Raw genomic sequence first — 57,671 nt, forward strand, 5'->3', positions numbered from 1 at the left:
TTCAAAAGACAGCCCCATGCGCTGGGCGGCTCCCGGCGCCAGGTTCTGAACCAGAACATCAGCCGTGGCCAGCAGCTTGTCGAGCACCTCTCCCGCGTCCGGCTGTTTAACGTTCAGGGTCAGGCTTTCCTTGGAGCGGTTGGTCCACACGAAGTGCGAGGCCAGGCCATTGACCCGCTCGTCATAGTCACGGGCAAAATCACCGGAGCCCGGGCGTTCGATCTTGATCACCCGCGCCCCCAGATCGGCCAATTGACGGGTGCAAAATGGCGCCGCGATGGCGTGCTCAAGACTGACGACGGTAATGCCGTCCAGTGGGCGGGGCTTGGATGCGCTGTCGTTCATGATGCAGCCTCCGTAGAAGTTACGGCGCCAGTCAGCACGCCCATATCGTCCAAATGCCGCAAGTGCCAGACCCGCTCGACAAGCCCAGTCGCCTGTTCGTCGTTGCACGCGCCCGAGAAGGCCAGCAGGCGGCGAAACTTGTCTTCAAGCTCGCTGCGGCTCAGGGTGTTGCCCGGATCGCCCTTGGGCTCATCGATGCTGCCGTACAGCGTCCGCCCTTGAACCGTGGTCACTTCGACACGGCCCAGCCAGCGCTGCGGATAGGCCGCGTCAACGTGCTCGTCGAGCACCATGTGTACCTTGCTGCGAAAGTCACCAATGCGTGAATCGGTCAGCGCATGCTGATGGAACTCGGTCAATCCGGCCTTGCCGTAAACGGCGATCAGGCCCAGCACGGTACCCATGGAAAACTTGGCCTGATGGACGGTCTGTGGCTCCCGCACACGGCCCAACACGTCGATGGCTCCCTGATGGACCCGCGTGATTACGCGGGCAATGTCTTCGGCCCTCAGGTTCTCGCGCTGCATCACCTCCAGCAGGGCATCCGCCGCCGGGTGCGTGTGGCGGCACGAGGCGTGAAACTTGAACGATGTTTCAATCAGTGCCCAGCGGCTGCCCAGACTGTCGCAAAGACAAGCTGGATTGGCATCGCTGGACATTCCGGCCGCCATGCCCTGTTCACCTTCAAGAATGTTTTTCGCGCCGCTCAGTCCTTCTGCGGTCAGGTAGGCGGCCAACAGACCATCTGCTGCCGCCTTGGCGGTGTGCAGCTGCTTGGAGTCTGCTGCATCGCGCAAAAACTCCCACAGCCCCGCCGCCTGTGTGCCCGCGGTGCCGAGCAGATGGGTGAACTGCTCCTGATTGAAATCCATCAACTTGCCCACGCCCACGGCTGCCGCCAGGGTGCCGACCGTGCCCGTGGTGTGAAAAATGCGGTAATGCGAACGACCGAGGAACTCGCCTATACGAATACCAGCTTCGTAACCGGCGACTGCCGCAACGATCAGTTCGCGGCCGGACTTGCCAAGGTCCTGGGCAGCGGCCAGAACCGCCGGGAACACCACAGTCGCCGGATGCAGCACGGAACTGTTGTGCAGGTCATCTTGCTCCACCAGATGCGAGCTGGCACCGTTGACCAGCGCAGCGAAATACGCGGAGCTGGTCTTGCCGCTGACCAGAAGTGTGGCCGGTCCACTGGCCGGGCCCATCAGTGCCGCATAACGCTCAAACAACGGGATCGGATGTAAACCCTGACTGGCCAAGGCAGAGCCCAACCAGTCAAGAAACAGCTCTTCGGTACGGCAGATAACAGCTTCGGGCAACTGCTCATAGTGCAGGCTGGCCAAAAACTCAGTGAGCGCTTGAGTGTGCTGACTCATGAAGCGGTCTCCATGGGATTCGAAAGTTCGATCAAATTGAGGTCCGGATCGAGCAGGTAGATCGAGCGGATCGGCCCCTGGGCTCCCGTACGCATGACTGGCCCTTCCAAAATGTTCACGCCGTGGCCGTGCAAGTGCTCGATAACGCTGTCCAGTCGGTCGTTGACGATGAAACACAGATCGGCCGACCCCGGCAGTGGATGCGTTGCCTTGGGTTCGAACTCGGCACCTGCTTGATGCAAGTTGATTTTCTGCTGGCCGAACGACAGGGCATGGCGCCCCTGACCAAACACCACCGGCTGCATGCCCAGCACACGGCTGTAAAAGTCCAGACTCCTGGGAATATCACGCACCGTCAGTACCAGATGGTCGAGATGGCTGATCTGCATGTTCAATCTCCGTTGAGGCTTGGGACGTGAATCCGGATCAATACTTAAAATGAACGCGGCAGTTCGAGCAGGTGCTCGGCGACGTACGACAGGATCAGATTCGTGGAAATAGGCGCCACCTGGTACAGACGGGTCTCGCGGAACTTGCGCTCCACGTCGTACTCATTGGCAAAACCGAAACCGCCGTGGGTCTGCAGGCACGCATTAGCCGCTTCCCAGCTGGCTTTAGCCGCCAGGTACTTGGCCATGTTGGCCGCCGCGCCAGCGCTGCGCCCGCTGTCGTACTCTTCACAGGCCCGCCAGCGCATCAGGTCGGCGGCTTCAAGCTCGATGTGGGCTTGGGCAATCGGAAACTGCACACCCTGGTTCTGCCCGATCGGGCGGCCGAACACCACCCGCTCACGGGCGTACTGTGCGGACTTCTCATTGAACCAGCGGCCGTCACCAATGCACTCGGCGGCGATCAGCGTACGTTCGGCGTTGAGCCCGTCGAGTATGTAGCGAAAGCCCTTGCCTTCTTGACCGATCAAGCTGCTGGCGGGAATTATCAGGTTGTCGAAAAACAGCTCGTTGGTTTCGTGATTGACCATGTTGGCAATCGGCTGCACGGTCAGACCGTTACCGATGGCTTCGCGCAAGTCGACCAGAAAGATCGACATGCCATCGACTTTTTTCTCCACCTGCGCCAACGGTGTGGTGCGCGCCAGCAGGATCATCAGGTCCGAGTGCTGCACCCGAGAGATCCAGACCTTCTGCCCGTTGATGACGTACTCATCGCCCTGACGCACCGCCGTGGTCTTGATTTTAGTGGTGTCGGTGCCGGTGGACGGCTCCGTCACGCCCATGGACTGCAGGCGCAATTCGCCGCTGGCGAGTTTGGGCAGGTAATAATTTTTCTGTTCTTCACTGCCGTGGCGCAGCAAGGTAAACATGTTGTACATCTGGCCATGCACGGTGCCGGAGTTACCACCGCAGTGGTTGACCTCTTCCAGGATCACCGACGCCTCTGCCAGCCCCAGGCCAGAGCCACCGTACTGTTCAGGAATCATCGCCGACAGCCAGCCAGCCGTTGTCATGGCGCTAACAAACGCTTCGGGAAAACCCTTTTCTTCATCAATCCTGCGCCAGTACTCCGCCGGGAACTCGGCACACAGGGCGCGCACACCCTCGCGAATAGCGTTGTAGTCTTCGTTCAGATACGGATTCATTGCAGATCCTTATTGTCATTGTTCAGTCGAAGGTCACTTCGCCCTTTTGGGCCACACCCTCGGCATTACCCACCCACAATTCGGCCTTGCCCGCAGCGACAACCCGGCCGCCCAGCGCAAAAGGATGGGGCGCAATCAACGGGCGAACGCCGCGATAGGCGAAACGCCGCAGGCGGGCAGCCGGATTGGCTCGGCAGAAAGCCCGCAGACTGAGCGTGGCCATGAGCGGGCCGTGAACCACCAACCCCGGATAGCCTTCGGTGTCGGTGGCGTAGGGCCAGTCGTAATGGATGCGGTGACCGTTGAAGGTCACTGCCGAGTAACGGAACAACAAGGTGGGGGTGGGAGTGACAGATTCCTGCCAGGCGCCCTCGGGCAATGGATCACCGCTCGCGAGCTTGGGAGGGGTGGGCTCGCGGTAAACGATGTCCTGCTCTTCGCGCATCGCCAATTGCCCGTCCTGAAGATAGTCATGCTGGACAGTGACAAACAACAGAGCGCCAGTCTTGCCGTGCTTTTGCTGGACATCGGTGATGGTGGAAACCCGCGTAGCTTGAGCGCCGACCTTGAGCGGCGTGTGAAACTCGATGCGGCCGCCGGCCCACATGCGGTTGCAGTTATCGGCGGGTGGCAGAAAACCTCCCCGGGCCGGATGACCATCGTCGCCCAGACCGCTGCCCTCCACCGCTGGTTGGAAGAAACACCACTGCCACAGCGCTGGCAAGGGTTCGCCAGCCTGAGGCGCCTGCTCACCCAGGGTGGCCGCGATGCGGTTGACCAGGTTCAGGCTCAGCTGATCATGGATTTGTTCAGTGCGCCCGATCCAGGCGGACAGTGCGTTATCGCTCATCGGTGATTACCCCGTGGCTTGTTATTTTGGACATGATTGCCAAATACGCAGCGATCTGTGAATCTGCGTTTGCGTTAGGGGGCGTTCGGTTTTGGTTAACACTGGAGTCCTGCAACCAGATTCATGTCCAGGAAAATCAACCATGCACTTTGATCTCGTCGACCTGCGTCTGTTTATCCATATTGCCGAATCCCCCAGCCTGACTCAGGGGGCGCGCAAGGCATTCATTTCCCCGGCCGCGGCCAGTGCCCGGATCAAGAACCTGGAAGACAACCTCGCCAGCCGCCTGCTCTACCGTGACAGCCGGGGCGTTGAACTTACACCCGCGGGCGAACTGTTCTTGCACCATGCGCGCGTGATCATGCGCCAGGTGGACTACATGAAAAGCGAGTTCACCGAGTACGGCACTGAGTCCTCAGGGCATATCAGAATCTTTGCCAATACCACCGCAGCCACTGAGTTTCTCCCCGAAATCCTCGCCGGTTTTCTCGCCGAACGTCCAGGTGTGACCGTTGATCTGCAGGAGCGATTGAGTCGCGACATAGTGCGTGGCGTGATGGATGGTTCTTCAGACATGGGCATCATTGCCGGCCCGGTAGAGGCCGACAGCTTGCAGGTCATACACTTCAGTACCGACCAGTTGGTACTGGTGACGTCCCTCGATCATCCTCTGGCCCGGCGCAAATCCATCAAGTTGGCAGAAACCCTGGCCTATCCGCACATTGGGTTGCACGAAGGCACCACCCTGTTGCGTTTTTTGAGTGAGCAGGTCGCCCTGCACGGCAATACGCTGAACATGCGTATCAAGGTCTATAGCTTCGAAGCGATGTGCCGGATGGTCGAAGCAGGTGTCGGCCTGGCCATTCTTCCTGAGTCATCGGCACGCCGACATCAACAGACCATGGGCCTTTCAGTCATCGAGCTCGACGAGGCCTGGCGCGTGCGCGAGCGAAGTGTGCTGGTGCGTGATTTACAAGCACTGCCGAAGGTGATCCGCTCCTTGATCGACATCTTATTGGCACAACACAAAGGAACGACTCAAGAAAAAAATGATCCTTCGCAGACACTGCCGGCCTCCCTTGCTCCACGGGTTTAGGACTGACGAGTCGTCGTGCGTCGTCACGATCCCCTTCATCGGCCGTTAATTGCCTACAGTCTAAGGGTTCGCCCTCTCAAAAATCGCTCGTACACTTCAGGAATCGACTATGAAACGCTCTCTGTGGTTTGGCTTGATCGGCACCCTCGTAGTGGGTACGTCCCACGCGGCATCCCAGGATGTACCCATAAATCTGGTGAGCGCTGACGGTGCGCCACAAGCCATCGGTGTGATAACGATCAGTGAGACGCCCTATGGCCTACTGTTCACGCCGAATCTGAAATCGCTGCCGGTGGGTGTGCATGGTTTCCATGTGCACGAAAACGGCAGTTGCGAAGCCGGCGAGAAAGACGGGGTCAAAGGTGCTGCGCTGGCGGCCGGTGGGCATTTCGATCCGCAGAAAACCGGCAAGCATCTTGGGCCGTATGCTGACGGGCATCTGGGGGATTTGCCGGCGGTGTACGTGACCGCCGACGGTATGGCCACCTACCCGGTGCTGGCTCCGCGGCTCAAGAGCCTCTCAGAGATCAAAGGCCACGCGCTGATGATCCATGCCGGTGGTGACAACCATTCGGATATGCCCAAGCCGCTGGGTGGTGGTGGCGACCGAGTGGCGTGCGGCGTGATCTGATTGTCACACGGTCAAGGTAGGCGTTTTGCAATTAGCGCCTACCGCTAGACCATCACTTTTTTTATGCTTTTAAGCCCTTCGCTATCAATTGCCCGTCTGATGCCTGCCTACTGAGCAGACTATTTAAGCCTGCCAGGCCAAAATGTTTGGAATAAACCCGGGATTATCTTTTATTCGAACCTGTTTACAGTTAGCCAAGGGGTTGTCGGCTTCCCTGCCAACCATTAATCACCTACAGAGGTTATTTACCTTGGACATCAATCTCAAAGGGCTGCTCGATCGCGAAGAAATCCGCAACCTCAGAACGCTCTATGCGCACCATCTCGACGGCAACAACATTGCTGCACTCGATCAGGTCTTCTCTGCGGATGCGGTCGTTGAGGTCACCGTCGGCAAGATGGAAGGCATCGAGGCTATACGGGTCGGGTTGACTGAGGCGTTCAAACTGTACGATCGGGATCATCGAAACCATTATCCCTTTATGCATGCGATCACCAACCACTGGGTCAAGCTGACCGGGCCAGATACTGCACAAGGCCGCTGCTACTTGATTGATTTTGAAACGGCGTCAAAGCCTGACCCGAATCCTTTGCTACTGCTTGGCCTCTATACAGATGAGTACAAACGTATTGACGGCGAATGGCGCATCACGCACACCCGCCTGGAAGTTGTCTGGCCAGCAGGCAACACCCGCGAAGAGCAGGCACCTGAACAGACTGAAGGAGCGTAAACCGTGATGAAATCCATGAAGCTGAGCATTCTGGACTATTCACCCGTCGATGAAGGTCTTCTCCCAGTCGATGCGCTGGCGTCCAGTGTGCGACTGGCACAGCGTGTGGAAGACAAAGGATTCAACCGGTTTTGGGTGTCCGAGCATCATGGAGCCCCCGCCACCGCAAGCAACTCACCGGAAATACTGATGTCGCGCATCGCTTCTGCGACGACAGCCATCCGCGTAGGTTCCGGGGGCGTTCTGCTGCCCAACTACAGCAGCCTGAAAATAGCCTAGAACTATCAACTGCTTGAGGCGCTTTTCCCGAACAGGATCGATCTCGGATTTGGCCGGGCACCCGGCGCCGATCGTCGTACGAGTCAGGCGCTCAACGATGAGAAAAGTGAATCGATCCCCTATTCGCGAAAAGTTTCCGACCTGCTTGGTTTTGTGACCGGACGACACCCGTCAGGTTCGCCCTATGCCGGAATGCGTGCCCACCCACAGACACGTGGCAAGCCTCAACCGTTTGTTCTGGGCGCATCCGGGGCGACGGCAGAGATCGCTGCGCAGGCAGGCTTGGGTTTCACCTTCGCCCACTTCATCAACCCGAGTGGCGATGGCCCGCTAGCGGCCAAGGCCTATCGCGTTGCGTTCAAGCGCAATGACTTTGCCACCGAGCCCACGGTGATCGTCGCGGTATTCGTGGCGGTCGGTGACACCGAGGCGCAGGCCCGCGAGTTCGCTGACGCCTTCCACCTCTGGCTCACTTATGCAGAAAGCGCGAGCCCGTTCGAGCGAGTGCCTTCGCTTGCCACAACCCGTGACCATAACTGGTCGCCCGATGAGCTGGCTGTTCGTAAACGCAACAAAGGCAGGCTGATATCCGGAACGGCCACTCAGGTCGTTACCCAACTTCGTGAGCTGGGCAACGCCTATGGCACCGATGAAGTCATGATTAATTTGATGATGCCAGGTGAGTCGGCGCGGCTCTGCGCCATTGACGCCATCAGCCAGGCAATGGTGTTGTGACTCTGAATGACGTTTAGCAAGACGCCTCCACTCCCCCACTCCTGCTAGCGGGAATAATGCCATTCCATTCCTGTATGATCTGGCGATTAAGCCGAGCAAATCCCATACATTGTAGAACTGGATTCCATAATGACTGACACCACCTTTGACGGTATTCGGGAATTCGTCGCCGCCGCACAATCGCTCAGTTTTACAGCCGCCGGGCTTGAGCTCGGGGTGACCAGCTCCGCCGTAGGTAAAAGTGTGAGCCGTCTGGAAGCAAGATTAGGCGTCAAGCTTCTGCATCGTACAACTCGCCGTTTGATCCTCACTCAAGAAGGGGAAACTTATCTGGCGAGTTGCTTGCGGGTGCTGGACGAACTGGCTGAAACCCAGGGGCTTCTTACCACCGGTCAACAAGAGCCTATCGGTCGTTTGCGTGTAGATCTGCCCGCGACCTTTGGCCGACGTCACATCTTGCCGACCCTCATCGAAATGGCTGTTCGATACCAAAAGCTCGACCTTTCGGTCAGCTTCAGCGAGCGTCTGGTTGATATCGTCAACGATGGAATCGATCTGGTCGTCAGAATCGGAACCTTGAAAGATGATGCGGAGATAGTGGCTCGAAAACTGGGCAGTCAATGCTTGTTGATCTGTGCCACCCCGGACTACCTGGCGCGGCACCCTGCCCCTCAAAATCGAAATGACCTGCTGCAACATGACTGCATCGTAGGCTGGCGCCATGGCACCCGTAAAACCTGGATGTTGATTGATGAAAACGGCCAGACAGTTGAGCAAGAGGTACGCGTCAAACATGAGATGGGTGATGGTGAAATGCTGCTCAACATGACACTCGCGGGCGCAGGACTCGCACAACTGCCCACTTGGCTGGTTCAGGACTATATCGAACGGGGTGACTTGGTAGCGGTTCTTGAACGCTACGCTGGCGCCGAGATGCCCATCCACGTCATCTGGCCTCGGACCCGCTACATCCAGCCAAAGATCAGAATGATCGTTGATGAACTCTTGGCACTGGCCCAGCGGGACTCAATCATTTTCAGGCCCGAGTAAATAGCGCATGCCCGGAACAAGAAAAAGCGTCTCAGATCAAATCCGAGACGCTTTTTTCGTTGAGCAGATCGTACCTATTCGGCAGGTTTATAGGTTGGATAGTCTACGTAGCCCTTCTCGCCGCTGTTCCCGTAGAACGTTGCTCGATCAGGGGTTGCAAGAGGCCAGCCGTTTTTCATGCGTTCCACCAAGTCTGGGTTCGCAATGAATGGTCGACCGAAAGCGATTAAATCCAGTTCCCCGGATTCCAGGGCACGTTCTGCAGACTCTCGATCAAAACCACCGGCGGCGATCAACGTGCCTCGGTATGTGTCACGGAAACTCGTCGCAAAGCCTTCAGGCATGCCCTCGGCGCCTATGGTCAACTGATCACTCAAATGGACGTAGGCAATATCCCGCGTTTGAAGCTCGCCCGCGACGGCAACCCACGTCTCAGCCTCATCGTCGAATGGGGCCATGTCGAAGAGACGGCCAAATGGAGATAGTCGCACACCTACCTTGGCGCGGCCTACCTCTTGGGCAACGGCATCGATGGTTTCCAGCAGCAAACGAATTCTGTTCTCGATCGAACCGCCGTAACGGTCTGTGCGATCGTTCACCGTTGGATTGATGAACTGTTCGAACAAGTAGCCATTTGCGCCATGAATTTCGACGCCATCAAAACCGGCTTCCATCGCTCTGCGAGCAGCGAGGACAAAGTCATTCTTGACGCCCGCAATTTCCTCAATGGAAAGCGCTCGCGGAGGACTGGCCTGGATCGGACATGGCTCATGCTGCTCGTTGTAGGCATAGGCCATGGAGTTAGCCGCGAGTTTATGACTCGATGAAACAGGCGCCCCGCCGTCTGGCTGCAAGGTTGTATGCGACACCCGGCCTACGTGCCAGAGTTGCGCAAAAATGCGGCCACCTTCTTCGTGGACGGCCTGTGATACGTGCTTCCATCCTTCGACCTGTTCCTGGTTGTAAAGACCTGGATTGAAGAGATAACCACGGCCCTGAATAGATACCGGAACACCTTCACTGATGATGAGCCCAGCGCTGGCCCGCTGGCGGTAATAGAGCACTGTCAAATCGTCGGGGATGTCATTCAACGCCCGCGCGCGCGTCATCGGCGCCATAACGACACGGTTTCTTAACGTAAGACCGGAAAGTGTATAAGGCGAAAAAAGAATACTCATAAAGAAGGCCTCTGAAGTGGAGCGCTTCGAAGCGCCGTAAGAGCCAATATACCCAGTCTCTCCCGGAGGATAATCCCCCTTGAATTCCAATCATTTTGGAATATGGATCCACAATAAAGGTAGAGATCCGGCATGCGCCTCACACAGAGGCGCAAAGCACGGATTGCCTGATCCATTCAGGTTTTTGTTTCGGTCCAACCGCCACCCAGAGCTTTGTACAGCTGTATTTGAGTACTGAGGCTGGAAAGATGACCGTTGAGTAATTGCTGGCGGGCCGAGAGCAACTGACGCTGCGCATCCAGCAACGTCATATAGCTATCGACCCCCTCTTCGTAGCGTTGCAACGCCATCTGTGTGTATTCATCAGTAGCACGCACGAGGTCTTGTTGGCTTTTCAGCTGTTCGCTCCAGGTTCCCATTGCTGCAAGGGCATCGGACACTTCACGGAACGAGACCTGAATGGTCTGTTCGTAGTTGGCCACACCCATGTCCTTCTGGATTTTGGCGTAGTCCAAACTGGCTTTGAGCCTGCCGCCGGTGAAGATCGGCAAGTGAATCTGAGGCATGAAGCTCCAGGCTTCCGACCCTCCATTAAATAACCCACTGAGTTGACTGCTGGCCGTTCCAGCGCCAGCCGTCAGCGTAATACTGGGGAAAAAAGCGGCCCGAGCAGCACCGATATTGGCGTTGGCCGCGAGCAACTGGTGTTCCGCAGCTCGAATGTCGGGACGTTGCTGTAACAGGTTTGCCGGAAGCCCGGCTGGAATGTCGGCCATCAACTGAGCGTTCAGGTTTGACTCGGGCAAGCCGTTTGGAATAGATGCTCCCAAAAGTATCCGCAAGGCATTAGCGCCCAGAGCCACCTGCCGGGTGTAGGCCTGGACTTGTCCACGCGCACTATCGACCAATGTCCGGGCTTGGCGAACATCCAGATCGGATGCAGTACCGGCCTCACTGCTGGCCTGGATCAGCTCAAGGTTGTGCCGGTAGTTTTCCAGTGTGGAGCGGGTTACCGCCTGCAGTTGCTTATCGGTTTCCCAACTGAGGTAAGCCATGGCGACTTCAGCGACCAAGCCGATCTGCACGCTGCGTCGGGTTTCCTCGCTGGCCAGGTAAGTCTCCAGAGCGTTACGATCCAGGCTGCGAATGCGCCCCCATACGTCCAGCTCGTAACGGGTCAGGCCAACCTGCAAGCTGTTGTCGCCATCGGTGCCTTGTTGGCCCGTCGAAGACAGGTCGGCCGGTGTGCGTGAACGCCCCCCACTGCCCTCAATGTCTACCTGCGGTAACAAAGCTGAACCTTGAATACCGTATTGAGCGCGGTAGGCCGCGACATTCAATGCGACTTTGCGCAGGTCGCGATTGTTCTCAAGAGCCAGATCAACCAAGCGATGCAGTGCTGGATCTTTGAAAAATGATCGCCAGCCAATTTGCGCGGTGTGTGTGCCCTGCGGCTGCGCATAAGCAGCACCTTGAGGAAATGCCTGCGGGATAGGAGCTTCGGGGCGCTGATAGTCCGGGATCATGCTGCAACCGGCCAACGTCATGGCCATGACTAACAGCAAAGGTTTAAACGTCATGGGAAACTCCTTCACGCGTGGCTTGAAGTTTGACTGCGGGTTGTTTGGGTTTGAACAGCTTCATGACAGCCACGTAGAACAGCGGCACAAAGAAGATCGCCAGGAACGTCGCAGCCAAGGTGCCGCCCACCACGGCGGTGCCTATGGAGTGCTGACTGCCGCTGCCCGGGCCGTAAGCACGAGCCAATGGCAGAGTGCCCATGACAAATGCGATAGAGGTCATGATGATCGGGCGCAGACGCAGACGCGCTGCCTCAGTGGTCGCCTCAACCAGGCTGCGGCCATGGTTCTCATACAGATCCTTGGCAAACTCCACGATCAGAATGGCATTCTTCGCCGCCAGCCCCATGGTGGTCAGCATGCCGACCTGGAAGAACACATCATTGGACAAGCCTCGGCCAAGCGTTGCGGCTACAGCCCCGAGCACACCCAATGGCACAACCAGCATGACCGCCACAGGGACTGACCAACTCTCATACATGGCTGCCAGGCAAAGGAACACGATGATCAGCGACATGACATACAACAAAGTTGCCTGTGAACCCGCGGCCCGTTCCTCATAGGACAAACCTGTCCAGGACACACCAAAACCATTCGGCAACTGCGTAGCAATACGCTCAATTGCTGCCATTGCATCCCCGGTGCTATAACCCTCGGCAGGCTGGCCCAAGAGTTCAACGGACGAAATACCACTGTAACGTTCCAGTTTCGGAGATCCGTAAACCCACGTACCGGTGGCGAATGAAGAGAATGGCACCATCTGCCCGGCATCATTGCGCACGTACCACTTGTCAAAGTCTTCCGGCGAAATACGGGCATCCATCTCCCCTTGTACGTAGACCTTTTTCACACGCCCCTTGTCGATGAAGTCATTGACATACGTCGACCCCCAGGCCACCGACATGGTGTTGTCGATAGACTCGATGGAGACTTGCAGAGCGCGTGCTTTTTCGTCGTCGATCGTGACTTGGTACTGCGCCTCATCATCCAGACCGTTGGCCCGGGTAATGGCCAACGCAGGTTCTTTGGCCGCAAGGCTCATCAACTGATCCCGTGCTTGCAGCAGTGCAGTGTGTCCACGACCACCGTTGTCCTGAAGAAACAGATCAAAGCCGGTGGCGTTGCCCATCTCCATAATGGCGGGGGGAACGATGGAAACGACGTTGGCATCCTTGATCGTGGCGGCAAACGCGGTGATGCGTTTAGAGATGGAAAAGGCATTGTTTTCGCTGGATTTACGCGCTTCGAAGGGTTTGAGCCGCACCCAGATCACAGCCGAATTCTGCCCACGCCCCGCAAAGTTGTAACCGCTGATCGAGAACGCTGAAACAACCCCCTCTTTTTCATCCTCGCGCAGGTAGTCGCGGACTTCATTAAGCACTGCCTCGGTGCGCTCGGCGCTGCTGTTGGGCGGCGTCTGGATTTGAACAATCAGCAGTCCCTGATCTTCATCGGGCAGAAACGCGGTCGGCAAATCACGGAACATCAGTACAACACCGGCCAGCAGCAAAAAGTACACGACAAAGGTTCGTTTTGGGTTGCGCAGAATCCGTGAAACAACGCCTTCGTAGCGAACGGTACTGCTGTCAAAGACCCTGTTAAACCAGGCAAAGAAGCCCTTCTGCTTTTTCTGACCATGCTCCGCGTGCGCTTTGAGTAAGGTCGCGCAAAGTGCCGGGGTGAAGATCAGCGCTACGAGTACTGACAGCCCCATCGCGGTAATGATCGTGACCGAGAATTGGCGGTAGATAATCCCGGCCGAACCGCCGAAAAAGGCCATGGGCATAAACACAGCGCTGATCACCAGACCAATCCCCACCAGGGCGCCCGAGATCTGACTCATAGATTTGTAAGTGGCTTCGCGCGGTGACAGGTTCTCCTGCTCCATCAACCGTTCAACGTTTTCGACCACCACGATGGCATCGTCAACCAGCAGTCCAATCGCCAGCACCATCGCGAACATGGTCATGACGTTAATTGTGAAACCAAAGGCGTATAGCACTCCGAAGGTGCCCAACAGAACGACAGGCACTGCCAAAGTTGGAATCAAGGTGGCGCGAAAGTTCTGCAAAAACAGAAACATCACCAGGAACACCAATACGATGGCTTCGAACAGGGTATGGACAACAGAGTCAATAGACGCTTTTACCGACGGGCTCGTATCGTACGGGTACACAACCTCGACGCCGGGCGGCAAGTAAAGTTTGAGACTGTCTACGGTTTTTTTAACATGATCGACAGCCTCAAGCATGTTGGCGCCTGTCGCTAATCGCAAAGCAATACCGGCGGCAGGTTGACCGTTGTAGTTCACATCGTAGGAATAGGTTTCATTGCCCAATACCACGTCACCTAGATCTTTCAAGCGTATTTGCGAGCCATCCGGCTGCACCTTGACCAGAATCTCCTTAAACTCATCAGCCGAGTTGAAACGTGTTTTACCGATAACGGTGGCACTGAGCTGTACACCTTTGCGTGTCGGCAACCCACCTACCGAACCGGAAGACACCTGAACGTTCTGTGCAGAGATGGCATCGACCACATCCTTGGGCATCAACTGATAGCTATGTAGCTTGGCCGGATCAAGCCAAATGCGCATGGCATTCTGAAAGCCAAAGACAAAGAAATCCCCAACACCCTGAGTACGGGACAGCGGATCCTGAAAGTTGGAAACAACCAGGTTACCCAAGTCGCCGTAATTCAACTTTCCATCTGTCGAGACCAGCCCCACCAAGAGCATGAAGTTGGCCTGGTACTTAACCACTCGAATACCCTGACGCTGGACTTCTTGTGGAAGGTTCGGTGTAGCCAGTTGCAGTTTGTTCTGCACCTGAACCTGGGCAATATCAGGGTTTATTCCTTGGTCAAAGGTGACGATGATCTCGACACTGCCATCACTGTTGGCCGCTGAACTGATGTAACGCAAACCATCCAACCCATTAAGCTGCTGCTCAATGACTTGCAGAACAGTGTCTTGAACCGTCTGGGCAGAGGCGCCGGGGTACGTCACTGTAATCATGACTGCCGGGGCGGCGATATTCGGATACTGGTTGACCGGCAAACTACGTATGGCCAACGCTCCGGCGAGCATGATTGCCAGCGCAATCACCCAAGCGAAGATCGGTCTATCAATAAAAAAGCGTGACATAACCAACCTCTCAATTTGCTGTGAAAGCCGCTTTCAGTTCAACATTTGTTGCGGGTTGAGCGTCCACCAGGGAACTGGCCTGCACATGCTGCAAACCTTCAGTGATCACCCGCTCGCCTGACGTGACCCCGCTCTCTACCAACCAGGCGTTACCCACAGTGCGCACTGTTTTCAGATCGCGGTGCTCAACATGGTTGTCCTCAGTCACTACCCATGCCGTGGCCACACCTCGACTGTCACGGACGATGGCCTGCTGGGGAACCAAAAGCGCTTTTTCCCTGACGCCTTCTTTGACTTGTGCGTGGACAAACATGCCCGGCAGCAGCGCGCGGTCTGGATTAGGGAATACCGCTCGCAAGGTCACGGAGCCAGTGCCTTGGTCGACGCTGACCTCAGAGAATTTCACGATGCCGGTGAGTGGATAGGCACTGCCGTCATCGAGCGTCAGACTGACCTCTGCCTGATCGGAGCCTGTATTTTTCAGGACGCCTGTCTTCAAGGCACGCTTCAACTCCAAAATACGAGTGATGGGTTGAGTGACATCGACATAGATCGGATCAAGCTGATTAACGGTTGCCATGGGTGCATTCTGGCCTTCGGTTACCAGCGCGCCTTCGGTCATCGCCGATCGGCCTATGCGACCTGAAATAGGCGACAACACCTGGGTGTACTGCACATTGATGGCTGCCACTTGCTGGTCGGCGGCGGCTTGCTTCCAAGCAGCAACGGCCTCGTCGTATTGCTGCTGGCTGACTGCTCGCGCCTTGAGAAGACGCTCATAGCGCTCTGCCAAATTGCGCGCACTGCGAAGGTTGGCATCGGCGCGCGATTGCTGGGCAACGTAGGTACGTGAGTCAATCTGGTACAACGGTTGCCCCTGTTTGACTTCACTGCCTTCGGTGAACAAGCGACGCTGCAAGATACCCGCGACTTGCGGGCGCACCTCGGCAGCACGGTACGCAGAAGTACGTCCGGGCAAGTCAGTAGTAAGCGTGAGAGGTGCTTCATTGAGGGTGTAATAACCAACTTTTACCGCTGCGACGTGCTCTGCCACTGGCTCCGTTGGTTTGCACGCAGTTAGAAAAAGTGCTGACAGTGGCAATAATCCAGCCATGACAAGTGAGGGTTTAAACATACAAACTCCAAAAACGCCGGTATTTATTGCAACAACACCGGGTGTGAATATCGGGGCGAGACTAAGGCTTACGTCTTTCAAAAGTGAGTACGCAGGCGCATGACTCCAGAAGATAAGATCCCTGGTCTAAAGGTTAAGTGGGTTGGTTTTGTTTAGAGGGTGCAAATAATTCAGTGATCCACCAGAAGGCGGGCCGAATCAAAACAAACAATAAGACTGGCCATATTGATTTGGCCTACTTCAATATCCCCGCAATCACTAATCTCATCTTTCGTTCAACGTCAGACGCTTTAATTTGCACCTCTAATGTCAATCAAGCCCATCGAATTTGCCGCCTGCCCCATTCATGACGCTGGCGCAGTGCGCAAAGTCAGAAAGGGATCAAGCTCGCTGGCGCACAGTATATTAGGTGTGCTTTAGATGATTAAGTCGGGACAATTCCAATCATTGCATCCCTCAACGCCATAATTGAGCGGTCGTAATCCCCATTCATGCTCCTGAATTGGGTCTTACGAGCGATGAGCGTGTTGTTTCAGGCAGGTTTGGCAGAACAGCCAGAGCTCTACAATTTACAGAACAGGTGAAGCTGGACTCGTTGCGAGGATGGAGGCAGAGCGAGTCCTGAAATGTAGTCGCTGGGCTACCCGAATACCGCAGTGATAGCCACAGCTGCAAACCCAGTGTCGAAACGCTACTTTTTGGGGGGCAACGCAAACGCCACTAGATAGTCGCCTCGTTCAGATGAGCTTCGCGTTCCCCCGGCACTGGCTCGATCTTCCTCGGTCATTCTGACCTGTCTTTCCTGCGACTCTCCAGAAACACAACTCCTCTTGTTGAGTCACAGGAACTTATCTGGCATCCCGAGCCGGCTCGCCTTGCGCAGCGCCAAACGGAACCCCACCCTTACGCCATCATGCTGTTCGTGTACCTATAGCGCTTGCGAGCTGGACATGCACTGCTGATGCTTCATGGGCTATTTCCCAGGCATCCCTTGGTTCGTCCAGGTCACGATTGAGGGTTTCCGGGGTTTTGAATGTGGCGTACAGGGTGATCAGTGTGAGCAGGGTCAGGTAACAGGCAATGGGCAGCCACGCGCCGATACCTGCGCTGGCATCACCGTCATGGCTCGCCACCACCAAGGCGATGATGCCTGCCCCGATCATCGGCGCAATGCCACCGGCAATCACTGCCGACGCTTCCCGTGCAATCGACACGCCCATGTAGCGGTGACGCGAGCCAAACAATTCTGGCAACAACGCGGCCTGCGTACCGAACATGCCCCAAGTGCCGATGCCTAAAGCAATGGAGATTGCAATGATGCTTGCAGCGACATTGCCCAGGCTGAGTACCCACCACACCGGGAATGCTAATGCCAATTGCACCAGAGCAAAGGCCCGGTAAACCACAACTCGACCGAAATGATCACTGAGTTTGCCCGCAATGGGTACGGTGATCGCGCCCAGGCTGGCTGCGCAGATAAGGGTCAGGACACCCACCGGCCCTTGCAGTCCCACCACGCCAACGATGTAGCTCACCGCCAACGCCTGGTATATCGATGAACCACCGTTTTCTCCCAGACGCAGCCCAATGCCTATCAGCAACGTGGGTTTGGAATGCTCCATCGCACTTTTCAGTGGATTGACGCAGACACGCTTGAGCGCCTTAAGGCGGATGAACGTCGGAGACTCCTTGAGTGACATGCGCATGTACAGGCCCAACGCAACGATCACCACGCTGCTGAAGAACGGCCATCGCCACAGGCCACTTTCGATCACGTTGTCATTGCCGCTGACCACCAGGAAATACACCACTGCTGCGAGGATGGTGCCCAATTGAATGCCAAGGAACGGCAGCGAAGCGTAGAAGCCGCGTCGGCCTTCGGGGGCGTATTCGGTCATCATTACCGCCGCTCCGGCCTGTTCGGCACCCGCGCCCAGTCCTTGCAGAAGACGCAGGATCACCAACAGTACAGGTGCCCAATAGCCAACTTGATGAAAGCTGGGCAGTGCACCGATGAGCGTGCTGGAAATACCCATCAGCAGCACCGTCGATGCCAACACGAACTTGCGCCCGACGCGATCACCGATCATACCGAACAGCACCCCGCCCAGCGGCCGTATTGCAAAACCGAGGAAATAGGTACCGAAACTGGCGATCAGGCTCATGGCACGGGTCTGCTCAGGAAAGAACAGGGGCCCGAAAATCAGTGCCGAAGCCAGGGTGTAAAGCGCAAAGTCGTAGTACTCAAGCGCACTTCCCAGGGAACAAGCCCAGGCCGCGCGGTGCAAGTCTTTCTTGTGCGCTTGCGCCTCGGGGAGTGTGGCAGTGTCGGATGCTGGATGATCGTCAGTCATGGGGTATCTCCAGGTGCCTTTACGGCATCTTGTTATTGACAGGTCAGTAGGTTGTTTACAATTTCAACCGCTGTATTTCCTGGAGCATGGCCTGCTCCATGATGTCGATTGGCGCCTCTTTCCCGGTGTACAACTCGATTTGCCGACACGCTTGGTGCACTAACATGCGGGTGCCGGCAATGGTGCGGCATCCCAACGATTTGGCTTGCAGCAGCAACGCGGTCTGCACTGGCATGAACGCCACATCCATGACAATCAGATGACTGGCCAGACAACCGTTCAGCGGGTTGCTGTCTGGCTGCTTGAAGCCAACCGAGGTGGCATTGATGACAATGTCGAAGGCCTCGGCCGTGAACGCCTCAACGCTGCCGCCCCACCGGGCACCCAGATCCTCGGCCAGCGCAGCACCGCGCTCGACACTGCGATTGAACACCGTGACCTCGGCCGCTGCTTGCAAACACCCGTAGACCACCGCACGAGCCGCTCCGCCGGCACCGATCACGGCGATGCGCTTGCCGCACAGCTCGGTAACTTCTTCCAGGGCACGCAGTGCACCGAGGTAGTCGGTGTTATAGCCAGTCAGCACGCCGTCGACGTTGTTGATGGTGTTGACCGCACCGATGATTTGGGCCGACACGTCGATCCTGTCCAAATGAGGCATGACTGCGGTTTTGTACGGCATGGAAACGTTCATGCCGCGTACGCCCAGGGTACGAATGGCTGCCACGGCGGCGACCGGATCTTCGACGCCAAAACAGACAAAGGTGTAATCCAGGCCCAGCGCTGCGTAAGCGGCGTTGTGAATCTTTGCCGAGAGCGAAAACGGCGAGCCCATGATTGAGCCGCAAAGGGTTGGCAGAGATTGAGGCATACAGGAGTCCTTGGCGTGAGAGTTAAACGACGCTGGTCAAACCACCATCAACGAAAAGGGTCTGACCGTTAACGAAGTTGGACGCTGATGAGGCGAGGAAAACAGCTGCGCCGCAGAGTTCCTCTACATTGCCCCAGCGCCCGGCGGGCGTTCGCTGCAACAGCCATTCGCAGAACGCCGGATCGTTGACCAGCGCATGATTCAATTCCGTCTGGAAATAGCCGGGGGCCAGGGCGTTAATCTGAAGGCCCAGGCCTGCCCAGTCGGCACACATGCCACGTGTGAGCATTCGCACGGCGCCCTTGCTGGCGGCATACGGTGCGATGGAACGTCGGGCCAATTCGCTTTGCACCGAGCCGATGTTGATGATCTTGCCGTGCCGCCGCGTGATCATGTGGCGGGCCACCGCCTTGGACACATTGAATACGCCATCGAGATTGGTACTCATCACCCGATGCCAGTCATCGGCGCTGACGTCCTGAAGCGCCTGTCGATGCTGCAAGCCGGCATTGTTGATCAGAATATCAAGCGGCCCCAAGCGCAGTTCCAAGGCATCAATGGCCTTTGCAACAGCCGCGTGATCGGTCACATCGAACACTGAGTAATCGACGTCCAGCCCTTCATCGCGCAACAGCGCGCAAGCACCTTGGGCGCGTTCCGTATCGCGACCATTGAGCACCACTTGGGCGCCCGCTTGTGCCAGCCCGCGAGCCAGAGCCAGGCCAATGCCGCGTACCGAACCGGTGATCAGCGCTCGACGCCCGTTCAGACGAAAGCTGTCGATCATGTGTGTCTCCCTACGCTGAATTGTTTTTATGGGTAATGACGTCACTTTCCACCGCTATCGCGCAAACGTGCCAATCGTTTATGGTGATGTTGTGATCACCCTTCGTGATCACCAAGTGGCTATGTTGCATGGGGAGTCATTGTGGAGCTCAAGCATTTGAAAGCGTTTGCGACCTTGGCCGAAGAGCTGCATTTCGGTCGTGCGGCGGCGCGTCTGCACATTGTCCAGCCAGCCATGAGTGCGCAAATACGTGCTCTGGAGGAATTTGTAGGCGCGCAGTTATTCGAGCGTAACCGGCACCGAGTCGAGTTGACCGAGGAGGGAATGCTGTTTCTGCCCGAGGCCTTGGCGACCCTGCGCCAGGCGGGTCGCGCCCTAGAGGTGTTACAGCAAGCAGCGGCCGGAGACGTTGGCATATTGCGTCTGGCATTTGTGTCTTCAACGCTGTCGCACTTGTTGCCGCAACTTGTGCGTACGCTGGAGCAGCGCCACCCGCATATCGAACTGGAGCTCAAGGACATGCCATCGCAAGCGCAAGCTCGGGCCTTGCTGGACAACGCTCTGGATTTTGGCTTGGTACGCCTGCCCTTGAATGCACCGGGCGTGCATACCCGCATGCTCTTCGAAGAGTCACTGGTCGTAGCGCTGCCACAAGAACACCCTCTATGCGCCAAGCGTCGTATAAAGCCTCAGGATTTGGCCGGGTGTCCGGTTTTGGTACTGGCGCGCAAGTTTGCTCCCGGCTTGTATGACCAAATGCTGGCAGGCTTCCACAGACGAAAAGTGACACTGACCATTGCCCGGGAAATGGGCGAGTTCACCACTCAGTTGGCGTTGGTGGCCGCCGGTTTAGGTATTGGCATCTTGCCAAGCGGTGCCGCATCGGCATTGCCAGCCGGTGTTGTGACGTTACCACTGGCTCTGCCCATGAGTGGAGCAGGCATCGGCGTGGCCTGGCTCGGTCTGGAAAACCCTCGCAAACGGGCGCTGATGAGGGCGCTGGATGAACTTTATCCTGCGATTGAGTAGCAACCCAGAGTTGTCCAATCGATCCCTTTTTCCAGTTCAAATCGACAGACAGGACCCCCCAGCAAAAGCTGCGCCTCAATAGCGTGCTCAGCGTCGGCGGTGTGCCCCCACGGAACGGTGTCCAGGCCCCGCAGTAATTCCGTCAGTACGCCCTGATCGAGGCTATCGCCGAAGCGAGCAACCACAAAATGTTTCGCGCGGCGAAATCGTATGCCAGTGTCGAGCAGTTGCGTAACCAAGGACGACACCCCAAAGACCTGCACCGCCATTTCAGGATTATGCCGCACCATCATCCCAGACAATCCAGATAGCGATAACGACCCAGCGACCACCAATTGCCGGAGGTCATCTGCCATGTCCGAACGTTTAAACAAGCAGGCTGCGGTCAGGTCATCACCCGTATTGAAGACACTCCGTCTAGAGAGCTCCCCAAGCGCCTCTCCAGGCCACTGGGCCGCGAGGAAAAGGCTGGCCTGCCTGAGCGATTCATAACGATCGGACCACCGTAAATCGCCCGCAGAAGCCTCATTCAACCAGCACGCATACCTGTCGATTAAGCGCCGGCAATAATCAAATCCCCTGCGTAAACAACGCAAGAGCAGACCACGGATAACTCGGCTACGTGCAATCGCGGCAACCAGCGACGACATCGGCAAAGCGTGCAAAGGCACGTACTGCGACGCGTCCTCGAGCACAGCCCGATACCGTACCATCGTAGTCAATATCTCCCGCCATTCCTGCCCGCGTAATCGCTCGGCCAGGCCATCGACGACCACGTTGGCGACATATGAAAAATCGTAAGAGGCATCGAATAGCAAACGCGTGACGACCACAAAGTGTCTGAGCTCCTCGTAATCCCAAGGGTCTGATCCAGGTGCGGTCAGCCGTATGAACAGTGTCCAGGTACCCAGCACTTGCTCGCGTCGAAACGTCAACGTAGGGAACGTCCACGTGCGGAACAGTTCTAGAAACACCTCAAACGCCAAAATCCGGGCGATTTCATCGCCAGGACAATCAGGCGGCTCCGTCCATTCCACCGAGATCTGCCGTGGCGTGAACACGTAACTGGCCTTGTGCGTGCCCATCGGAATCTGAATCTCTAACAACTCGCGATCAAAGCGCAGAACCTTCGTCGAGCGGCTGCTAAACGTTGAACAAAAGTGTTCGAGCGCTTGCACGCGTTCTGGTAGTCGCAACGTGTCGAGCCGCAGCCCTGCTAAGGAGTATTGATGAAGGAGATTGTGTAAAACGTGCGGATTTTTATATCGCACGGGGGTGCCGCAGGCGCCAGCAACAAGGTCAAATTCGAATCGCCAGTTGCGGTCCTGTATATCGAATGACTCAGGTATCTCTTCATCAGCCCATTGGCGCAACCAGATTTGAAAGCGCTGAAGCACTGCACTATCACGCTCAGACAACGATCCCATGCTCATAAACTCGATCCATCCTTGCATCACGCTCAGATAGCGGCGATAGCTTGTAGCATCCACCTGTTCAACCGTACGTCCTAGTAAACCCTTCAATGAGGCGTCGTAAACTTCGACTAGCGATCCTCTGATCTGCTCAGCTACGTTCTCCAGACTGGCATCATGAAGCGCAGACCGAAGTGACAAATAGGCGTGATTAGTTGCTGAGCAAGCCCCTGCGACACATCACCACCCGACACAATGCCTCTAAACAACTCTACTGACTGCCGGAATCTATCTACCGGCTCAAGAACGACTGGTTTATTAAGCGCCTGTCTCGCAAGCAAGACCCCACTTACGATCGGCAACTCCAATGAGCGAATGGACACTATCGCCTCGACAGGTAAACCGCCTTCAAGGCTGCACGCCAATGCATCAAGGCAGGAAACCGTCTCCTCCAGCGTATAGACCGGCAGTTTCGCGCACTCATCTCTGACTAAGGCCACACTTTCAAGAATCAGTACGGCGTGGTCGCGCCGAAACGCCGCCACGTGTACGGCGGCCGAATGGAGCAATCGCCGCAACGTCTGCGGCGGCACCCAGGAGGTAGCGGCTTCACAGCTGAGCAGTGCCATGACGATTCGAAGATCACCACTCGCGACCAGCGCGCGTGTTGCGGACGATAGCGCGAACAGTGCGTGCAACTCGTGCTGCGGCGTCCCCTGCAAGACCTGAAAAGCACGTTTATAGTCTGTGGCGAACTCAGTGAGCGAGTAGCATTTTTCAGTCTCTCCCGAGTGCTGTGAACGCCAGATTGCCGCGAACAAAGAAGGTGACGCCACTGCTCCATCAGCACGCTGTATCCACCTTGTCGGGTTCGGCTGTTCGGTGCGAGCGAACAGCCTGTCCTTGACTTCACTCGCGATCGGCAGGCTGCGCAATTCAGAAAGAACTTCGACACAGTCTCGTGCTAGCTCACCACCGGAAATCAACACCTCATCAGTGAAAACAAGACCGCAGTCATCGGGCAACACCAACTCTCGGCGAGTCACACTTTGAATGGACCGCAACATCGTTGAGTCGCCAAGGATGCAAGCACCACGGTCAAATACAACGCAATCTGCTCCGACAGGCGCTCGTCGAGTGTCCATCTTGATGCAGGTGATTTTCTGGTGGCGAAACATGATGCCAGCGTGCTCCTCCGCACTGCCTTCATCCACAACGACCACTGCCACCTCGGCCTTGTCATTCGCGTTGAGCGCGAGATAGCGACGCCACGCGCTCATGAGATCGGGCGCCAATAGTGCGCGCCCCGAAGAATGTGCACCTAGCGTCAGCAAGCCCGCTTCAACTGCATCGTAACGTCCGATCAACGCCTCACGACATGCATCGGTCAGTACTTCACGATCGCGAAAGTCACCTTCAGAACAGGCGGGTCTAACCTGAAGCAAATACATGTGTTTCACCGTCGTCATACGCAGGTGACGTCCACGCCAGAGCCTAAGACCTGAGGAAGCCGGACGCAAAGCCAAGGTCGTCGCGCGGGAGCCCGTATTCTGAGCGCATGCAAAACCGAAACCGATTGTATGCGCAACGTTCATCAGCTTTGGGTTCATCGGCATGACGGTCGTGACAGACACAAAACCCAGCGTCGTCTCGAGCCCCCATTCGCAATCGATCGCCGTGAAGTCAAATATCTGCATTAACTCATTACATACCGACTCCATGTAATCCAGAACGGCTAAATCCAGATACGGCGAGTGGTCCGGGGCGACATCGTCGCAGACAGCTATGTTCAACAGTGGCTGCACAAAGCATGGGATGTCAGCGGCATCACCGTTATGCCCCGACAGTGCAAGCTGGCGTTGTGCGTGCTCAGTAGACCCACTCATGGCCACAACGGCAACGCACCGTATCAACGCCTGTGGCTCATGACATATAAGGCTTTCATAGCCGCCAGCATTAACGTTATCAGTTAAATCCTCATTACCCGCACTACGGACGATCCAGGGCGCTGGACCGCAGACCGCCTCCACGCGCTGCCTCAACTGCGGAGAAGCTTTTTCCAAAGTAGCTGCATAGATTGATACCGCGTCGGCCGCCGGAGGCAGGCTACCAGCCACAATGGTCGACAATGGCTTTATAGGAAATACAGGCAGGACAAGATGGCTCAGAGACTCGACTTTACGGATATGCAGCAGTCGATCTACCTTGGGTGCGTAACGGCGCTCTTTGTCTATGGTCATGATTTAGTACGCAATATTGGATGAGTGGAGTAGTTGAGTATGAAGCTGGGCCAGCATCTGGGATCTATTAACCTCACACCACATACGTGCTCCGCACATCTTTAATAAGCCGCCTGAATTCATTTGCAATCTCCCAGAAAGCCACCGCTTTGATGAGCCCACAACCTTGCATAAAGACCACCTTGTTCAAGCAGCGTCGCGTGGTTGCCTTGTTCGACAATACGTCCCTCATCAAGAACGATTAAACGGTCCATCGCCGCGATAGTGGAGAGTCGATGCGCGATCGCAATGACAGTCTTACCTTCCATTAATCGGTAAAGGCTTTGCTGAATTACGGCTTCTACTTCGGAGTCGAGTGCGCTGGTCGCCTCATCTAGCAGCAGGATTGGTGCGTCTTTGAGCATCACGCGCGCAATGGCTATTCGCTGACGCTGCCCACCCGAGAGTTTGACTCCACGCTCACCCACATGTGCTTCATAACCGCAGCGCTTTCCGGCATCACCGAGATCTCGGATAAATGTGTGCGCCTCTGCGCGCCGAGCAGCTGCCTCAACCTGGGAGAAATTCGCGTCGGGTCTCCCATATGAAATATTGTCAGCTACTGACCTATGCAGCAGCGAGACGTCCTGAGTAACTATGCCGATTTGGCTGCGCAACGACTCCTGAGTAACGTGTGCGATATTCTGTCCGTCAATCAGGATGCGACCGTTTTCAAGATCATGAAAACGCAGCAACAAGTTCAACAGAGTCGACTTACCAGCTCCCGATCGGCCAACCAGGCCAATTTTTTCACCAGCCCTGATCGTGAGATCCAGATCGTCAATCACACGTCGACTGCTTTCTGCGTAACAAAAGCTCACTCGTTTGAAACATACCTCGCCATGCCTAGTCTGAAGGGAGATAGCATCAGGTGCATCGAGAACCGTAGGTGGGATCGACAGCATCTTCATCCCGTCCTGCACTATTCCGACGTTCTCGAAGAGGCTAGTCATTTCCCACATAAGCCATTGCGACATACTTTGCAGTCGCAACGCCATAGCGGTGCCAGCAGCAACGGCCCCTACTCCCACTAAACCTTGCGACCACAGCCACAATGCAGTGCCCAACATGCCAATCGTGAGCCCAACGCTCAGAAGATGATTCACAATCTCGAAGGTACTCACTAGTCGCATCTCTGCGTAACCGGTGCGCATGAATTCGTGCATAGCTTCGCGCGCAAACACCGCCTCACGCTGCGTATGCGAGAACAATTTAACGGTGGCTATATTGGAATACGCGTCGGTCACACGCCCCGTCAACAAGGCCCCCGCGTCAGCTTGCTCCTTGCCAAACTTGCCAAGGCGAGGCACAAAGTAGAACAACACAGCGACAAAAATGACGAACCAAATCATAAAAGGCCATATCAATTGCACATCAATGACGCCAACCAAGATGATCATGCTCGTCACGTACACACTCATAGCAACCATGACATCGGCCAGCACGAAAATAGTTCCGCGCACGGCTATAGAGGTTTGCATCACCTTGGCCGTAATACGCCCCGCGAACTCGTCCTGATAAAAGGACATGCTCTGCCCCAACACCAACCTGTGAAAGTTCCACTTAAGCCGCATGGGCAAATTTACTGTGAAGGTCTGATGCTTTAAGACAGTCTGTAGCACCACTACTGCGATGCTGATCCCCATCACGACTAACAGCCATAATAATGTTCCGCCGCGCTCAACCCACAAGTGCGTTGGCACCTGAACACTGAGCCAGTCAACAATTCTTCCTAGCATGGCAATCAGCAATACTTCTAACGCTGACATTATCATCGTGAGTAAAGCCATAAGTGCGATCTTGCCTCGCATTCCCTGCGTGCAAGCCCATAGAAAAGCGATTAAACCCCGAGGCGGCTGCGATGGCTCAGAGACAGGAAACGGGCAGAGAAGCTTTTCAAAATAGCCGAACAATTTATTGCCTCACAGAGAGTCCATGACAGTTACAAATCGTTGTAAGTTGGTATCGGACAACGCGTTGGCATATCAGAACAATGCGATAAATAGACTATTTCATATTCCCTTAAGCACGCTGGTTTCCGATCAACTTCGCAACTTTTTCGAAAGCTGCAGCTACATACGTCATCGCTCCCGTGTCAGCCAACAGCATGCGATGAGGTAGAGCGATACAGGACTTGGAAAAGTCTTGCGCTATAGGTAATTGAAAGCGTGATGGATCAATCGCATCAGTGAATGCCTGATTCAACTTAAACCGGTTGCGCGAGTATGGTTTGTAGAGACGGCTCTGATTAAGCGAGCTATACATCATCTTGCAGGGAAGACAAATTTCCGCAGAAAGAGCTGCGGCGAATCGTTCAGCTCCATGATTCTCAACAATCGACTGCGGCAACCTCACCACATAAGTGTAATGTGACCGCTCAGTAGTACGAGGGGCAGTAGCTTGTGGCATGAAACCAAGAGAAGCTAGGAGGCTATCCAGAACAGATGCATTATGCCGCCGATGTGCCAGATGTTCGTCCAAGATCTCTAGTTGCGCCATCAAGATGGCAGCATGAAACTCTGAGAGACAGTAGTTGTTGCCCATGATCTCCGCAGTCTCGACCAGTGCCATCTCATCTATGTAAGGAGGTAGCACGGCGAGCGTTCGGCCATCAGCCCTTAGATGCTCCACTCGGCGTGCCAGGCTATGGCTGTTAGTAATTACAGCCCCACCCTCTCCGCTTGTCAGCAGCTTACTATGCTGCATTGAAAAGGTGCCGACCGCACCGAAGCAACCAACATGTCGACCGGCATAACGCGCACCATGTGCTTGGGCGCAATCTTCAATCAAAGGAATGGAGTGCGCCCGAGCAATCGCAACCAAGCGATCCAGATCGGCAACTGCCGAACCTAGATGAACCACCGTGATAGCTCGAGTACGCGACGTGATTGAGCGCTCAAGTGCCACTGGATCAAGGCAACCGGTCTCGGGATCCACATCGGTCAGGACAGGGATAGCATTGACCCCAAGTACCGCGGACGCAGATGCGACCCAACTCACGCCTGGCACAATCACCTCGTCATAGGCACCGACCTCGCAGGCCTCTAACGCCATGCTCAAGCTAGCGGTTCCTGACGAAGCAGGCACGCAGTAGCTGGCACCTGTATAAAGAGCAAAAGCCCGTCCGAAACGCTCTTCCCAAGAAGACTGCCCACGATACTGACCGCTGATAGACCATCGGTGGCTCCCTAGCACAGCATTCACATTACTACGGGTGCTCTCAGTGCTCTGGGGCCAATCAGGCCAATTCCCGTCGTGGATCGTAGCTCCTCCATAAATCGCTAATTTTTCCAACATGGATGCCTCCGTCGTTCAAGGTTAATTGGGACTGCCTAGAACAACCGCAGGATGAGCCCCGCGGTTATTTCGAATCAATTCTTTGGTTAGAACGGATTCAATTCTCACGGCGCCATAGGCGCTCCGCATACCGAGATGTGCCAGTACCGACACGTCTAGCATGGAGCAGCATCTGAACAACCGTAGTGCTACTAGTCTGTGAACGGTACCCCCACATGTCTTCACATTTGCTTTCCAACGCACTTTCGATATCGGTCGTCATGGCGGGTATCAAGCCTTGAACTGCAAGCTGTCTTTCGAGCTCCGGGAGCGGCAAATTCGCACTGTATGGAACGTCTTCGTAGTAAAGGACCTGAACGCGATCTAGCGCATCTGCGGCAACCCGTACTATTTGATGATCGACATGCCCCCCAATCCCGCATGGAGCAAGCACAACCTCAGGTACCCAACACGTCACGGCATTACGGATCAAATCCACCACGCTCTCTGTTCTAGGGTCTTCAGTGGCTGAGAAACGCAGCTCGGTCGCAGTGTCATATCCCATCACAAAGCTATCCGGGCAGTGCAGAAGGTCATAATCGATACTCCGTCGCACACAATACTCACGATCCTCTAGCTCCCGCTCTGCCGATATGGCATCTGCAGACTGCTCGCACGTTACCCTCGGCAGAACCCATCCACTGTGACCGAAGATTGTCATAAGGCGCAGATCCGCTCGCTGGGAAAGCCGCGCAACAATCCCACCTATGGAGTAGGCAATATCATCTGAGTGCGGGGACAGCAGCAGGATTCGCTTGCCCATCATCGACTCAAGGGAGGACGGAATCATCGTTCCTCCCTGATCAAACGAATCGCTTGCCCAGCGGAAACTACATCGCTAGCTCCATCCATCATGCGAAAGGCCGCCTTGAAGCGCCGCTGTCGGCTTACCGAAGCGGGATCTCCTCTCGAGAACTGCTGGGAAGTGGCAATGAGTCCTTTCTCGAAACGCTTAAGTAACTCGTCAAGAACATCACCAGTGGCTAAGGAGACCGCTTGATTATCCCCTTCGTATAAAAGTAGACCCGTGCGTGCACAATTCGCATACAAGGCTTGGTCTAATTCCTCGGTGGCAGCAACGATTTGCAGCATTGGACCATCGCCGTAAATCATTATCGGCAGTTCAAAACGTTGCACTAGATCACGCATTCCCGTAGCCAGGGTAGCTCCACACTGCACCAATCGCTGGTAGCCATCATGACTGTCCATGTAGTCCAGTGTGGCCAACGCAGCTACGATCGGGATCGTGTCAAAGTAGGCGGTATAGGTAAATTCCTTCGCCGCTGCCATCACATCGGATCGCCCCATCAGACACGACAGTCTGTGACCATTAGATAAACCCTTGGCAAAGGTGTACATATCTGCATGAAAGCCTACCGCAGCCGAAAATTGAGAGGCCCGCATCGAACGGTAGCCTTGCTTGACGTCATCGCAGCACAGGAGTACCCGCTCATTCACAGCGATCTGCGCTAACCGACGAAGTGTATTCGGTTGCAGGTGGACGTAATCGGGAGACAAAATCACCAGAGCTATTTGTCCGCGATGCTGCTCCAGAACCTGCTCCAGAAGTTCCGGTACAAAGTAGAAATCAACAACTCCACTCGCGTTGGATTCCAGTAGGTGATCGCTGCTGGCCCAATAGTCATCCCAACCGTGATAACCCGCACTTGCAATGACATGCCTACCTGTAAATAGACGCGCAGCTTGAACAGCTGCTCGACAGGCTTCCGTCCCCGTGCTGAACAGAGCAAGCCGTACGTCGCTCATTCCTACGTCGCCAATGATCCGATTTGAGAGCACCTCATGCAGGTTGCTCCAGCAGGACGCGGATGCCTGCTTGTTCTGTAAATGGCGCGTAATCGCCGAGTTCACGGCCGGATGATGGTGCCCGAGCGTGACGCTGCCTTTGCCATTCATTAGATCTATATATTGCTTGCCATCCGAGAGCGTCACCATGGCACCACTGGAGCGGACAGCGCGAAGCCTAGGCAGTGCGGTGTAGATATCGGAGATGATGCGATTAGGTCTGTCCATGTCATTCCCCCGAGAAGGTGTCTATCTCAGCCAACTCAAAAGTTATCTTGAGCAACTGATGGAAATCTTCACAGAGCGTGGTACGTCCACTGTCGCTAAGGACCCTCACACTGCGAATCCTGGACTCGGCAATCGTCAGTGCAGCCAGAGATAAGCTCTCCCGGACGCTAGACCAAGTTAGGCCGCACAGTGATGCGAGCTGTCCAGCAACTTCAATCTCCAGGCTATTCTCGAGGATGAAAGCGGCTACTTCGAGCTCGGGAAAGCTGATATCACCCCAGTTTGCTTCCAGTTGAAAATGATGAAGCCTTGCGTTTCGGTCAACTTGCCAGTGCCAACCACCACTCCCATAACGCAATGACGAACGGAATACCCTGCCTTGCTCTCCTGGCCACATCACTGGTTTCACTAGAAACTCTCTCAGTGGCTCAGATATCTTTTGCAGCGGATCACAACCGCAGTGCTTGCGCATGGTATCTGCCATTACCGACCAACGCAGATCAAGCGCCAATATCACAGGACTGTTAAATGTGTGCGCTATGGTTTGACATTCAGGTACAACCAACCAGCTCGCCGCTTGAAGCAGTAGGTCGGCTCGTCTGAAGCCGCGCGATAAATGAAACTCCTCCTGGAATGAACGTGTTTCGCCGATATCGACCGTAATTACATAACCATCAACTAGCCAAGCTGAACGTGTGGGGGCCATCTTCCGCACACGATCGAACTCTGCACAACCAAACACTCCTTCGCCGATGAAACGCAGATGTAACAGTGCCTCACCATTTGAACCCTGAATTTCGATCGGCGTCTTACGCGGATTAACTAAAACCCGACGCCCGCTTAGAACCTGCGGGTCATTCCATGGAAGCCAAGCCTGACCGAATCCGTAACGCATCTCACCTTGTGGGCACCGGTAGTGGAGTCGCGCCTGAGAGGGAAACGAAGGTATTCCCGCTATGCTCCGTAGTCTCGCCATGAATTCTGGCTGTTCATTAGGTAATAAACATTCCCAAAGACGTGGTGTACGCGAGTTACGTATAACGCATGCCGAGAGGTTTGATGCTACACAGCGAGCTTCAGAATCGTGCCGGAGCTTGCCGACGCTCGCGAACCACAAATCCACCCCGCGCTCGCGAAACTGCTCTCCTACACATTCCATGGTAGCCCCCGTATCCGGCTGATCGTCTACCACCACGATCACAGGTGCAAATCGATGCTGCAACCAAGCCCGAGCTGTTTCTAAACCATCAACCGCTGCACACCCTTTGCTCGGTCGCACCGTGCACCAGTGCACATCCTCGACCCCCAACCCCGTAAGTGAGGCCTTCCAGAGGGGAGCAAGATATGCTCCACCTGTACGGATCCCGACGATCAAGAAAGGCCTGTCAAAGCTCACCTGCGTAATTAATCGATCAACGTCGCCAGAAATTAAAGCCAAATCAGCAAGGTCGTAGCCGCAACACTCTGGCATCGGCAAAAGGAGTAATTTGTTCAGGCAATCGGGCGTTGTATTTACATGTAGTTCGAGAATCGCACATGCGAGGTGATCAATATCTTCGGGCACATCAACAATCCGCCCCAGCAACATAAGTGCAGCACAATCAGCTGCACATTCGGCGTGAAAAAGTAGTGTTTCTAGCCTTTCCGGTGTGGTATTACCGTGCACGCCATAAATTTTGACCAGAGAAAGCAGATCGGCCAAAAATTGCACACTGGCGCAGGCGACCAGATATCGATGATCCAAGGCGCCCGGAACAACTGCTGCATTCAAACGCCCGATCACTTCGCCGATATCGATGCGCAACAACCCTACTGGGCTCGCTCTGGAAGATTGGTTAACAAGGAGATTACTCATATATACCAACGCAGTAAAAGTTCGACCTTGCACCCATATATCTGGACATAAAAATCGCCAAAACTATGGCTTTGCTCCAGTGGAAACATCATTTACTTCCACTAAACAATCTTCAATGCAAGATTGAATTAGCGAGGCATCAACCAGTACCAGGGGCCTGTCAATAGGCCCAGCCGGAATCCCCAGACAATCAAGAAGGATCATGGCAACTTGATCAGGACGAGTGAATAGATAACCTCGCTTATTGTCCGTACTCAGCAACGCCATCACTGCGGCGACAGTAACCCCGACTGGCAATTTAACTGCCAGCCCGTTAAGTTTGAGTAATCTATGGTGAAGACTCTTATCTGCATCGCTTAATAGCCCTAAACGACTGGAAACTTCCGCAGCCACTATCATTCCAAGACCCACGGCCTCGCCATGCGGTACTCGACCCTCTGCCACCAGCTCAATTGCATGACCTACTGTGTGGCCATACTCAAATACAAGGGCCTCTTTGCGCTCACATTTGTCGACTTTCATAACCTTCTGTTTTGCAAGCAAGCCGGCCTCAACAATGACCATGAGCTCTGTATCCGAATAATTTGCGTCCAACCTCAGTCCACTTTCAAGAAAAGGAATGTTTTCGGTGGCTACGGTCAATGCGTTTTTGATGATCTCGTACATTCCTGAACGAATTTGCGCCGCCGGTAATGTCTGCAAGAAATTGAGATCTATCAAAACTGCAGTGGGTTTGTGAAAACAACCCAGTAAATTTTTTCCTGAAGAAAGATTCACCGCTTGCTTGAGTGAGGCTACGGAATCTGCCGCTGCTATCAATGTAGTAGGCACATGGACGAGACGAATACCTCGAAACAATAAGGCCGCTAACAATCCAGCGATATTTCCGACGACACCACCCCCTACAGCGACTACCACGCTCGCTCTATCAATTCCAGCGCAAACCATTTTCTCCGCAAGACACTCAACCGTTCTCAGAGACTTTAAAAGCTCACGGCTATCAATAACAGACATATTAACTAAAGCATGAACTGATAGCTGATCATATAACTCGGCAGCATGCAACTTACTCAAGAGCTTATCGGTAATCAGATGAAAACTCGAAGCATTAAGCTCAAGCAAATTTGATACGATTTCATCAATACATCGAATACCAATCCTTACCGGATAGCACTCTTCTTCAAATTGAAGACACAAGCTACGCATGAGACCCCCTAGGAGCTTTCGCCATAGTTGCTTTGATTTACTCAGCACTTCCATAAAGATAATGGTATTTGTAAATCTGTCAATAGCCTTTCGCTGCAAATTCAATTAAAAATCCACACATCTAAATGTAAGAAACACCTTACAAACTCTATATTTATATTAGGAAAAGTATTACAAAACAACCAAGCCATTAAAGCTCACGCTCATTTTTATAGTTCCTATCGATCAAAAGTTATTTGACTACTCGACAACTGCGTGCAATTTTAAAGAGAAATCACGAATCAAACCCCATAACAACAAACGCATCTGTAGGATCAGGATTACACAACTTTAAAACCAACATCTCAGAATTTTTAGAAACAACATAAAGGAATTCCCTCAATGATGATTTCTTTATTAGAGCATTACGTCGAAGTCACTCCACTTGGTACGTCTCATATTCACGGGTTACAGTTAAAGACCCCACTGGACGATGCTTACGACGTGGTGGTCATTGGTAGCGGAGCCGCGGGAGCGATTACTGCTAACACATTCGTCAGAACAGGGCTTCGCACTCTCTTGCTGGAGGAGGGAGCTAGACCTAAAGCCACTGCAAGCAATGCAGACGTTGACGCGCAAGCCGAACACGCATTGGCAGGCAATTGCACGAAAGGCTGGAGTGAATGCGGATGGCCGTGGAGTACGCGCAATCTCGGTGGGGGCACTGTTTTCTACGGCGGAGCTTCATTTCGGTACACCGAATTCGATTTCGATCCCAGCGAGCGCATCCGTGTCGAAGGGTTACCAGTGAAATGGCCCATTAGTTCTTCCGATCTCGCTCCTTTCTACGACGAAATAGAATCGACTCTTTCGATCGATCGTGCCGGATTTGAGTGTTGCCGGACACAGGCTCCAGATACGCTGAGCCTACCTGCGGAGCATCTTTGGGCAGGAGCGCTGCAGCTCGGTTTATCCCCCCGTCCAACGCCTGTGGCAATTGACCGTAGCAAGTGCGACCACTGCTCCTTGTGCATCGCGAGACAGTGCTCACGCGGTGCCAAGCGTGATGTGGTCAGCTCCCTTCTAGCCCCCTTGGCCAACACGTCAAATATGCTGCTATTAACCGGCGTTAAGGCCATCGCCCTAACACAGGATAAATACGATCGTGCTAGCGCGGTCCAGTGCATGGATACAACAACGGGGCAGACTTTTTCCATCCGTGGGCACCGTTTTGTACTCGCCTGTAATGCAATTCAAACGGCCGCGTTACTGCTACGTTCGATTACGCCTCATGCACCAAGAGGACTTGGCAATGAGCACGATTTAGTCGGTCGTGGCCTTTGCATGAAACTCAGCGAGTACTCACAAGGCCTGGTTAGTGTGAGCAGACAACAAATCGACAATCACCCTATAGGTTATAGGGGACCTTTTTCGACAGTCTGCACGCTTGACCATTATCTGGATGAACGCTGCCCTACCGGTGTCGGCGGACTAATGTACGAAGCCAAACACGACGACTGGGGCCTTCTGCAAGGCGATGGCTTGATATTACGTGTGGAAACCATTCTTGCTGACCAACCGTCTCTCGGAAATCGGGTCCGTCTATCCACTAGTACAGACTCATGGGGCTTACCCAAAATAATGATCGACTACACGACAAACCCACAGGATCTGGCACGCCTAGCTTATATGGTAGAGCGCTCAACTGACTGGCTCAAAGCCGCCGGCGCACGTGATATCAAACATGAAGCCTCGAACTTCGCAATGGGCAGTACTCACCTACACGGGACCTGCCGTGCGGGTGACGATCCGCGAACATCCGTTGTAGATCGCAATGGCAAGCTCCATTCACTGGATAACGTTTACGTTGCAGATGGCAGCTATATGCCCTATCCCGGCGGTGTGAATCCAACTCTTACAATCCAAGCCAATGCATTGAGAATTGCCCGCCTTATCGCCCACGATGCAACGGGTCATGCGACCGCTAGCTTGCAGCCATTTTTTAACTGAAGATCAGCCAAAAATGATCACCTTAATGTCACCTCACTTCATTCGCCGACTCATCATTCACACGATCTGTAATGTGACCGGGGAGTCCCCGAAAGATGTAAACGCCCTCGACAGGGTTGCATTAAATACACGCGACTGGGAACAGGTCTTCAGCCGCTTGGAGGCGAAACTCGACATCCAGACCGACATGATGACTTCTGCAGAGCGGTCAATATCAATAGACGAGTTGGCGTGTGTTCTGCACACCATGCTGTCAGACGACGTCAGCACTTGACCGATGCATAACGGTCGTCGCTTAGAGTCCTGAACAGCACCGAAACCTCACGGTCAGGATGGCTGAAGACAACTGTTACATACCGCTACAGCCCACGCTTGCGTTCTCGAATTGCCTTCACACCTAATTCATTACCAAAGGCCTGATTCGCATGAAAGTATTGAAACTGACGCCCTTTTCCCATCATCCCGATGTTGATTCGTGGCCAGCAGCGTACGACTCGGTAGGCGGCATGCAGATTCAGACTTGGCGACAAGCAGTTTGGCTCGCTCAGAAAGGTATCAATCAACATGTCATGACTATTGGCTTCCCGGGACTGCCCAAGCAACGGTTATTACAGCCGTTTCTATCGGTAGAGTGCCTGCTGCTACCTATGCTCCACATACCGTCCGAATTTAGTGGCTTGATTGGGCTGACTCAGTCGTGGGCCTTGGCAACACTGGCCGCGCTATTCCCAAAAAGGCGCAAGCATGATTTCGATGTGGTTCATATTCATCTCGACGGACAAATTCCGGCACTGCTCGTCGCCTGTTTAGCACCTGGATTGCTACGATGCCCTCTAATTCTGACGGTGCATTGCTCTCGTCTCGCGGTCTACACGCCGCATTCTTGGCTGGATAAGGTTCAGCACCGCCTTGCCGGGTGGCTGGAACGCAAAGCTGTAAGCTCGGCCTTAACTGTCGTCGCCCTGACCCAAAGAACGGCCTCTCAACTCATAGATGATGCTCGTCGTGTCGAAATCATTCCTGACGTGGTCGACACCACACAATTTGCACCGCCCCCACAAGAAGCTATAACTGCGTTCCGCAAGCATCATAATCTACGACGGAAAACGGTAGGATTTGTCGGCCGTATCGCGAAAGAAAAAGGATGGAAGCACCTCATCCCACTTGCTCAGGCACTTCGCGAACAAGAGTGTGAGTTGCTTATCGTCGGCGACGGAACACAACGTGATCGACTACAGCACGGCATAGACAAGGCTGGACTGAAAGAATGGGTAACAGTGACGGGTTTCATCCCGAATCATGAAGTGCCATTGGCGATGTCGGCCTGCCGTCTAATAGTCATGCCCTCGGCGTATGAAGAGTTCGGCGGCGTCAGCATTGAAGCGCTGGCCACTGGGGTCCCAGTGGTAGCTTTTGCCGTTGGAGGTCTTCCGGAAATTTTGCGTGGCATTACTCCCGACTTGTTGATCGCGCCAGAAGATACGCGCGCGCTAATTGCACGAGTCCAAGCGGTACTAGCCGGACATCATTCACAGAGTATCGCTCCAGATCGGTTGCGGGCCTACGTTAAGCAACGGTATGACCCATCCGTAATGGGCGCCCAAATTCTGTCTCTATACCAACTGGCATTAAGCAATTCTACGAGACCTGTCAGACGGTGACGCCATCGACAATAGCTTGCCCAACTAAAAAACTGCTATGGAGGATTCTATGTCGCTAATTCACCTCCCGAATAATGTTTCAGCATCAGAAGTCGTGCAGTGCTTGCGGGAGCACGGCTACGCCATAATTGACAAGCTCGTACCAGGCATCGCGATGGATCGCATTGCCGTAGAGCTCGAACCCTATACCAGAATGACGCCCTTCGGGCCTGACGACATACTTGGCAGGAAAACCAAACGTACCGGCGGATTAATCGCGCGATCTCCAGGAGCGCGTGAATTAATCCTCAATCCCACTATTCTAGAGACTACACGGCGCTTTCTATCTCACGCCTCGACGTTTCAGATCCATTGCACTCAGGTCGTGTCCATTCATCCGGGAGCAAGAGCACAAACACTGCATCAAGACGAAGTAGCTTGGGACATGTTCCCTTTTCCTCACGACTATCATGTGCAATGCAACACGTTATGGGCCATGACCGACTACTCGGAAAAGATGGGTGCCACACGCATCGTACCCGGCAGCCACAAAGCTGGACGTAGTGTCGAGTTTGAGATAAAGGACAGCTACCCTGCAGAAATGGAAAAAGGGTCAGTACTCGTTTACGACGGAAAGGTGTACCACGGCGGTGGAGCCAATCACTCCAACCAAGTCCGGTCCGCCATCAACCTGACATATGCGCTCGGCTGGCTTCGGCAAGAGGAGAACCAGTTCCTGTCCTGCCCGCTCGAAATTGCTCGTAAGTTACCGGACCAATTGCTACACCTCATGGGTTATCAATGCGCAGCGTTCGCTTTGGGATACGTTAATGGGTTCGAGGATCCGATGACTGTGCTAGGCCGAGGTCAACCAGGAAAACTCATGGGGCGCAGTTGATGCTGAAGGGGGAACAGAATGTGGATCGCAGATCTTTCCTGCGCGAAGTAAAATTTGATTGAAGAGCGCTCAGAAGCGCCCAGACAATCAGAAATGACACTCGAGCACGCGATATATCTCAGAAACCACCTGCCGGGTTGCGGTTTCGATCGCACCCTCATTGCGGGATAAAACCCATCCTTGATCGGCAGCCGCTCGCTCGAACGCCTCCGTACACGCAACATGCTCAGCCTGGTGATGGATCACGGTGCTACCCAGTCCCCGCGAGCGTGTTGCCGCCCTCGCCCAGGAAATTTCAGGGTCAGTGACCACCCCGACATGCAAGTCTGGCACCCGCACGTTTCGCTCGATGTTCAACTGCAGAATTTCTGCAAACGGCACTGTCCGCCGGAACGCGGCATCCGACGGGTACCAGCGATCAATCAGGATAATGCTGCCCACAGGCTGTTTAGTGAGTACATGGCTGGAAATCCAGGCGCGGCTATCCGCGAAGCGCTGACAAATCGTCAACTCCAGATCGAGGGAGGGATTTCTGGCGAACGTGTTGACCAGGGCCATTGTTTCAGCCCTGTAGGGATCACTTTTTCTCTCGCATAACCGGATCACTTTCTTGTTATCAGCCCTCAGTACGTGCGTGATGGCTTCCAACAGTGTGGTTTTACCAGTGCCCTTAGGCCCATCAAGAGAAACAAACAGCGTGGAGTTCATACTTCAACCGTTGATACACATTGACGATGACTTTAACCCGATGGGTGGCTTACGCGCCTGAAAACCTACAATCATAAGGTTTTGCTTATGAGGTTAAGTCATATCACTACGCTGTGTAGTGGCGACGTATTCCTCATGTGTGCGTGTCGCCTCCCGCAGAGCCGTTATCCCGAACAGTACGGTGACGACCATGAACAGACCGGCGCCAATACCCACGCCAAACCCGGCAGCGGCACCGTACACATCAATCACCAGCCCTGCTAGCACACTGCCGAGCGCCACACCGATGCTGATGCCGGTCGACATCCAGGTCAGACCTTCGGTCATGCGTGACGCGGGCACAATGATCGAACCAAGATTCATGGCAATGACCATGGTGGGAGCAAAAGAGATCCCCGCCACCAGTAGCATGACCGCCAAGGTATAAACGTCGGGTGAAAAAACGGGCAAAACCGCTGTCAGTGCAGTGACCAGCAAGGCGATAAAGAATTGCTTTTCTATAGGCATCCCTATTCGGAATGCGCCAAAACTCAGGCCGGCGATCATGGAGCCCAATGCATAAGCCGCCAGAATGAAGCTCGCGGAGGTTGGCCAATCGTGCTCGTTCGCAAACGCGACGACGGCCACATCGACCGCCCCACCAATGACGCCCATGGCCAGAAGTGCCAGCACGATGATGCGCAGGCCCGGGTTATGCAGGGTTGAGCGTGCCTTGCCCTTACTGGCCACGATCACCTGCGGCTCTGTGCGGCGCTGCAATAGAAACGCTGTCACCCCGATAGCCAGCAGCAATACCGCAGTCAGGGGCCCGGCCTCAGCAAATAAACCGGTGCTCAAGCCAATCGCCAATGGCGGACCGATTATAAAGGCCAGCTCTGTCAGCACGGTGTCCAGCGAAAAAGCCGTGTGCAGCTGCGGTGAGCCGCGAAACAAGTGGGTCCAGCGAGCCCTGATCATCGCTGGCATGCTGGGCATACTGCCTGCAAGCACCGCCAAAATAAAAAGGACAACCGCAGGCGCGCCGATGTAAACGGCAGCTATCAGGGCGAGCAACATGATGATGCTGAAAGATGTGACCCACGGCAGAACGCGACTCTGCCCCCGGCGATCTACCAGACGTGAGAGATGCGGGCCAATCAGTGCGTTGGCCAAAGTAAATGTCGCCGCGATAGCGCCAGCCAACCAATACCCGCCGTTGTGCTGCACCAGCATGGTAATGAGCCCGATGCCCACCATTGCGTGTGGCAACCGAGCAATGGCGCTTGCGATCACTAACCCCGGGACTCCGGGTGTAGAAAACAGGTCACGGTAAGGATTTGCCATGAATTTACCCGTAAGAAATTAGCGAGAGCGTGCCTGTACATTATTCAGCGTCATTCACCTCTTGTCGGCAAATCACACAAAGCATGCACCCAAGCAGTGGCGCTGACTGCACAGTACTCCTAGCCTAGCTGAACCTTTTCCCAAAAAGATTTCTCGATATGACGTCTTCAAAAGACGAAAAGCTCATTCTCGTAGATGAACACGACCAACCCATCGGCACAGGTTCGAAACTGAGCGTGCATCAAGACGGTCTGCTTCATCGGGCTTTTTCTATTTTTATTTTCAATGGCAAGGGTCAACTGATGCTGCAACGGCGCGCATTGGGTAAATATCACTCGGGGGGGTTGTGGACCAATACCTGTTGTGGCCACCCTCGCCCCGATGAAACGGTTCTCGGTGCCGCACATCGTCGGTTGCAGGAGGAGATGGGGTTTGATTGTGCCCTGCACGAAGCGGGCACCTTGACGTACCGTGCCGAAGTTTCGCAGGGTTTAATCGAGCATGAATTTGATCACGTGTTTGTTGGGCGATTTGATGGCCAGGTTCACCCTGATCCCGATGAAGCCCTCGATTGGCAGTGGGTTGACCTCGACACGTTACACACTGCACTCATGACCCAACCCGACACCTTTACGGTCTGGTTTAAAACCATTGTGGAACAGCCCGGTGGCAACCTGCGCAACCTCAAGGCTTTAGCCCTGAAGCTGCACACTGAGTAGGCCTTCAGTCATCAAGCACTAATTGCGTCAGCTTCCACACCCCGTGCGAAGTGGCCAGCAATGGACTCCAGCAACACCTTGTCCTTTAAAGGGTCAAGACCCGGGTACGGCTGTCCGTTGTAAGGGCCGGTGTAGGTCAACACGTTTTCAATGCTTGAGCCCGTCTCATACACACTTCGCATTAAATGGCATTCGGCGTCCTTGGCGTCAGCAGCACTCAGCGCATAATGCAGCGCCAATGAACTGCCGAACTCCAACGCGTTGCATTCGATGCCATGTTTTTTCGCCAGATCAATGCTGCGGAAAATGCGCTCATTGCGCTGCAACTTGCGCAACGGATCCCGCCCGACGCGAACGCAGGGGTCCTTGAAGGAATTCTTGCAACGCTCAAGAAAGGTCGAGGAAAAATCACTGATGGCATCTGCCAGATGCGGGTATTCCGCGACCAGCGCAGGCCCTACTTCGTGATGAATCAGTCGTTCAGCCAGAGCGCTGACACGCGGATCGCCCATGCCCTGCCCCACCCACGAATACCCCAGCAAGCTGGAGTACCAGGCAATAATCGCGTGCGGGCCGTTCCAGAGCAGGTTCTTCATCACTTGGGTCTGGCTGATGTCATCCACGGTTTTAACCTGACGCAGACGCTCCAGCAGGTTGCTGCCCCGCTCGGCATACAGCAGCATATCAGGCTCACTGTTAAACAGGATCAAGTGCAATTGACCGAGTGCATTGGTCGACTGGGCAAACGGTCGGAAGCGCGCAATGAGCCGCTCATACTCAGGCACAGGGGATTTCAGTGAGCGTTTTGGCGCGGGTGTGCCGTCATTCAGGCTGTTTTGGAAGATCGTCGATTTAATCCGCAACTGTCGCACCAGCGCTTCATTGGTGATTTTGGAGACGATACGGCTCACGACGGTTTCAGCAAAATGGGTGTTATCCAGAATTTTGGCGCACAGCTCGGGCGATACCTGCTGCGCCAGATGCGTCTGGACTTGGCGGCGAACAAACTCCGCGCCACCCACCTTGTTCAGCACAATCAGAATCGTCAGCTCTCGGCCGCGCCGCTCGAAACGTCGGACCAAGCCTCTGGCAATCACCCCTACCTGCTTGCGAATCGCGGGTTCGGGCAAACTAAGCCCGACAATCTCCGCGACGTCGTACATACGGATCACCGCTTCGTCGTCGTCCATGTCAATCATGTTGAGCGAATCGATGGTTTGGTCAAAGGATGTCGCGCCGTAACGCACGCTAAAGCTGCCAAAGGCCTGAATGGTTTCTCTGAGCATCCGTGAGCGCGTCGCGGCAATGATTTCACACGGGCGCGTGTAACCATCCCAGTGCGAGAAAATCTGTGTCAGGTAACCGCCGCCCATGGCACCAAAACCGTGGATCCCGACACTGAACTGGTTCAGCGCCTGCGGAAAACTTTCAGTCAAATGCGGTGTGCCCAGGTCAGGCATGCAATCGTTCAGGTCGGCGAGAAAGCCATGCATGCTCTGATACACCTTCAAAGCTGCGGCCTTGACCTCTGGGGCTGGCGGCTTGATGTCTTCAATCAGAATGGGTTGGCCTTCAGCGCGGGTCGCAGAGAGCAGGCCATTTTCAGAGTCTTCCAGCATCAAGCAATGTTCAGGCAGGCAGTTCAGCGCACTGGCTGCTGCCAGAAAAATCTCGGGGTGGGGCTTGCCTTGAGTCACTTCGTCGCCACACACGGTGACATCGAAATACTTCAGCACATTGGCATTAATCAGGTATTCCTCGGCAATCGCTCGACGGCTGGATGTTGCAACGGCCATGGTCAGGCCGTATTTGCGCAATCGCTCCAAGACCTCCAGCAAACCGTCCTTGATCGGCACGCCATTGTCGCGGACATAAGCCAGCTCAAGTTCATCGGCGCGCTTTCTAACTTCGGCGTAGGGAAAGTCATCGCCATGGTTGGCCTTGGCCAGCGCTTCGGCTTTCTTGGCACTCAGGCCCAGTGAGCCTATGAGAGTGGCTTCACTCAGCGGCGTGCCGAAAATCTCGAGTGCCGCCTGTTTCAGGGTTTTGAAACGCAGGCGTTCCGTGTCAAACATCGTGCCGTCCATATCGAAAATGGCACTGAAAATGCGTTTGCCCTGGAAATAAATCATGGGGTGTTACTCCTTATACCGCGGGTGATGGGTTCAGATAAAAACAGTGCTCAGAACGCATCAGGCGGGGGGACGTAACAATGGCGCCAGTCGGCGCAGCTGCCTGGTAAGCGGGGTCGCAGGCGGGGTATGGCGAAGTGTATGAAGCGGCGAAAAACAAACCCTGTCACTGCGCGCGGGCAGCTTTTAACGTGAGGCCCACACTTGGCAATCAGGGATGCGCAAGGTGAGCCGAACGAGCGATTGATACGTGTGATTCCATCCATAGGGCGTTGAAATATCCTGTTTCGATAGAGAGTCCTTTTTAGCTATAACCCATTTAATGGCTCTAAATCAAGGCAACAAGCCCTGTACTTCGTAGCAGTTGCCGAAGGCGACGTCCGATTGCGAAGCGATCGTAACTACCTGAGCACTCAATTTAGAGAAACGCAGTGATTGTCTATTTCTGGCTCAATTGTTCAACCAGAACTTTATTGAAAGCGGCTGGATCTTCCATTTGCGGCGCATGGCCCATGCCTGCAAATTCAATCAATCTGGCGCCCGGTATCAGGGCTGCGGCCTGTTTGCCGAGCACTTTGTAATGGCCTATTTTGGCCTTCACTTGCGGCGGTGCTATATCGCTGCCAATGGCTGTCGTGTCGGCGTCACCGATCAGCAACACGGTAGGCACCTTGAGTTGTGGCATCTCGTAGATCACCGGCTGGGTAAAAATCATGTCGTAGATCAAGGCCGAGTTCCATGCCACACGCTTATGCCCCGGGCCTTTATTCAACCCTGCGAGCATGTCCACCCAACGGTCGTATTCGGGCTTCCAGTTGCCTGCGTAATAGGTGCTTTGTTCATACTTACGAATGCCGGCAGCGTCCAGTTTCAGCTCGCGTTCATACCATTGATCGACGCTTCGCCACGGTACGCCCAAGGCTTTCCAGTCTTCCAGTCCAATCGGATTGACCAGCACCAGCTTCTCGGTATTTGAAGGGTAAAGCAGCGCGTAGCGGGTCGCTAACATCCCGCCGGTGGAATGACCAATCACACTGGCTTTGTCGATGCCAAGCTGGCTGAGCAAGGCATGGGTATTGGCTGACAGTTGCTGGAAACTGTACTGATAGTGTTCAGGCTTGCTGGACGTGCAAAAGCCGATTTGATCAGGCGCCACTACCCGATAGCCCTGCGCACTCAGCGCTTTGATGCTGTCACCCCAAGTCGCTGCACAGAAATTTTTGCCGTGTAATAACACGGCGGTATGACCATTGGCCTCACCTGTAGGCGCAACGTCCATATAGCCCATCTGCAAGGCTTGCCCTTGGGACTCTAAATCGAAGTGATGCAGCGGATACGGGTACTCAAACCCCTGAAGTTGTTCACCATAGCCCGTAGTCGAAGACGCGGGGGCCGCGACAGCAAGCATGGGTAACGCGCAGGACAGAGCCAAGCATGAACGCTTGATAAAAGGTGCACACTGCATGGGCATCGCCTCAAAAAGACTTGAGACTCACACGCCGCTATTAACCCAAGGTTAAAACCCGCCTGTATGATGTCGCGCTCAAGAATCAGGCCACTACTCAAGCCTGACACGGGTCAGTCATAGCTCAGGAGCGTTTAATGAACAGGCTTTACCGGACTTTCAACGTGGCAGAGTCCGCCCCGCGGTTCGCGCTCAACTCACTGACCCTGGGCGTATTGCTATCCAGCGCCTCGCCCGTTGCTTATGCAGTGCAAACTGAACTGCCAGCCACCAGCGTGACCACCTCCGAGGCATTGGGCTATCAAGCTGATCAGGCCACAGTCGCAGGTTTCGAATCAGCGCCATTGCTGGACACACCTGCTGCGATCACGGTCTTTACCGACGCCTTGATCGCAGACCAGCAAGCCCGACTGCTCAGCGATGTGTTGAAAAATGACGCTTCTGTGGGTGAAAGCTATGCGCCCGTGGGTTATTACGAAAACTTCGTGGTGCGTGGCTTCTCGTTGAATTCGGCCAGTAGTTACAAGATCAATGGCCGTACCATCACTGGCGAGCAAAATGTCGGTCTGGAAAACAAACAGCAGGTTGAATTGCTGAAAGGCCTAGCGGGTTTGCAAAGCGGTGTTTCAGAGCCTGGAGGTGTGGTCAATTACGTGACAAAGCGGGCCGCGGATGTGCGTTCGGTTACCGTTTCGACCGATGACCGCGGCAGTGGATACCTGGCCACAGACGTAGGCGGCTGGTTTGGGAGCGAGCAACAATTCGGACTGAGGGTCAATCTGGCCCATGAAGACATTCATTCTTACGTCCAGCATGCCAACGGGCAGCGGGATTTCGCGTCCGTAGCCTTCGACTGGAACATCAGCCCCAATGCCCTGCTGCAATTGGACGTTGAATACCAAAACAAGGAGCAGCGCTCAGTACCGGGCTTTCAACTGCTGGGAAACACTGACCTCCCCCATCATGCTTCGCCGAAAAAGCTGCTGGCCCACCAAAGTGGCAGCAAACCTGTGACCATAGATTCTCTGAACCTTAACGGGAATTTTGAGTACCGTTTCAGCGATACCTTAAAAGCGAGCCTCAGCGCCTCGCGCAGCAAAGTCATCATTGATGACTACAGCTCGTTTGCCTGGGGCTGTTACGGATCAGACAGTTGTGCGGGTAGTGCCGTGCCGAACTACTTCAGCCCCGAAGGCAATTACGACATCTACGATTTTCGCAGCCCCGACGACACCCGCCGCAACGATGAAATACAAGCGGCTCTCAGCGGACAATTCGATACAGGATCTCTTAGCCATGAACTGACCGTGGGCACCAGCGCATTTCGTCGTGTGGTGGACCAGCGTGAGCTCATCAACGAGATGATCGGCAGCGGTAATATCGACAGCGAACCCGAAGCCTTTCCCCGCTACACCGGCGCGGTCAATGACAGTTATCGCCGCCTGGACAGCCGCCAATACAGCGTGTTCTTCAATGACCGCATCAGCTTCAATGAGCAGTGGCAAACGGTGCTGGGTGGCCGAGAAGTCCGCCTTGATGAGCGAACGTTTGATGATCAGGGCGACACGACGCGCCACACCCAACGCTATGAGTTCTTGCCGCAGGCCGCACTGATTTATAAACCGATGCAAAACCTGTCGCTGTACACCCGTTACAGCAAAGGTTTGTCGCTGGGGGGCGAGGCGCCCTGGTTCGCCAGCAATGCCTTTGAAATATTGGCACCAAGCGTGTCTCGGCAAATCGAGGCCGGCATCAAATACGACTGGCAGCGCATGAGCGTGAGCGCCACGCTGTTTCAGATCCGTCAGGACTACCAGTACGCACGGCCCAATGACGATGCCAGTTTTACCTTTGTGCAACAGGGTGAACAGAAAAACATGGGGCTGGAATTAGCGGCCAATGGACAGGCTACTGATCGTTTGCACGTTTTTGCCAGCGTGGCAGCAATCCGCTCCAGAGTGACCGGCAGCGGTACACCTGAATATGAAGGGCACCAGACAATCAATGTGCCCACCCTGCGCGCCAGCCTGTATGGCGACTATGCACTGCCTTGGATCGAAGGTTTGGCCTTGCTGGGCGGCGTGCAATATAGCGGTAAAAAATATGCCAACCAGCAAGGTGCTGTCGAAGTGGGTTCCTACGCTATTTTCAATATTGGCAGCCGTTACAGCACGCGTATCGATGGCTATGACACGGTGTTCCGTTTGACGGTCGATAACCTTTTTGACAAGCGATACTGGCGCGATGTGGGCGAATACATGGGTGACAACTACCTGTTTCAGGGCGCCCCGTTAACCGCAAGGCTGAGCGCCTCAATCAATTTCTGATGGGGCTATTCATAACGTCACAGGGATAGTGGTGCATGGCTCTTCTTTTGCCTTCGCCGTGATTGCATAAAAAAACCGGTCCAGTTACACGAATACACATTCATTAACGATACATCCTAAGACTTCGAGCGGCTGTAGCTGACGGTTAACGCTACAAAGGCAGTGATAGTTTTCCAAACGTGAAGTGGATCAGCCACTTCACGTCAAGGAACTGCTCACTATGCCCAAGGATTACTCTCCCTTACTGGATTTACTCATCGCTTCGCGCCCAGGGCGTGAACATCAACGGGACAGGTTTAACGCTGCACTACTGGCGCTCGACATCCACTCGGTGTTCGACATCATCCGGTTCTCCAGAAACGACTTTATTGATCGACTTGCCAAGCATTGCGACGAAGATGGGGGGCAAGCCTATGACAATGCCGTCGGCTATGCCTCAAAAATAGAACTGCTGGCGCGTACCCCCTCTTTGCGCGATCCCGACATGCTACGTAACAAACGCGGCTCGACTTCCGACCCGCATGCTCCTCCCACCTACGCGACCCTGTTCCCCGAAAATGAGGACTCGTTCTGCTCGGCGTCCTCTTTGGCTGCAGTCGATTCCCCCGCCGCTTATCTGCGAGCGCTCTATATGTTTGCGCTTCAGGTTGAACAAACAGGCAAAGGAACACAAGAAAAAATAACCCTCGACCAAAGACGGCCGGCACTCAAATACTTGATGATCGACGATGAAAATACCCATCGCGAACTGCCTATGCTGACCTTGGTCAACGAGACCTTGCGCGAACATTTAAAAAAGTATTTAAACGATAACAGTGATCTCTATGGCAACCGTACAGTCGAGCAGGTGTTAACTGAACTTCGCTTTCCGTTCGAACTTCCGTTCGATCTGGCACATCAGCAATGTGTCTTGAGCCTGTCGGGCCAAAAACCGCAGCTAGGGGCCTTGAATTACCTCATCAGTCTCAAGCTTCCTTACACCCAGCAGCCTGAAAATAAATATGGAGTCGTTTATCAGGAAGCCTATGAGGCACAACGCCTGCTTACACTCTTGAGCCCTGCTCAGCAAAATCTATTAACAGAAGATATCTACGGACAAAACCCGTCACTCGATGCGCAGCCTGCGTCCTTTTTCAAAAAACACTATGGCAATGCCCAACCCATTACTGATCAACAACATTTCATGCAGAACACAGGTTTGAATACTGACCAACTCCTGGAGTTATTGGCGTTGGGACGTCACCGTCCGCAGCGCTCTGCCCATGTATTACCTGCACCCGCACAGATAACCAGCGATCAAAACATAGGTGCACGCTATATCAATGGCCCCTTGGTGGGCGGCAAAAAAAGGCTGGGACTCAGCACTTTCACTGCTGAAAAAATGCATCTTGAGCAGACCACTAACCAACGATATGACCGCTTGCAAAGGATGATCCGCTTGCAACGCTGGCTCGATATACCCTTTTTTGAACTGGACGAGTTTGTTCATAGCGCTCAACGCTGCGAAGGCACTCCATCAGACTCACTGATCATTAATGACAACACCCTGCGGGCATTGGGCGTTTTTCGCTATTTAAGTCGGCGCTTTGCCATCAACCTCAAAACGTTTTCAGCCTGGCTGTATCAGTTATCCGTGCATGGAACAGGTAAACAGGCAGCGTTGTTCGATCAAGTTTTCAACCCGCCGAATTGGTTACATTCCCCCTTGACGCTGGATAACCAACCCTTAGACCTCACTACAACGGATGCCACTCTATTTCGAATCTGTGCGTCATTGGGTCTGGAAGATACGCCAGTGTCTATGGGACTTCTCAAAACCCGTACCCAAGACTATTTGAGTCAGCCCGCTCGCAATATTTCAACCCTCTCCAGCTTTTATCGCCAAGCCACACTGCCTGGATTGTTCGCACTGTCTATTAATGAGTGCGATCAACTGGTTCATATGCTGGGTGGTGCGGACTACCGGCGGCAATTGGTTATTCCCGCCTTACGTACATCAGGCAGCAACTCTCCGCCGGACTTTCTCGACGTACTGATGCAATTGGACTGGGCTGTCACTTGGCTCAAAGAAAGCAAGACCAGCACTTCCCAATTGCGCCGGCAATTATTGCTGGACACTGCGCCCCCCCCGCATCAGTACAGGCGCGACTTGCTCAAGTCCACACTGTACTGCAAGGCACGCAAGAGTACTTTCTTCCGCAGACCATGCTCGATGAACTGGACCTTCCTCAGGCCGAAGCAAGCGCCAAACACCTTGAACTCCCTTGGAACATGCTGTTGGGAAAAGCATTGCTAAGAGCGCATGTGCTGCCTACCAGGCAACCAAAGCTGGAAGCTATGGAGAAAGCCGTCGATCAAGGCGTTGATCGCTACACAACTCTGAGCATTGACCCCGAACGTAACCGGGAACTTAAAAACGCGGCTAAACAAAAACTTTACACGGTGGTAGAGGCAGCCTTCATGCAACTTCAGCCATTGAGGGAGGATGTGGAGCGTTTGCTCAAGGATTCGTCTCAAGCCAGCGAGAATTCCGGCTTGTATAAACAGGCTTTCAGACAGGTAACCCGCGCGTTAGCCAATGCCCTTGGCGTCCAACAACCCAAGGAAACACTCAAGCACATTCTGCTGTATTTACCCAATGCCGAGGGCGACCTGCAACTGCCCTTGAGCCGTGAGGTACTGCAATCATTTCTGCTTAACCCCCACTGGCTGGACGCGGAGCAGGTAAGCACTGCCAGGATCAAACTGACACTTAGCACCCTGTATCTGTTCGAGCGATTCAATCGTTTCAACCTGAAGTACGGGGCCAATCACGACATGCTGCTCATTTATTTGAACCAGGCCAACCCACAGGTTCAGCCCGAAAACTCGATCAGCCTGAATGCGCAATGTAACCGTCAGTTATCCGAAATTATGGGCTGGAGTCCAGCTGAGGTTGAGTTGCTTACCCATCGTCTGCCAGAGAAGCGAGTGCGTTCGATGACCGAACTGGACTGGCTTATGCGCTGCCATGACACCACTAAAGTAACAGGACTCTCGGCAAAGACAGTGCTGTCAGCCACAAGTTTGACGTCTACTTTCAGCTCTGATGACTGGAAAAACGTGGGTATCGCAGCCCTCGGTACTCACTCAAGGAATGACCATGTCTGAACACATCCACCAGCAGCTCAATGAACAACTGCGAGATGCATTACTCGCGTTTTACCTCACCTACGCGCTGGTTCAAGACAACAACCTGCAAGGCAAATACGAGATCCACTCGCCTGATGATCTTTACGCCTACTGGCTTCTGGATGTACAAGTCAGTCAAGCGGTTCCAACCACTCGCGTCGCCAGTGCCATTACCAGTCTGCAACACTATATCAACGCAATTTCATCCGGGCTTGAACCCGGCTATGAAATCTTGGGTATGTCATCTGCTCAACACAGCACTTGGCGGGACAATTTGTATGCCTATTCGATATGGCGAACAGCTCAACAAGTGCGTCATTTTCCGGCTCATTACTTGGACCCGATGCTGCGCAGTCAAAAAACCGAAAATTTCCATAAACTCGAAAACGACCTGAATCAATGTCGTTTACATCCTGACAGTGTGCGCCCTGCTGTTCAACGGTATTTAACCGCGTTTGAAGAAATTGCAACCCTTACGACGTTAAGTGGTTACATCGACGGCGCCCCCAACAACTTTGCCAATAGCACGTATTACTTTATTGCTAAGTCCAATATCGACAGTACGCATTTCTGGCGTTCGCTGGATATGTCCAAGCGAACTGAAGTTTTTGTGACCGACGGTGCTCAACTCTACAAACAAGATATCCCGCAACCCGGCGCTTGGTCGGAATGGAAAAAAATCCCTATTCCAGCATCGGAATTCATTCCGGCTCATAGTATTAGGCTTGTGCGTTTGAATAATCGCTTGTTAGTGATCTGGGCTGAATGCGTGTCTCCCTCGGCCACTCACAACAGCGCCGAGTACAGTTGGGCTGAGCCAGGGGAGTCTGAAAAAAGTTATAAACTCCGCTTGAAAGACTATCTTAAAAGCCGCTTTGTACAGTTTCGCTTGTGCTTTTCTTATCTGAAATACGATGGCAGTTGGAGTGGGCCGCAAGTGTGCAGTGATGAATACTGCGTCATGAAGGAACTTAACAAACTCGACAAGGATGCCATTAAATCAGCCACTGATACTATTGCAGTGCTGGATTCGACCACACAACCCCCTTCACTGTTTATCGGCCTCAATGCCTATGCTCGACCCTCATCCCAAAAAGAGAATGACTACACCGGAAGTGATTTTTTTCAGGCCGTCAGAATCCATCATGACTTCAGCGTTAAGCGTCTAATCTCAAGGGGTACATTAGTTGACCTGGCGTTCAATGCGGAAAATGAAAAGCTGGCGCAAGGCTATTTGGCTTTATTCGTGTACAACAACAAGAACACTTTCAACTTTCATGCTCCCGCGAGCGAATCGATACTTATCAACGAGGTCGTAGCCAGCTCCCCCAATTCAGAGCAATCCAATTGGAACTTCGAAAATAAACAAGGGTTTATCCGCACCTTGCGCGCAGGTAGAGATATTGTTTACAACGCCACCTCCAGCGTATTAGAAGTCACCTCAACGCTGGACGAACAGCTCGTAGGGCATCGAAGCATTGCATTCAAAGCGAGTAATAATAATTCTGAATTAACCTTGGAGTTATGCTTGCAATGGCCCACAAATGGTGACGATGGAAAATCAGAGTTAGCGAATGGCTCCTTGTTGAGATTAACGTCCAGCAGCGGATTGCCCTGCAACTGGACATCCCTTGCCATTACCTGTCGCAAGACCGGACTTAGCTATTCAAGCTTGATTTTTGATAACGATTCCGCAACAGATACAAGCGTGCAGCCCATCGATTTAAAGCCCGTAGGCCGAGGCTGGGAAGTCCAGCTAAAAGGCAAATACATCGAGTACGATGCCTTTAATTTTATATTCGAAAACAGCAATACCGATTACCGTATTACTGTCCACTTTCATGTGCAGCAAAGCGACCCTGCAGATCACCGTTCCAATTGGGTTTTCGAGGACGCAAGTGCCACGCTATATGCACGTCACTACAAGCCCGTCGTTATCATCCCGCGCAATGATGCGCAAACCCATCCTTCCAATATCCACCGTGGTAACAGCTATATCGTAGGTGAGCCTAAAACCTCGCGCCGCGAACTCAATGGCACATCATTAAGTTTGCCCCCCGATATTCCATTTATTGCGCACATCCAACTTAACCCGAAAACCTTGCGGCCTTTAGAGGAGCAAACCCAAGGGGCGACTGATCAACCCCGGCCCATCACGATCATTCACGGAGTGCTGATTTTCGATACGGACACCCACCACAATGACCGAGTTATTCGAGGATATGCCCTGAAAGCTTCGGATGTGACGTTGCCAGCCAAAAATGGAACAACATTTACACCCATTTCGCCCAAAATCACCCGCCGGTTCGATAGTCCTGACGGAAAAGTAGAATTCATTGATTTCAGCGACTCTACGATTAATCACAGCGACAACCCTGTTTTACAAACGCCTCGGGCGCCTATTCGTATGAATACTGGCATTAGCCGTCAACTAATTGATGCCGCAAATATCAGTCTCGACCACCTTTTTACAACAAGCGCCAGCCAATGGCGCGAACCTGCAATAGAAGCAAACGCTGAACCCGGTTCACTGGATTTTCATGGCGCGCATGGCATCTATTTTTGGGAGTTGTTTCTTTACCTGCCCTGGCTTGTTGCCAGTCGCTTGAATACAGAACGCCGTTACGCCGAAGCTCAATCCTGGCTTAACTATATTTTTGATCCGCAGAGTAATAACACTGAGTTACAGCATCCTGCAGTGCATTGGAAGCTGCCTGCGTTGATAGACGATATCGGTCACGTGAGTTATGCGCAGAACCAACAGGATGACCCGAACCTGATCGCTCTTAGCGCCCCGGTCTACTTCCGTCAAGCGTTATTTATGCTGTATCTGGACATTCAGTTCAACCGTGGCGATGCCGCCTACCGTCAGGCAAGTCCTGACAGTCTGGTAGAAGCCAAATTCTGGTTTCTACGTGTCAAAAACCTGCTGGGCCCTCGGCCGAACATGACGCGTTCCGACCCGTGGCAACCTATTACGCTAAAGGAACTGGGCGCATCGACATCAAGTGAGCTGCGTCGGCTGGAAAAACGTTTGGGCCGAGACAATGAATTCAGTAGCCTTTTGCATCGAGTCCCTGACACTGACACTCAAACTGCTCTAGCACGAGACTCTTCTACCCTGTACCTCCCGCTAAATCCTGATTTTGTTGCACGTTGGGACAAACTGCAAAGCCGTCTGCATAACTTGCGCCATCACCTCAGTATCAACGGCAAGCCTCTACAGCATGCCGTATTCTCACCACCCATTTCGCCACACGCCCTATTGAGCGGATACGCGCAGAGTAACCGTGTTGGCCAAATTGCCATGCATGTCAGGCAGCAAGCGGATATTGGGTATTATCGTTTCCAGGTGATCTACGCTCGCGCCTTGACCATGGTCGAAAACGTCATACAACTCGGTAACACGCTACTCCTGTTGTTAGAACGCAAGGAGCAGGCGCAGTACTTGCAACAACAACAACTTCACGCGTGGGACCTGGCCAATATTGCAGTCGAACAACAGAAGCAAAGTTTGCTGGTCGACGAATCGAACCATCGCACGCTGCTTGCCGGTCGCAAGGTGATTGAGGGTCGGTTGAACTACTTTGAAAAACAACTCAAGGAAGGAATCTCTTCGCCAGAGGATCGTGCCAGTCAGCAGTATCTGGAAGCTGCGAAATGGGATATTGCCGCTGCAAGCGCTCAGGCCAGCGCAGGGCTAGCAATGCTGTTACCCAATATTTTCGGAACCTCCAACGGCGGGATGCGCTTTGAAGGAGCATTTCATGCCATTCAAGCGGGTGCCCAAGGGGTGGCAAACGAAAAACGCTCCAGCGCCCAACATCTGGATCGAACTGAACTGTTTAATCGTCGCGCTCAAGAATGGGCCCAAGCCTTGGATCAATGCCGGCTGGAAATCAACCAGCTCGACATGCAGCTGCAAGCCCACGAGCAACAATCGGTCACGCTACGCCTGCAACTGCGGCAGAACGAATCAGTGATGGAACATGCCCGACTGAGCTATGAAATGCTCAATAAACGTTTTTCCAGCGCCGAACTATACCAGTGGCTCAACACTCAATTGGCTGCTTTCTTCTATCAAGCATACGACGCGGCCCATGCACTGTGCCTGACCGCACAGGCATGTTGGCAATTTGAGCGGGCAGATTGGAGCAGCTCCTTCATCACAAGCAACAGCTGGAATAATCAGTTCAAGGGGATGACTGCGGGCGAATCGCTAAAACTCGATTTACAACGCATGGATGCAGCTTATCTCCAGCGTAACCAGCGTGAACTGGAGATCACCAAAACCGTATCTCTGCGCCTGTTACATGGCAAGGACACGAGCACCTCTCTGAACAAGGAGTGGACAGAACTCAAGCAGCGGATGGTCTTGGATGGAACAGTCGAATTTGCGTTGACCAAAGCGTTATTCGATGCAGATTATCCCGGCCATTACCTGCGAAGGATCAAAAGTGTCAGCGTATCTCTGCCGGCCACACTCGGTCCTTATGAGGATATTCGAGCGACACTGACCCAGCTTCACAACCAGACCCAGCTATCTGAAGTCCCTGGCGATACCCGTGACAATTTGCGGGTCAGAGAGCAGGTTGCACTCTCTACAGGTGTCAACGACAGCGGACTGTTCACCCTTAACTTCGACACTGATGAACGTTACCTGCCTTTTGAATTCACCGGGGTGGTATCCCGTTGGCGCTTGGCCTTTCCAAATCCCGCGGCACAACACGCAATGCTCGACTCCCTCAGCGACATCATTATTCATGTGCGCTACACCGCAAGAAGCGCTGGAGGCCTGGGATGAGCACACAATCTGCCACTAATGGCGATGTCGTCACACCGTCTCTGCCAAAGGGGGGCGGTGCCATACACAGTATAGGTACGGGATGGGGCGCGGTCGGTATGACTGGCGGCGCGTCATTTCAGGTTCCGTTACCTTTCTCGCCTGGGCGCGGTTTCACTGCGCCAATGAGCTTGAGCTACCACAGTGAACTGGGCAACAGCCCGTTCGGTATGGGCTGGGATGCTTCAGCAGGTGCTATCAGTCGCAATACTTTAAAGGGGGTTCCTGCCTATAACCATGAAGACGTGTTTATTGGCCCTTCAGGATCAGAACTTATTCCCGAACGTACTCTAACTAAAACCTTGTTAACCCGTGTTGCCAGTCATTACAACGGTCTGCAACTAGATTCTTCCTACACGGTGGTGCGTTATTTGCCGCGAAATGAAAACACGTTCGACCGTATCGAGCACTGGTCATCGCCGGCTGATAAGGCCGGCTTCTGGCTTGTCCAGGGGGCAGACGACAACATTCATCTGTATGGCAAAACGCTCGCAGCACGCATCGTCGACTCGCAAACGCCCACGCATGTTGCCCAGTGGTTGCTGGAGGAAAGCCTGAGCCCGCACGGCGAGCAGATTTATTATCAATACAAGGCTGACACTAACGACAATACCCCGCGCGATTTCAGCGCCCAACGCTATTTGACGCGTATCTGTTACGGCAATATCACCGCCAGGTCCCAGTTGATGCTTTGGACGGCGCAAACGCCAGCGCCCCAGCAATGGCATTTTGAGCTGGTATTTGATTATGGCGAGCGCACCCGTTCGATGACTCAAGCGCCCACCTACCTTGAGCAAACCCCGTGGCTTGAGCGCAGTGACCCCTACTTCAGCTATGCCTATGGATTCGAACTGGGAAGCCGACGTCTTTGCCAACAAGTCTTGATGTTTCACTATTTTCCTGAAGAAGCCGAAATGGGCCGCGAGCCCGTTCTGACACGCAGGTTGTTGTTCGAGTACGCATCCACCCACACTCAGGTAAACCAGTTGCACTGCGTGCATCACCAGGCATGCGAGGCGAGCGGAGCAATCAGCCACTGGCCCCCGCTGGAGTTGACCTATAGCGATTTTGCGTTGACGGTCACCCCGACTGACTGGCGACCTTTTGACGCGTTGCAAGGCCCCATTAATAGCCAGGGTTATCAACTGGTTGACTTGTACCGCGACGGCCTGCCCGGAGTGCTCTATCGTAACGATAAAAGCTGGTACTACCGCGAGCCGCTCAGGGCCGAACCTGCGCAAGACGCCAATCACGTGGTTTACGGTGCGTTACAAATGCTTGAACGCATCCCCTTTGCGGATCAAACGCGCCCGTTTCAACAATCTCTGGCAGATCTAAATGGTGATGGGCAGTTGGAGTGGATCATTGCTCAACCGGGTATGAGTGGTTTTTTTACTCTGGACAGTAACCGCCAATGGTCAAACTTCGCGCCCTTTACGGCGCTGCCACAGGAGTTCTTTCACCCCCAGGGGCAACTGGCGGATTTGATGGGTAACGGCGTGTATGACCTGGCTCTGATCGGAAGTAACAGCGTGCGCCTCTACATCAATCAAGGCCCACAGGGGTTTGCTTCAGGCACTGATATTGATCATCAACCTGACGATGACCACTTACCGCTGCCCGGCAATGGCACCACTGAACTGCTGGCATTCAGCGACGTGCTTGGCAGCGGCCAGCAGCACTTGATCCGCATTCGTCACAACGAAGTCAAATGTTGGCCAAATCTGGGGCGTGGCCGATTTGGTAAAGGCTTTGTTTTCGCCACATTGCCCTTTACCTACGCCGAATTTGAAGCATCGCGGGTCTTACTGGGCGATCTGGATGGCTCGGGGGCCAGCGACTTGCTTTATGTGGAATCTGATCAGGTGCTGATTTTCATGAATCGCTCTGGCAATGGGCTGCAAAGCACACCTGCTTCGCTACCCTGGCCCAAGGGGGTCAGGCATGATCGTTTCTCTCATGCCAGCGTCTCGGATCTGCAAGGCTTGGGGTGCTCCAGTTTGATCCTGACAGTCAATCATCCAGAACCACGTCACTGGCGCTACGATTTTGTCAGTCAAAAACCCTACTTGTTAATCAGCACCGATAACAATATGGGCGCTGTCGGTCATATTGATTACAGCAGCAGCGCACAGCAGTGGCTGGACGAAAAAAACAAGCGCCTTCGCGATGGGAAATCGTCCATCAGCGGTTTGCCATTTGCACTGCACCTTGTCACACGCCAGCAACAGCACGATCAGATCAGCGGCAATCAACTGACTCAACGCTTCACTTATAGGGAAGGTTATTACGACGGCCTTGAACGCAAATTTCAAGGATATGGGCTGTTGGTGACCACCGACACCGAGCAATCAACCCTAACGGGGAGCACTGATGGGCACACGGCTGCGCTGCTGCGAAAAACCTGGTTTCACACCGGCAAATCACTCGACATGCCCCGCGAAGATTACTGGGCTGGCGATGAGCGTGCCCAGCCTCTGGGCAATACTGTGCTCACCCGCCTGGAGGCTGGCAAACTACACGACACCTTAATAACCACTCCGTCCCCTGGTGACTTGCGTGAAGCAGCGCTTGCCCTTAGCGGTTTAACCTTACGGGAAGAAGTATTCGCCGCCGATGAGACCGAGGCTACATCTGTGCCTTACACCGTCAGCGAGCACCGCTATCAACTGCGCCAGTTACAGCCGCCCGCCTCCCAACTGGTTTTACCCTTGGAGTCGAAAACCTATCGTTATGAACGCGAGCGAACAGATCCTGCCTGCCAACACACAATCAATCTTCGACGGGATCACTATGGCGCTCTGGTTCACGGTTTAATCATTGACTACGCCCGCCGCTCAAGCCCCACAGACCTGCCCCCTTTCACCGAGACTCACCAACAAAACTGGTGGCGCGATACCCACGATCCGGCTCAACAGGCGTACTACATCAGCGAAGTTCTGGCGCAACCTATCCATCTGGACGGCAATCAGCGCTGGCGGCTGAACCTGCCTTATCGACAGCGCAGCAATGCGCTGGTAATGGAGAAAGACAGCCTCGAACCTGCGCAAATCAGCTACGAGCACTTGATCAGCAGTGGGCCAGGAAATCCGTTGGACCTGCACGTCCCTCGAACGTTGGCCAGCATGACAGTTCAGTACTACATCCTCGCAATGAGCGACTCAGCGCTGGCACAAGGACAAGCCAGCTTTGAAGCATTACCGGCCTATCGTGAATGCGCTGAACTGGACGCGACGGCGCTGTCAGCATACGACGATCTCCCCACCTTGGCAGGTGCCCCCCCTTTTGATTTGACCCGCACCCTTCGCCAGGAACACTACCATCTCATGTCAGTGTTTCTGCCCACTCCTGGCGCAGATGACACGCAGAGCGGTGCGTTAACGCCACTATGGTCACTCAAGCAAGGTTTTGCCCGTTACGGCAGTGAGCAGAACTTCTACCGAGCCACATTGTTGCATCCTTCGGAAAGTCACTCCTTCACAGCACTTACCTATGATAGCTATCACTGCCATATCGCTTCAGTGACTTCAGTAGATGGTTGCCAAACCCAGGCCGTGTATGAC

At 54.1% G+C, this 57,671-nt stretch carries 39 protein-coding genes and 1 pseudogene (2 of these 40 cut by a window edge); 16 read left to right on the top strand and 24 right to left on the bottom strand.

Translation table 11 applies throughout. The features are described 5' to 3' along the window. The 5 genes in view from GHN86_RS06500 to GHN86_RS06520 are tightly spaced (at most 44 nt apart) and all read right to left on the bottom strand, a layout consistent with a single transcriptional unit that may run on beyond the window. Positions 1 to 345: the beginning of a CaiB/BaiF CoA transferase family protein gene (locus tag GHN86_RS06500; RefSeq protein WP_153378238.1), read on the bottom strand. It extends 861 nt beyond the left edge of the window; only the first 345 of its 1,206 coding nucleotides appear in the window; it begins with the start codon at positions 343 to 345; its stop codon lies beyond the left edge, outside the window. Then, positions 342 to 1,724 (bottom strand): MmgE/PrpD family protein, encoded by a 1,383-nt coding sequence (locus tag GHN86_RS06505; protein WP_153378239.1) that lies wholly within the window; start codon positions 1,722 to 1,724, stop codon positions 342 to 344. Before GHN86_RS06505 ends, GHN86_RS06500 begins: the two co-directional genes overlap by 4 nt. Continuing rightward, positions 1,721 to 2,113, bottom strand: coding sequence for a VOC family protein (locus tag GHN86_RS06510; RefSeq protein ID WP_153378240.1), 393 nt, complete (start codon positions 2,111 to 2,113; stop codon positions 1,721 to 1,723). The genes GHN86_RS06505 and GHN86_RS06510 overlap by 4 nt, the downstream gene beginning before the upstream one ends. Before the next feature lie 44 nt (positions 2,114 to 2,157). Next, on the bottom strand, positions 2,158 to 3,321 hold the full coding sequence (locus GHN86_RS06515; protein WP_153378241.1) for an acyl-CoA dehydrogenase family protein: 1,164 nt from the start codon (positions 3,319 to 3,321) through the stop codon (positions 2,158 to 2,160). A gap of 22 nt (positions 3,322 to 3,343) precedes the next feature. Beyond that, positions 3,344 to 4,171: an FAS1-like dehydratase domain-containing protein gene (locus GHN86_RS06520; RefSeq protein WP_153378242.1), complete on the bottom strand. Its 828-nt coding sequence runs from the start codon at positions 4,169 to 4,171 to the stop codon at positions 3,344 to 3,346. Between the two features lie 142 nt (positions 4,172 to 4,313). Here GHN86_RS06520 and GHN86_RS06525 point away from each other — a divergent pair, with 142 nt between their 5' ends. The 5 genes and pseudogenes from GHN86_RS06525 (at position 4,314) to GHN86_RS06545 (ending at position 8,692) form a co-directional block, all read left to right on the top strand. Beyond that, complete coding sequence (locus tag GHN86_RS06525; protein WP_153378243.1) at positions 4,314 to 5,267, top strand: LysR family transcriptional regulator; 954 nt, start codon at positions 4,314 to 4,316, stop codon at positions 5,265 to 5,267. Between the two features lie 109 nt (positions 5,268 to 5,376). Next, positions 5,377 to 5,898, top strand: coding sequence for a superoxide dismutase family protein (gene sodC / locus GHN86_RS06530; RefSeq protein WP_153378244.1), 522 nt, complete (start codon positions 5,377 to 5,379; stop codon positions 5,896 to 5,898). A 250-nt stretch (positions 5,899 to 6,148) separates the two neighbouring features. Further along, complete coding sequence (locus GHN86_RS06535; protein WP_153378245.1) at positions 6,149 to 6,628, top strand: nuclear transport factor 2 family protein; 480 nt, start codon at positions 6,149 to 6,151, stop codon at positions 6,626 to 6,628. Positions 6,629 to 6,643: 15 nt separating this feature from the next. Further along, positions 6,644 to 7,642 (top strand): annotated as a pseudogene (locus tag GHN86_RS06540) (LLM class flavin-dependent oxidoreductase). Positions 7,643 to 7,771: 129 nt separating this feature from the next. Further along, on the top strand, positions 7,772 to 8,692 hold the full coding sequence (locus GHN86_RS06545; RefSeq protein WP_153378246.1) for a LysR family transcriptional regulator: 921 nt from the start codon (positions 7,772 to 7,774) through the stop codon (positions 8,690 to 8,692). Positions 8,693 to 8,766: 74 nt separating this feature from the next. Here the strand turns inward: GHN86_RS06545 and GHN86_RS06550 are convergent, their stop codons facing one another. From GHN86_RS06550 to GHN86_RS06580, 7 genes are all read right to left on the bottom strand, one after another. Next, positions 8,767 to 9,870 carry an alkene reductase gene (locus tag GHN86_RS06550; RefSeq protein ID WP_153378247.1) on the bottom strand — a complete coding sequence of 368 codons (1,104 nt, stop codon included), beginning with the start codon at positions 9,868 to 9,870 and terminating at the stop codon, positions 8,767 to 8,769. A gap of 176 nt (positions 9,871 to 10,046) precedes the next feature. Further along, complete coding sequence (locus tag GHN86_RS06555) at positions 10,047 to 11,450, bottom strand: efflux transporter outer membrane subunit (protein ID WP_153386255.1); 1,404 nt, start codon at positions 11,448 to 11,450, stop codon at positions 10,047 to 10,049. Continuing rightward, positions 11,440 to 14,595, bottom strand: coding sequence for an efflux RND transporter permease subunit (locus tag GHN86_RS06560; protein ID WP_153386257.1), 3,156 nt, complete (start codon positions 14,593 to 14,595; stop codon positions 11,440 to 11,442). Before GHN86_RS06560 ends, GHN86_RS06555 begins: the two co-directional genes overlap by 11 nt. Before the next feature lie 10 nt (positions 14,596 to 14,605). Next, a complete protein-coding gene (locus tag GHN86_RS06565) occupies positions 14,606 to 15,730 on the bottom strand; it encodes an efflux RND transporter periplasmic adaptor subunit (protein ID WP_153386259.1) in 1,125 nt (374 codons plus the stop codon). Positions 15,731 to 16,641: 911 nt separating this feature from the next. Beyond that, complete coding sequence (locus GHN86_RS06570; RefSeq protein WP_153386261.1) at positions 16,642 to 18,084, bottom strand: MFS transporter; 1,443 nt, start codon at positions 18,082 to 18,084, stop codon at positions 16,642 to 16,644. A gap of 55 nt (positions 18,085 to 18,139) precedes the next feature. Continuing rightward, positions 18,140 to 18,955 (bottom strand): shikimate dehydrogenase, encoded by an 816-nt coding sequence (gene aroE, locus GHN86_RS06575; protein ID WP_153378252.1) that lies wholly within the window; start codon positions 18,953 to 18,955, stop codon positions 18,140 to 18,142. Between the two features lie 22 nt (positions 18,956 to 18,977). Continuing rightward, positions 18,978 to 19,742, bottom strand: coding sequence for an SDR family oxidoreductase (locus GHN86_RS06580; RefSeq protein WP_153378253.1), 765 nt, complete (start codon positions 19,740 to 19,742; stop codon positions 18,978 to 18,980). A 141-nt stretch (positions 19,743 to 19,883) separates the two neighbouring features. Between GHN86_RS06580 and GHN86_RS06585 the strand changes: the two genes are divergently transcribed. After that, positions 19,884 to 20,771: a LysR family transcriptional regulator gene (locus GHN86_RS06585; protein WP_323369241.1), complete on the top strand. Its 888-nt coding sequence runs from the start codon at positions 19,884 to 19,886 to the stop codon at positions 20,769 to 20,771. Here GHN86_RS06585 and GHN86_RS06590 read toward each other — a convergent pair. The 8 genes from GHN86_RS06590 to GHN86_RS06625 all read right to left on the bottom strand — a co-directional run bounded on the left by GHN86_RS06590 (position 20,753) and on the right by GHN86_RS06625 (position 32,998). Further along, complete coding sequence (locus GHN86_RS06590; protein ID WP_153386263.1) at positions 20,753 to 22,294, bottom strand: hypothetical protein; 1,542 nt, start codon at positions 22,292 to 22,294, stop codon at positions 20,753 to 20,755. The two genes, GHN86_RS06585 and GHN86_RS06590, sit on opposite strands and share 19 nt — an antisense overlap. Positions 22,295 to 22,338: 44 nt before the next feature. Next, positions 22,339 to 24,423 carry a hypothetical protein gene (locus GHN86_RS06595; protein WP_153378255.1) on the bottom strand — a complete coding sequence of 695 codons (2,085 nt, stop codon included), beginning with the start codon at positions 24,421 to 24,423 and terminating at the stop codon, positions 22,339 to 22,341. 119 nt (positions 24,424 to 24,542) lie between these two features. Continuing rightward, on the bottom strand, positions 24,543 to 26,375 hold the full coding sequence (locus GHN86_RS06600; RefSeq protein WP_153378256.1) for an ABC transporter ATP-binding protein: 1,833 nt from the start codon (positions 26,373 to 26,375) through the stop codon (positions 24,543 to 24,545). 109 nt (positions 26,376 to 26,484) lie between these two features. Next, positions 26,485 to 27,759, bottom strand: coding sequence for a DegT/DnrJ/EryC1/StrS family aminotransferase (locus GHN86_RS06605; RefSeq protein WP_153386265.1), 1,275 nt, complete (start codon positions 27,757 to 27,759; stop codon positions 26,485 to 26,487). A 97-nt stretch (positions 27,760 to 27,856) separates the two neighbouring features. Next, a complete protein-coding gene (locus GHN86_RS24005) occupies positions 27,857 to 28,588 on the bottom strand; it encodes a PIG-L deacetylase family protein (protein ID WP_153386267.1) in 732 nt (243 codons plus the stop codon). Next, the gene (locus tag GHN86_RS06615; protein ID WP_153378259.1) at positions 28,585 to 29,832 is read right to left on the bottom strand and encodes an aminotransferase class III-fold pyridoxal phosphate-dependent enzyme; all 1,248 of its coding nucleotides are present in this window, start codon (positions 29,830 to 29,832) and stop codon (positions 28,585 to 28,587) included. The genes GHN86_RS24005 and GHN86_RS06615 overlap by 4 nt, the downstream gene beginning before the upstream one ends. 1 nt (position 29,833) lies before the next feature. Then, positions 29,834 to 31,639 carry a hypothetical protein gene (locus GHN86_RS06620; protein ID WP_194286540.1) on the bottom strand — a complete coding sequence of 602 codons (1,806 nt, stop codon included), beginning with the start codon at positions 31,637 to 31,639 and terminating at the stop codon, positions 29,834 to 29,836. A 111-nt stretch (positions 31,640 to 31,750) separates the two neighbouring features. Then, positions 31,751 to 32,998, bottom strand: coding sequence for an iron-containing alcohol dehydrogenase (locus GHN86_RS06625; RefSeq protein WP_153378261.1), 1,248 nt, complete (start codon positions 32,996 to 32,998; stop codon positions 31,751 to 31,753). 276 nt (positions 32,999 to 33,274) lie between these two features. Here GHN86_RS06625 and GHN86_RS06630 point away from each other — a divergent pair, with 276 nt between their 5' ends. The 4 genes from GHN86_RS06630 to GHN86_RS06640 all read left to right on the top strand — a co-directional run bounded on the left by GHN86_RS06630 (position 33,275) and on the right by GHN86_RS06640 (position 37,420). Then, the gene (locus GHN86_RS06630) at positions 33,275 to 34,882 is read left to right on the top strand and encodes a GMC oxidoreductase (protein WP_153386269.1); all 1,608 of its coding nucleotides are present in this window, start codon (positions 33,275 to 33,277) and stop codon (positions 34,880 to 34,882) included. Between the two features lie 25 nt (positions 34,883 to 34,907). Then, the gene (locus GHN86_RS24010; RefSeq protein ID WP_369074134.1) at positions 34,908 to 35,156 is read left to right on the top strand and encodes a DUF6137 domain-containing protein; all 249 of its coding nucleotides are present in this window, start codon (positions 34,908 to 34,910) and stop codon (positions 35,154 to 35,156) included. 151 nt (positions 35,157 to 35,307) lie between these two features. Continuing rightward, entirely contained in the window at positions 35,308 to 36,543 is a 1,236-nt protein-coding gene (locus GHN86_RS06635; RefSeq protein ID WP_153386271.1) for a glycosyltransferase, read from the top strand. 49 nt (positions 36,544 to 36,592) lie between these two features. Next, on the top strand, positions 36,593 to 37,420 hold the full coding sequence (locus GHN86_RS06640; protein WP_194286203.1) for a phytanoyl-CoA dioxygenase family protein: 828 nt from the start codon (positions 36,593 to 36,595) through the stop codon (positions 37,418 to 37,420). An 87-nt stretch (positions 37,421 to 37,507) separates the two neighbouring features. Here the strand turns inward: GHN86_RS06640 and GHN86_RS06645 are convergent, their stop codons facing one another. Together GHN86_RS06645 and GHN86_RS06650 are read right to left on the bottom strand one after the other, a co-directional pair. Next, positions 37,508 to 38,128: a dTMP kinase gene (locus GHN86_RS06645; RefSeq protein ID WP_153378265.1), complete on the bottom strand. Its 621-nt coding sequence runs from the start codon at positions 38,126 to 38,128 to the stop codon at positions 37,508 to 37,510. A gap of 93 nt (positions 38,129 to 38,221) precedes the next feature. Next, positions 38,222 to 39,451 (bottom strand): MFS transporter, encoded by a 1,230-nt coding sequence (locus GHN86_RS06650; RefSeq protein ID WP_153378266.1) that lies wholly within the window; start codon positions 39,449 to 39,451, stop codon positions 38,222 to 38,224. A 158-nt stretch (positions 39,452 to 39,609) separates the two neighbouring features. On the opposite strand from GHN86_RS06650, the gene idi reads away from it, so the two are divergent. Beyond that, positions 39,610 to 40,170, top strand: coding sequence for an isopentenyl-diphosphate Delta-isomerase (gene idi / locus GHN86_RS06655; RefSeq protein ID WP_153378267.1), 561 nt, complete (start codon positions 39,610 to 39,612; stop codon positions 40,168 to 40,170). A gap of 11 nt (positions 40,171 to 40,181) precedes the next feature. On the opposite strand, the gene mtlD is transcribed toward idi, so the two are convergent. Further along, positions 40,182 to 42,302 (bottom strand): bifunctional mannitol-1-phosphate dehydrogenase/phosphatase, encoded by a 2,121-nt coding sequence (mtlD, locus tag GHN86_RS06660; protein ID WP_153386273.1) that lies wholly within the window; start codon positions 42,300 to 42,302, stop codon positions 40,182 to 40,184. A gap of 439 nt (positions 42,303 to 42,741) precedes the next feature. After that, entirely contained in the window at positions 42,742 to 43,710 is a 969-nt protein-coding gene (locus tag GHN86_RS06665) for an alpha/beta fold hydrolase (protein ID WP_153386296.1), read from the bottom strand. A gap of 194 nt (positions 43,711 to 43,904) precedes the next feature. Here GHN86_RS06665 and GHN86_RS06670 point away from each other — a divergent pair, with 194 nt between their 5' ends. From GHN86_RS06670 to GHN86_RS06690, 5 genes are all read left to right on the top strand, one after another. Further along, positions 43,905 to 46,094 (top strand): TonB-dependent siderophore receptor, encoded by a 2,190-nt coding sequence (locus tag GHN86_RS06670; protein WP_153378270.1) that lies wholly within the window; start codon positions 43,905 to 43,907, stop codon positions 46,092 to 46,094. Positions 46,095 to 46,314: 220 nt separating this feature from the next. Beyond that, on the top strand, positions 46,315 to 48,390 hold the full coding sequence (locus GHN86_RS06675; RefSeq protein WP_153378271.1) for a Tc toxin subunit A: 2,076 nt from the start codon (positions 46,315 to 46,317) through the stop codon (positions 48,388 to 48,390). Between the two features lie 41 nt (positions 48,391 to 48,431). Continuing rightward, positions 48,432 to 49,244, top strand: a complete 813-nt coding sequence (locus GHN86_RS06680; RefSeq protein WP_153405418.1) for a hypothetical protein — start codon at positions 48,432 to 48,434, stop codon at positions 49,242 to 49,244. After that, the gene (locus GHN86_RS06685) at positions 49,237 to 54,069 is read left to right on the top strand and encodes a neuraminidase-like domain-containing protein (RefSeq protein WP_153386274.1); all 4,833 of its coding nucleotides are present in this window, start codon (positions 49,237 to 49,239) and stop codon (positions 54,067 to 54,069) included. Before GHN86_RS06680 ends, GHN86_RS06685 begins: the two co-directional genes overlap by 8 nt. Further along, positions 54,066 to 57,671 carry the 5' portion of a SpvB/TcaC N-terminal domain-containing protein gene (locus GHN86_RS06690; RefSeq protein WP_153386276.1) on the top strand. It continues 885 nt past the right edge of the window, so the window shows 3,606 of its 4,491 coding nt (coding positions 1-3,606); its start codon is at positions 54,066 to 54,068; the stop codon falls past the right edge of the window. Before GHN86_RS06685 ends, GHN86_RS06690 begins: the two co-directional genes overlap by 4 nt.

This window comes from Pseudomonas helleri (genome assembly GCF_009600315.1).
Lineage (GTDB): Bacteria > Pseudomonadota > Gammaproteobacteria > Pseudomonadales > Pseudomonadaceae > Aquipseudomonas > Aquipseudomonas helleri_A.

Coding starts and splice junctions, on each gene's coding strand:
- sodC (WP_153378244.1), top strand. CDS start 5,377: ATGAAACGCTCTCTGTGGTTTGGCTTGATCGGCACCCTCGTAGTGGGT.
- GHN86_RS06670 (WP_153378270.1), top strand. CDS start 43,905: ATGAACAGGCTTTACCGGACTTTCAACGTGGCAGAGTCCGCCCCGCGG.
- GHN86_RS06630 (WP_153386269.1), top strand. CDS start 33,275: ATGATGATTTCTTTATTAGAGCATTACGTCGAAGTCACTCCACTTGGT.
- GHN86_RS06645 (WP_153378265.1), bottom strand. CDS start 38,128: ATGAACTCCACGCTGTTTGTTTCTCTTGATGGGCCTAAGGGCACTGGT.
- GHN86_RS06635 (WP_153386271.1), top strand. CDS start 35,308: ATGAAAGTATTGAAACTGACGCCCTTTTCCCATCATCCCGATGTTGAT.
- GHN86_RS06605 (WP_153386265.1), bottom strand. CDS start 27,759: ATGTTGGAAAAATTAGCGATTTATGGAGGAGCTACGATCCACGACGGG.
- aroE (WP_153378252.1), bottom strand. CDS start 18,955: ATGCCTCAATCTCTGCCAACCCTTTGCGGCTCAATCATGGGCTCGCCG.
- GHN86_RS06650 (WP_153378266.1), bottom strand. CDS start 39,451: ATGGCAAATCCTTACCGTGACCTGTTTTCTACACCCGGAGTCCCGGGG.
- idi (WP_153378267.1), top strand. CDS start 39,610: ATGACGTCTTCAAAAGACGAAAAGCTCATTCTCGTAGATGAACACGAC.
- mtlD (WP_153386273.1), bottom strand. CDS start 42,302: ATGATTTATTTCCAGGGCAAACGCATTTTCAGTGCCATTTTCGATATG.
- GHN86_RS06565 (WP_153386259.1), bottom strand. CDS start 15,730: ATGTTTAAACCCTCACTTGTCATGGCTGGATTATTGCCACTGTCAGCA.
- GHN86_RS06560 (WP_153386257.1), bottom strand. CDS start 14,595: ATGTCACGCTTTTTTATTGATAGACCGATCTTCGCTTGGGTGATTGCG.
- GHN86_RS06680 (WP_153405418.1), top strand. CDS start 48,432: ATGGAGAAAGCCGTCGATCAAGGCGTTGATCGCTACACAACTCTGAGC.
- GHN86_RS06510 (WP_153378240.1), bottom strand. CDS start 2,113: ATGCAGATCAGCCATCTCGACCATCTGGTACTGACGGTGCGTGATATT.
- GHN86_RS06570 (WP_153386261.1), bottom strand. CDS start 18,084: ATGACTGACGATCATCCAGCATCCGACACTGCCACACTCCCCGAGGCG.
- GHN86_RS06505 (WP_153378239.1), bottom strand. CDS start 1,724: ATGAGTCAGCACACTCAAGCGCTCACTGAGTTTTTGGCCAGCCTGCAC.
- GHN86_RS24010 (WP_369074134.1), top strand. CDS start 34,908: ATGTCACCTCACTTCATTCGCCGACTCATCATTCACACGATCTGTAAT.
- GHN86_RS06685 (WP_153386274.1), top strand. CDS start 49,237: ATGTCTGAACACATCCACCAGCAGCTCAATGAACAACTGCGAGATGCA.
- GHN86_RS06595 (WP_153378255.1), bottom strand. CDS start 24,423: ATGACCATAGACAAAGAGCGCCGTTACGCACCCAAGGTAGATCGACTG.
- GHN86_RS06615 (WP_153378259.1), bottom strand. CDS start 29,832: ATGGACAGACCTAATCGCATCATCTCCGATATCTACACCGCACTGCCT.
- GHN86_RS06515 (WP_153378241.1), bottom strand. CDS start 3,321: ATGAATCCGTATCTGAACGAAGACTACAACGCTATTCGCGAGGGTGTG.
- GHN86_RS06580 (WP_153378253.1), bottom strand. CDS start 19,742: ATGATCGACAGCTTTCGTCTGAACGGGCGTCGAGCGCTGATCACCGGT.
- GHN86_RS24005 (WP_153386267.1), bottom strand. CDS start 28,588: ATGATTCCGTCCTCCCTTGAGTCGATGATGGGCAAGCGAATCCTGCTG.
- GHN86_RS06555 (WP_153386255.1), bottom strand. CDS start 11,450: ATGACGTTTAAACCTTTGCTGTTAGTCATGGCCATGACGTTGGCCGGT.
- GHN86_RS06675 (WP_153378271.1), top strand. CDS start 46,315: ATGCCCAAGGATTACTCTCCCTTACTGGATTTACTCATCGCTTCGCGC.
- GHN86_RS06665 (WP_153386296.1), bottom strand. CDS start 43,710: ATGCTTGCTGTCGCGGCCCCCGCGTCTTCGACTACGGGCTATGGTGAA.
- GHN86_RS06550 (WP_153378247.1), bottom strand. CDS start 9,870: ATGAGTATTCTTTTTTCGCCTTATACACTTTCCGGTCTTACGTTAAGA.
- GHN86_RS06545 (WP_153378246.1), top strand. CDS start 7,772: ATGACTGACACCACCTTTGACGGTATTCGGGAATTCGTCGCCGCCGCA.
- GHN86_RS06525 (WP_153378243.1), top strand. CDS start 4,314: ATGCACTTTGATCTCGTCGACCTGCGTCTGTTTATCCATATTGCCGAA.
- GHN86_RS06640 (WP_194286203.1), top strand. CDS start 36,593: ATGTCGCTAATTCACCTCCCGAATAATGTTTCAGCATCAGAAGTCGTG.
- GHN86_RS06520 (WP_153378242.1), bottom strand. CDS start 4,171: ATGAGCGATAACGCACTGTCCGCCTGGATCGGGCGCACTGAACAAATC.